Genomic DNA, 57056 nt, shown 5'->3' with positions numbered 1-57056 from the left:
ATCTCGCAGAATTTTAATGGAGGAGGCGTTCGTCGTGGGCGTAGAAAAAATCAACATGCCTCAACTCGGAGAGAGTGTAACAGAGGGCACTATCAGCACCTGGCTGGTCCAGCCAGGAGATAAAGTAAACAAATATGATCCGATTGCTGAAGTCATGACGGATAAGGTGAACGCGGAAGTCCCTTCGTCCTTCACGGGTGTGATCAAGGATTTAGTGGCTTCTGAAGGAGATACCATCGAAGTTGGTGAACTGATGTGTCATATTGAAATCGAAGGTGGAGGCTCTTCCTCAGAACCGGCAGCGGCTGAGCAGAAAGAAGAACCTTCAACGTCGTCTTCAAAGGCACAGGCATCCGAACCCGCTTCGAATGGGAAGGACCAGGGGCAGAAGAAACGCTATTCACCGGCAGTCATGACCCTTGCTCAGGAAAATGACATTGATTTAAATCAGGTGGACGGGACGGGCCGCGGCGGCCGGGTCACCCGCAAAGACGTTGAGAAAGTGATTGAAAGTGGAGGAGTTCCAAAAGCCGAAGACCGTCCACAGACGGAACAGAAAGCTCCGGCTGCCGAACCGTCTGCGCCCGAATCCGCAGCCAAGCCGGCTCCTTCTGTTCCTGACGTCCAGGCAGGAGAAGGGGATATCGAAATCCCTGTCACCGGCGTCCGTAAGGCGATTGCTGCCAATATGGTAAAATCCAAAACCGAAATTCCACATGCGTGGATGATGGTCGAAGTGGATGTGACCAATTTGGTGGAGCTCAGAAATGCGAAGAAAAATCAATTTAAAAAACAGGAAGGCTACAGCCTGACCTACTTTGCTTTCTTCGTCAAAGCTGTTGCCCAGGCCTTGAAAGAATATCCACAGCTTAATAGTACATGGGCAGGCGATAAGATCATTCAACGCAAGGCGGTTAACTTGAACATCGCTGTCGCTAAAGAAGATCAGTTGTTTGTGCCCGTGATTAAAGATGCCGATGAGAAAAGTATCAAAGGCATTGCCCGTGATATTACAGAACTGGCTGGTAAAGCCCGTGACGGGAAATTGACGTCCAAGGATATGGAAGGCGGAACCTTTACTGTAAACAATACGGGTTCGTTCGGATCCGTTCAGTCCATGGGTGTAATTAATCATCCACAGTCAGCCATTCTACAGGTGGAATCTATTGTGAAGAAACCGGTCTATCAAAATGGCATGTTCGGTGCGCGTGATATGGTTAATCTCTGTCTGTCGCTGGATCACCGTGTGCTTGATGGTCTTGTTGCCGGTAATTTCCTTGCCCGTGTAAAGGAAATTCTCGAGAAAATGAGTGAAGAGAATACTTCCATCTATTAAAGAGGAGAAGCAGCTGCATCGGCTGCTTACAGGCTGCCTGCTAAAGTTTCAGGCAGCCTGATTTTTATTGGATACCTCTTTTCCGGGTTTTACGGTCTGTCGGATGTCGATATGTCTTGTCTCTGGATGGGAAGGATAGTTCCCGATTCCGGCAGGAGGAAGCTTTTTCAGACAGGAAAGAAACGGCAGAAGAATTGAAAGCCTTCCGTTATCTTGGTAAAATGTTCATAGTATTTATAAAAAGGGGCCATGTCTAATGGATTTCAATATTTTCATGAATGATGTCGTTACAAAAGCACGTGAAGAAATTACGGAAGCGGGGTACACCGAACTTACTTCACCTGAAGAAGTCGATCAGGCACTGACTCAGGAAGGAACCACTCTTGTTATGGTCAATTCCGTCTGCGGGTGTGCAGGAGGGATTGCACGTCCAGCAGCTGCCCATGCCATTCATTATGATAAACGCCCGGACCGCCTGGTCACAGTGTTTGCCGGTCAGGATCGCGAAGCGACGAACCGTGCACGCGAGTATTTCGAAGGATACCCGCCGTCTTCTCCTTCCTTCGCGCTTTTGAAGGATGGGAAAATCCAGACGATGGTGGAGCGTCATGATATCGAAGGCTTTGAACCGATGGAAGTCATCGGAAAGCTTCAGCGCAGTTTTGAAGAATACTGCGAAGAGGTATAATAAAGAAAAGGCTTGGGATCTTTGTGATGAGCAAAGGTCCTTTTGCTTTTCTGCATGGGTTTTAGACAGTATTAGGAAGAGAAAGGATTAGACAGACATTGAAGATAGGATACCGTACCATTAAGACAGCGTTAGGCACCCCTTTTGCCATCTGGGTGGCCCAGATGCTGCAGCTGGAAAACTTTGCATCAGCAGGAATCCTGACGATTCTCTGCATCCAGATTACGAGGAAGCGGTCATTTTTAAGTGCATGGCACCGTTTTTCAGCATGTATTGTAGCTATGGTTTTTTCGTTCGCCTTTTTTGAGCTGATCGGATATAACCCGCTGGCTATCGGGATCATGCTCTTTGCCTTTATCCCTGTGACCGTCTGGCTGAACATTACACCTGGTATTGTGACGAGTTCAGTCATCATTCTCCATTTATACGGCTCAGGCAGTATAGGCTGGGAGATTATTATAAACGAAGTGATCCTGATTACTGTAGGAATCGGTACGGCCCTGCTGCTGAATTTATACATGCCGAGTCTGGAAAATAAACTGGGGGAATACCGGAGTCAGGTCGAGCATAACTTTTCCCTGATCATGAAAGAGCTTGCTACGTTTTTAAGAGATGGAGACAATGACTGGACAGGACATGAGCTTACAGAAACAGCGGCACTGCTTGAAAAAGCCAAATCCTTGTCCTACAGGGACGTAGAAAACCACCTGCTTCGGACTCATAACCATTTTTATCATTACTTTCACATGCGGACCAAACAGTTTGAGTTATTGGAGCGGATGCTTCCGCTTGTGAGCCGAATTTCCACCTCGAATATGCACAGCTCTAAAATCGCGGATTTCTTTGATGATTTAGCCGGGGCGATTCATCCTGGTAATACTGCGGTCATTTACCTGCAGCGGTTCAAAGAGATGAAGGAGGAGTTCAGGGAAGATGATCTTCCACAGACGCGCGAGGAATTTGAGATGCGTGCCAGTCTTTTTCACCTGCTTAATGAGATTGAGGAATATTTAATCATTAAACGGTCATTTAAGAAGAGTGACGTATAAAGGACATGAGGGCGGGGAAACTTGAATTAAAAAGAAGGGATATACATGACATTCTTTTTTCTTGTCCTCACCGGCCTCCAGCTGCTGCTTCCCGCGTCTGCTGAAGAGCCTGTCGTCCTTGTCAACAAAGCCGTACACGAACTTGTGGTCTATGAGGACGGGGAGCAGACATTCCAAGCTTCTGCGGCTGTCGGTAAAACCGATGAACTCACACCGGAAGGACTATTCGTGATTAAAGTAAAAGCCGTAGATCCGTATTATCGAAAAAACAATATTCCAGGCGGCGTTCCGGAAAATCCTCTGGGAAGCCGCTGGATCGGGTTTGATGCAGAGGGAACAGACGGCCGGATTTACGGCATCCACGGCACGAATCAGCCGGAGTCGGTCGGAACCTCTGCTTCGGCAGGGTGTATCAGACTGAAAAATAACGACGTGGAAATCTTATACACGATGATTGAAGAAGAGATGGACGTTTGGATCGTGGACGATCCGGACGTATCAATGGAAGATTTATATGAACAGTGGCTGAAAAAGAAATGGCAGCAGTTTCTGAATTAAAAAAGCCGGGAAGGGTGGAGAACCATCTTGCCCGGCTTTTTCTCTTTTATAGGAAGAAGCTCGCTCCCGCCAGTACCGTAGAGAGAACCATGGAGAGAATCATAATATAAATAACGATTTTCATGCGGCGCTCCCGCTTTGAGCGTTTTTTCGTTTCAGCCAAGGTTGGTAACCTCCTTCTCAGTCGTTCCTGTTCAATATTCTACCGAAAAAAAAGAAAATGGACAAGGGGACGTTTGGATTCACAATTTGTTGTGAATTATGTTAATTTTTAGATAGGTAAGCGCTTCATTTCTGGTATGCTAGAAGAGAATAGACGAAAGAGGAGGCTTTTCCAATGACCCTGTCATCCAATGGACAACATTTCAAGCAGGAATGGGAGAAGAATGTAGAAAAAACCATGCAGCGTTTCCCAGAGCGCCGTCATTCTTTTCATACGAGTTCGGATATTCCTGTGGATCGTCTCTACACACCCGAATCATTAAGTGAAAATTACATAAACCAAATCGGTTTTCCAGGGCAGTATCCATATACGCGAGGGATTCAGCCGACGATGTTCCGATCCCGGTACTGGACGATGCGCCAGTATGCCGGTTTTGGTTCAGCAGAAGAGACGAACGAGCGTTTCCGTTACCTGCTGAAGCAGGGCCAGACAGGCTTATCCGTCGCCTTTGATCTGCCGACACAGATCGGCTATGACTCAGACGACCCCATGGCTGAAGGGGAAGTCGGCAAAGTCGGTGTAGCGATTGATTCACTGAAAGATATGGAGCAGCTGTTCCATGAAATTCCACTCGATCAAGTGAGCACCTCCATGACGATAAACGCGCCCGCAGGCATTCTCCTTGCGATGTACATTGCGGTAGGGGAGAAGCAGGGCGTGCCGAGGGAAAAGCTGACCGGTACGATTCAAAACGATATTTTGAAGGAGTACATTGCCAGAGGGACGTATATTTATCCTCCAAAACCATCCATGCGGCTCATCACAGATATTTTTGCCTACTGTCAAGAGCACCTGCCTAAATTCAACACCATCAGCATATCCGGCTATCATATCCGTGAAGCAGGATCGACCGCTGTACAGGAAGTCGCTTTTACGATCGCGAATGGCATGGCTTATGTAGATGCTGCCATTGAAGCAGGGTTGAAGGTGGATCAATTCGCTCCCCGCCTGGCCTTCTTCTTTAATGCCCACAATCAGTTTTTTGAAGAAGCAGCCAAATTCAGGGCAGCACGCCGGATGTGGGCGAAAATCATGAAAGAGCACTACAAAGCGGAGGATCCAAAGAGCTGGAAAATGCGTTTCCACACCCAGACAGGTGGAAGTACGCTGACGGCCCAGCAGCCGGATAATAATATTGTCCGCGTAACAATGCAGGCGCTGGCCGCTGTATTAGGAGGCACCCAGAGTCTTCATACCAATTCCAGGGATGAGGCGCTGGCGCTCCCGACAGAGGATTCTGCGAGAATTGCTCTCCGGACACAGCAGATTATTGCCAATGAGAGTGGTGTCGCTGACACAGTCGATCCGCTTGCTGGGTCGTACTATGTCGAGTCCTTGACCGACCAGATTGAAAAAGAGGCCGGTGCATACCTGGAACGGATCAGTGAATTCGGCGGGGCTGTTCAGGCTGTAGAAGAGGGCTACATGCAGCGGGAAATCCATCAGGCAGCCTACGAGGCGCAGAAGCGGATGGAATCCAAAGAGGATATCGTTGTCGGCATGAACGAGTATCAGGTGGATGAAGAAATCCATGCGGATCTTTTGAAAGTGGATGAAGCCCTTGAAAAAGGACAGATAGAAAAAACAACGCAGGTAAGAGAGCAGAGAAATCAGGAAGTCGTCGATCGCTGCCTTCAGGAACTCCGCAACGCAGCAGCGGAGCAGGACAATGTCATGCCTCCGATCGTCAGGGCTGTCCAGGCTTATGCCACAGTCGGGGAAATTGCCAACGTCCTGCGTGATGAATTCGGTGAATATACAGCGATGTAGAAAGGGATGAGTCAGTATGAAGCCAATTCGAGTACTTATAGCTAAACCAGGGCTGGATGGGCATGACCGCGGCGCTTTAATCATCGCCCAGGCTCTCCGGGACCACGGAATGGAAGTCATCTATACAGGTCTGAGACAGTCTGCGGTGCAGATTGCCCGGGCTGCCGTGCAGGAGGATGTCGATGTCGTCGGTTTATCTTCGTTATCCGGAGCGCACAAATCCTTGTTTCCAAAAGTAGTGGAAGCTCTCAAAAAGGAAGGGGCCGATGACATCCCTGTCATCGGTGGAGGAGTCATTCCGGCTGAGGATATTCCTTATCTGGAAGGAAAAGGGGTCCACAAAATTTTCACCAGCGGATCGCCGACAGACGCTATTGCCGTTTATATTAAGCAGCTGATCCATCAGGAAACGATCAGCACTCCAAAGAAAATTGCCCACATCGGGATTGCAGTGGAAAGCATTGATGCTGCGCTTCCTTTTTATCAGCATACGCTGGGTATGGAACTGGAAGCTGTAGAGGACGTAGAATCGGAGCATGTTCGTGCTGCTTTTTTAAGAATTGGTGAGACGAAGCTGGAGCTTTTGGAGCCTCTGAATGAAACCTCCGCCATCGCTTCCTTTTTGGAGAAAAGAGGCAGTGGGATCCATCACATCGCCTTGGAAGTCGATGATCTGCATAAACGCCTTCAGCAATACAAGGAACAGGGAATCCGAATGATTCATGAAGAGCCGAAAACGGGTGCTCATCAGGCCGATATTGCCTTTATGCATCCGAAAGCTTCCGGCGGTGTTCTTTATGAACTCTGGCAGCCAGGGAAGGGGGAGTAGACATGGATATTTTCGATAAAATCAACGAATTATACGATAAGCGCAGAGAGGTTGAACTCGGCGGCGGGGACGAACGCATCGATAAGCAGCACGAAAAAGGGAAATGGACGGCCCGTGAACGGATCGATCACCTTTTGGATGAGGGTAGTTTCATTGAGCTGAACCCTTTCATAGAGCATCGTCATGATGCCTTCGGGATGGACGGCAAAACAGCCCCGGGAGAAGGGGTAGTCACAGGATACGGGAAAATTGATGGGAGAAGTGTGTATCTTTTTGCCCAGGATTTCACAGTGTATGGCGGAGCATTGGGGGAGATGCATGCAAAGAAAATTGCTGCCGTCATGGATCTGGCTGCCAAGAACGGAACGCCTTTCATCGGTTTGAATGACTCGGGAGGAGCGAGAATCCAGGAGGGGGTTTCATCTCTGGATGGATATGGGCAGGTGTTTTACCGCAATTCGATCTATTCAGGAGTCATCCCGCAGATTTCAGTCATTATGGGACCGTGTGCAGGTGGAGCGGTCTATTCACCGGCCATCACCGATTTCGTCATCATGGTGGAAAAGACGTCCCAGATGTTCATTACGGGACCGAAAGTCATAGAGACGGTCACGGGAGAACAAATATCCGCTGAGGATCTCGGAGGCGCCGGCGTTCACAATACGCTCAGTGGAAATGCCCATATGAAGACAACGGATGAAGCGGAGGCCCTGGATGCTGTACGGAGGCTCATCAGTTATCTTCCTCAGAATAACGAAGAGAAAACACCAATGATCCAGGAAGAAACGAGGGATCATTTCCGTCCGGACCTGACCGATAAGATTCCTTTTGATCCCATCCGTCCTTATGATGTCCGCGTCATTATTGATGAAGTGGTGGACGAGTCGTCATTCTTTGAAATTCAAAAAGACTTTGCCAAAAACATTGTCGTTGGTTTTGCCCGTATGGACGGCAGGGCTGTCGGCCTTGTCTGCAATCAGCCGAAATATATGGCCGGCGGGCTGGATATCGACTCCAGCGATAAAGCCGCACGATTTATCCGTACGTGCGATTCGTTCAATATCCCTATTATTACGTTTGAGGATGTAACCGGATTTTTCCCTGGTATTAAACAGGAACACGGGGGAATCATACGACACGGAGCAAAAATTCTTTATGCCTATTCAGAAGCTACGGTGCCCAAACTTACAGTGATCACCCGAAAGGCGTATGGCGGGGCCTATGTGGCGCTGAACAGTAAGTCTATAGGAGCGGATCTTGTCTACGCCTGGCCGAACGCTGAAATTGCGGTCATGGGGCCTGAAGGAGCCGCCAACATCATTTTCGCCAAGGAGATCAAGGAAAGTGCCCAGCCTGAAGAAACGAGGCAGAATAAGATCAATGAATACCGCGAACGTTTTGCCAACCCATACGTTGCTGCAGGTCTCGGGATGATCGATGATGTCATCGATCCACGGGAAACGCGGAGCACACTCGTAAAGGCTTTGGATATGCTGCAGGACAAGCGGGAGGAACGTCCTTATAAAAAGCATGGAAATATTCCTCTTTAATTGACATGATTCTTTCGTTCCGCTAACGTACAAAGAGGAATGTGGTTACATATGAAGGAGGAAATATCCATGGCAGAAATCAACAAACAGCGCTTGCTGGACGAATTTTTAGAACTCGTCCAAATTGATTCCGAAACAACGCAGGAAGCAGAGATTTCCAAAGTACTCAAGAAGAAATTCACGGACCTCGGACTTGAAGTACTGGAAGATGAGGCGGCTTCCGCGACAGGTCACGGAGCCAACAACCTGATCTGTAATCTCAAAGGCTCGAAAGATGGAGCCGATACGATTTACTTCACTTCGCATATGGATACCGTCGTGCCAGGGAACGGCGTGAAACCCTCCATCGAGGACGGGTATGTCGTCACGGACGGAACGACGATTCTCGGTGCGGATGACAAAGCAGGGATTGCTGCCATCCTTGAGGCTATCCGTTCTCTGAAAGAGCAGAGCGTAGAGCATGGAGATATCCAATTCGTTATTACAGTCGGAGAAGAGAGCGGCCTTGTCGGTGCGAAAGCTCTGGACAGTTCGCTCCTGAAAGCGAAATACGGCTATGCGATTGACAGTGACGGGCAGGTTGGAAATATTGTCGTAGCGGCTCCGACACAGGCGAAAATCAATGCTGTCGTCAAAGGCAGAACGGCTCATGCCGGTGTAGCTCCTGAAAAAGGGGTTTCAGCGATCACGCTGGCGTCACGCGCCATCGCAAAAATGCCTCTGGGACGTATTGATGAGGAAACGACAGCGAATATCGGACGCTTTGAAGGTGGTCAGAAAACCAACATCGTATGCGATCATGCCGAAATTCTCGCTGAAGCCCGCTCGCTCGACCCTGCGAAAATGGAAGAGCAGGTCGAGAAAATGAAACAGGCATTTTATGAAACAGCAGAAGAAATGGGTGGAGAAGTGGACTTGGATATCCAGGTCATGTACCCGGGCTATAAGCAGGAGGCTGGTGACGAAGTGGTCGAAGTGGCCCGCTCGGCAGCCAAACGGATCGGCCGGGAAAGCGAACTGCTCCGCAGCGGCGGCGGCAGTGATGCCAACGTGATTGCCGGCCATGGAGTTCCGACGGTGAACTTGAGCGTCGGTTACGAAGAAATCCATACGACCAATGAGCGCATCCCTGTAGCTGAACTTGAAAAAATTGCCGAATTTATTACAGCTATTGCTGAAGAAGCGGCATCTTAACGAAGAGGGAGAGTCCCTTCTTCTATACAAAACCCGTACGGTGTATCTCAAGCGCCGTGCGGGTTTTTATTTCGGCTGTTTTTTCACTTGAATGATGCAGACTTTTCCAGTGCGAGCAGTCCGCACCATACATCCCGTGGTCTATGCTATAATAAAAGAACAAATGTTCTAATGGAGGAAAGACGTATGGCTTCAAAGTGGTATCCAAAAAAAGGGCGGGTCATTTTTCATGTGGATATGAACAGCTTCTATGCTTCAGTGGAAGCTGCCTTTGATCCCAGCTTAAAAGGGAAGCCTTTAGCTATTGCCGGCAATCCGGAAGAACGACGCGGGATCATCGTGACGAGCAGCTATGAAGCAAGAAAATACGGAGTGAAAACGACCATGCCGCTTGGAGAAGCGCGAAGACTCTGTCCGGACCTGATGGTGATGCGGCCGAATTTTGAACGCTACCGCACAGCATCCAAAGAGATGTTCAAAATTCTCGCCGATGTGACCTCTCTCGTCCAACCTGTCTCCATTGATGAAGGCTACATGGACATTACCGACTGTTCCGACCAAGGTTCTCCTCCTGAAATTGCAGAACGCATTCAGCAGCGGATCGCCGAAGAGCTTGATCTTCCATGCAGTATCGGGATTGCTCCGAATAAATTTCTGGCAAAAATGGCTTCCGATATGAAGAAACCCATGGGGATAACCATTTTAAGAAAAAGGGATCTCGAGCGTACGCTTTGGAAGCTTCCGATTGAAGACATGCACGGCGTGGGATCCAAAACAGCAGAGAAGTTAAGAAAAATTGGGATCGAAACGATCGGCGGACTTGCTTTGCATTCCGTCATAGAACTGAAAGGGATCCTCGGTATCAATGGAGAGCGTCTGCAGAACAGAGCCAACGGAATGGACGACAGACTGGTGGACCCTGAAGCTGTGCATGATTTCAAAAGTATCGGCACTTCCACAACGCTTCCTCATGACACGACGGACGAGGATGAAATCCAAACCGTCCTGCGCCGGCTTTCCAATAAGGTTGCTGCGAGGATGAACGGGAAAAAGGTCCTTGCCAGGAACGTGCAGCTCATGATCCGGTATCATGACCGGAAAACGGTGACGAGGAGCCGCCAGCTTCAGGAATTTATCAGTAAACCCGATGAACTGTTCCAACACAGCATCCAGCTTTTTGACCAGCACTGGAACCAGGACCCTGTCCGGCTTCTCGGTGTAACTGCCGGTGACCTCGCAGAAAAATCCGAGGTCACCCAGCAGCTTGATCTATTCAATTATGAACAGTATGCCGGTAAGGAAAAGTTGTATAAAACCATTGATACACTCACAGAGAAATACGGGAAAAACCCTTTCCGCACGTTGACGAATCCGGATGAAACCAAAATATCCACCAGCTTTCAAAAAGACTTTCTGGACGATTATAAAAAGTGATTCCCAGGCATGACTCCGCTTTTTTGTTTCATACTAAACAGGAAGGGAGGAAGGAATCATGGGTAGAGATCGACAAGAAAAGAAATTGAAAAAGTCCGGAAAGGTCCAGTCCGACCGTGATCAGAGCCTCAGTTATCCAGGGGCGACGATGATGGAGGGGCCGGAGCCTGCTCGAAAACGCAGATAAGGAGGCGGTTTCTAATGGGTGGACGCCGCATGGGACCCAAACAACAAACACGTCCGGACATTCCTCTCGGTCCGGATCAGGCATATGGCGAAAAGGCGCAGGGCTCACACAAAGCCAAGCAGGCCCGTCATTCCCGTCAAAAACAAAAAACATCGCACGATATGTAATCAAAAGCAGCCGGAAGCGGCTGCTTTTTCCATTCTTTGCTGTTCATAGCCTCAACGCTTCAGGGGATTCTATAAAGGAGGAGGTTGAGAACTATGCCGGAACGAATTGTCGCTGTAAAAAAGAACGGTCAGGGAAGCATTGTTGAGATGCAGCTGGCGTCAGGGCGTGTGGTCGATTATAAGCAGGCCCACGAAATGGCGCGCATCGGTGAGTTGGAACACGTGAACCTGATTCGTGGTAAGGATGGGGAAGACCATCTGCGCAGTGAGCCGGATGGCATACAATCCAACAACCTGGACAACCTTCCCTCTTTCTAAGGAAAACCGGGCAGAGCATACAAAGCTCTGTCCGGTTTTTTTGTATGTAAACAGTAAACAAATCAGATGGATGTGATAAAAATGAAATAATATCATATAAATATTTCAAAAGTAGTTGACTTTTTTTAGGGGTGTTGTAAACTTAAAATGAAATATAAAACATAAAATATTACAAAACTTTTTAATGGGGATGATGAAATGGCGATCTTCGCAGAAAAGGTTACAAAAACGTATCAAAGCGGAGAGGTGACGGTTAAGGCGCTGCGTGAGGCGAGTCTGACTGTACCGGACAAAAAGATTGTCACAATTCTAGGACCTTCCGGATCGGGTAAATCCACACTTTTGAACGTGATCGGGGGCATCGACCGCTATGACGAAGGACAGATTGTAGTGGATGGCCGGACGCTTGATGAGTTGAAGGACAAACAGCTGACGGAATATCGAAGAAAAAATATTGGGTTCATTTTCCAACAGTATAACCTTATTCCCACTCTTACTGTTGAGGAAAATGTAGAAGTCGGCCGGGAGTTGAGCAGTAATCCGCTTTCGATGGAGGATACGCTGAGAAAAGTGGGAATGCTTGATAAAAAAGATAAATTCCCCTCTCAATTGAGTGGTGGAGAGCAGCAGCGTGTGGCCATCGCCCGTGCATTAATTAAAAATCCGAACATCCTGTTATGTGATGAGCCTACGGGGGCCCTGGATGAGGATACGGGTAAGAATATTTTGAAGCTGCTGAAATACGTGAACGAAACGTACGGAACGACCGTACTCATCATTACTCATAACCAGGGAATCGGAGAGATGGCCCATCAGGTGATCCGGATGAGCAGCGGGGAAATCGTAGAGACGTTTGAAAACGAGACATTGGTGGACCCTGAGCAGGTGACGTGGTCATGATTTTAAAAAAATCGATGATCCGTACACTGAAAGAGAAGAAATTTCAATATGCCGGTGTCATTCTGCTCCTCCTGCTGGCTGTTACGCTGTATGTCTCTTTGTCGATGGCTGTGACGACGTTGGAAGAGCGGAACGCCAGGTTTACCGAAGATTATAAACAGGAGACCTTCCATTTCGTACCTTCTGAACCGGTGGACTCCTCCAAGCTGCAGGAGTGGGAGGAGGAGTTTGGTGTCACCCTTGAGGCCAGGTCCTATTATGATGCTGATGTAGACGGTTCAGTGCTCAGGGTCTTTTCACAAACAGAAGAAATCAACCTTCCTTATCTATCCGAGGGTTCGAACCCGACAGACGACAGTGAAATCGCTGTTTCCTCCGTTTTTGCTGAAAAAAATGATCTGCATATCGGTGATGAGGTGGAAATCAGCGGAGAACGGATGGAAGTGACAGGATTTGTTTATCTTCCTGACTATATTTACATGATTGAACAATTGACGGATTTGATCAGCGATGCGGAGAAATTCGGTATAGCCATAGCCTCAGAGCGTGTCATGGATCAATGGTCGTCCCTGTCCCAGACAGAAATCACGGGATGGTCCAGTGATGGAGAGGTTCCTGATGGTTTCATGGAGGCTGTCCGTGCGGAGACGACCATTCTGCAATTTGTAGAAGCCGGTGACAACCCCCGGATTCAGTTCGTGGATACAGAAATTGAAGGCGCAAAAAGTATGAACAATACACTCCCGCTCTTCATTCTGGCTCTTGCTGCAGCGATGGTTCTTCTTTTAATGAGACGCCGGATTGATATGCAGCGCAAGGAAATCGGGACGCTGCTGGCGCTTGGCTACCGGAGGAATGAACTGCTTCGGCATTACCTCGGCTATGCGTGGGTCATCGGCCTAAGTGGTACGGTTCTCGGACTGGCAGCGGGTGCCGCCTTATCCGTTCCGTTATCTAATCTATATGCAAACTATTTCAATCTACCTGCCTTATCTATGTTCGATTTTAATCCGATGGTGCTCGTCATTGGTCTGATTATTCCTCTGGTGCTCATGCTCTCATTGACAGCGTGGGGGATTCACAGGGCTTTAAAAGTCGATCCTTTGACACTTCTGCGCCCGAAAGAAGTGACGGTCGGCAGGAAATCGTGGCTGGAGCGTCTTCCGCTATTGAACAAAGGCAGCTTTATTCAACGGTTCCGACTGCGCCTCCTTGTCCGTAACAAAGCGAGGAGTCTCTATATCTTCCTTGGTGTCATGTTTTCAACCGTTTTACTGCTGTTTGGTTTTATTACGTTCAACAGTATGGATCAACTGGTGGAAACGACGTATGAGGACATTATGACCTACGATTATGCGGTTTATTACCAGTCCTTACAAACGGAAGAACCAGCCGATGGTTCTGATCCTTTTACCGTCGGCGAAGTGAATGTAAAAGGTGAGGATGTAAAATTGACGGGGTATGGAATCGAAACAAACACCCCTTATATCCATCTTCTTTCTGACGAGGAAAAACTCAACTCCGAACTTAAGGAAGGTGCTGTTCTGAGTACACCGGCTGCGGCGGTCCTTGGTGTCGGGGCAGGGGAGGACATAACGCTTACCAACTCCTTAAATGACGAGGAAATGACCGTTCAGGTGGCGGGAGTGGCTGATGTGTATATTGGCAGTCAGATCTACCTGCCCCGGGAGGCCTTTAACGAATTTCTCGGCTATCCCGGTGATGCTTACAGTGCCATCTGGCAGGCTGAAGCACCGGAACGGGGGCCGGATGTTTATCAAATTGAAGATAAGCAGAAGGTGATTGACAGTTTTGAAGCGACATCCGGAGCTACACGGTCATCGGTAATCGGAATGTCTGTTTTTGCTGTCGTCATCAGTGTCATCGTCCTTACGCTGTTGACGAATTTGATCGTGGAGGAAAATTCGCCTTCCATCTCCTTGTTCAAGGTCATGGGCTATCACAACAGTGAAGTATCCAAGCTTGTTCTTAGTGTTTATACACCTGTTGTGATGCTCTCTTATTTGATTTCAATACCTCTGGCAGGTTTGGCGCTTGGACAGTTGATGAACTCCCTCGTAGAGCAGACAGGATTCATTCTTCCGACAGATGTATCCTTGTGGATGGCAGCTGCAGGATTTGTCGTCATTATGCTGACCTATGCACTCTCGATTGCTCTTTCCAAACGGAAGTTGAAACAAGTCTCCCTGCAGGAAGCTTTGAAAAAACAACAGGATTAATAGAAAAAAAGACACTCATGAAAAACGGAGTGTCTTTTTTTATTGGCTCTGCTGAAGTTTAATGTTGATATTGTATACCGCACGCGCCATCTTCATCGCTGGATGAAGTTTATCGAATGTATGATAGAGGGTTATTCGCTCCGTAAAGCAGCCAAGTTGATGGGAGACGTTACCCACGTAACCTTGTTCTATTGGAGGCACAAGCTTCTTTCGGCATTAAAACAGATGGAAAGTTCAACATTCCAGGGTATCGTTGAAATGGACGACACCTATTTCCTGTACCTTACCTTGTTTCAGGTGTTAGAGAGTATCCAATATCAGCGGAATGAAGTGACGAGGAATGTGGTTAAAAGGAATTTATTTCTAATCGTTGAAATCCAGGAAACCCTTAGATTATCTACATTACTGTTGTAACCATTGAATCTAGTTGCATATATATCTCGAAACTGAGTCTTTTGCTAAAGGGCAGGTTAGTGGAAGACTCAGTTTCGAGATATTAGAGTGATTTGATGGCAAAAGTAAAGTTGAGCTTATGGGGATTTTTTGAAATAATTGGTGCTAGTTGGGGATTTAAAGAACAGGGGATGTAAATGAGAAAAGTAAAAGTTTATTTGGTTATTATGGTTAGCATATTTTTAATAGGATGTACGGAGGAAAGGCCTTTTGAAGAGCAATTCAAAGAGATAATGAATGATAAAAATAACACTTACAACCTGTTTCACCACGGATTGAATGTTCTTGAAGAAGGTGATGCTTTTGCCTTCTTTAAGGGAGAAGGAAAGGTCTGGACCTCTTACTTTGAAAAGATAGACAGAAAATTAATACGTAGGTCAGGACATAGTTTAAACTGCAGTACTCCTGTTAATTGGACAGTGAATCAAGGACGAATCGTATCTGGGTTAGTCTGTGATAGCAGTATTTCAAAAGTTATTGTAAATGGAGACCAAGCAAACTTTATTGAAGTAGATGATGGCAGAAGGTATTGGTATCATGTTATTCCTACATATCAGGAAGTTAGAGACATTAAAGTGAAAACTGTAAATAGAGATGGGACTGAAAAATTCGTTGGAAATACTCAATGACCCTTATTAAAGATAAGGGGGCAATTCTACAACAAAAGAATTGCCCTCTTCTTAATGTTTTGGGCAGGTTAGGTGAAGACTTGGGTTCTAGATAATAGCCAGTTTTGAAACTAAACTGGATTAGTATCGTATGTTTATTAAGAGAAATGATTTTGGAGGAATTAGATGGGAAATGAAACTCCTGAAAAAAGAAGAGAAAAACTAAGACAAAAAGAGTTAAGCAATCCTTCAAGTAGTGGACACGGAAGCAATCTTGCAGATTTAGTTGGTGGCTTAGGCTGGAAGGGAACTGGTATATTTATTCTCCTAATAATAGCTGGGTTTATAATTTATTCCTTGTTTTTTCGATAAGAGACATATTGTAAAACAATAAGGTATATCTCTAATTCAAGTCTTACGTAAACGGGGGCAAATCCTGAACCTAATGGTACACCTTTTATTGAAGGATATTCTTAATTTGTGTCAGCCTCTAATACATATTTTATCAATATTAAGAAACTAATACCATCTTAAATGCGTCTTGATGAGAACAAGGCTTTTTTTAGTAACTGGGGGAGGATGGTTTTATTGAAAGAGAACAAAAAGCACATGATTCGGTGGAGAAGCTTTACCATTTTTTCGTGTACTATAGGATTGCTCGTTGGTATATTTTCAGTTATATCAGATAATTTACCATACTTTGGTGAAAAGATAACGATGATTGAATTTGTCGTATCCTATTTAGCGGTCATGATCAACTCTTTGCCAGTGTGGTTTTTACTAGCGATGGTGGCTGGGTTTTTATTTGCAAGGGAATTGAAAGGATCAGTAATTGTAGGAGTAATCTATATGCTAGCGGCTATAACGTTTTACTTTGTAATTAGTAAGTTCTATGGAAGCAACACCGTAACTAGTTCACTTGAAGAAAGAGCACTCATGTATTTGGTGTGGTACATAGTTTCTGCTGTTGGGGGATTGTTAGGTGGAATTGCAGGATTTTTATTGAAAAAGAACCATTATACCATCTTAATTCTAACTATAGGGTTAATGGTGCAGATAATCATAAATGGGGGAAGTAACTGGAACAACATGGTTGGGATTGCTCAAAATACAACATATTGTCTAATGCTTGTAAGTACAATTATATATTTAATAATTCAAGGGAAGAGACATAGCTTATACATGCAAAGCTAAACGGGCGAAATCTATATCTTCTCCAACATGCCTTGAACTCGAGTCTTCATGTATAGGGTGCTAAAGTAAAAAAACAGTAAGAAATATCTCGAATCTGAGTCTTACATAAACGGGGGGCTTTACTTTATTAGGGAATATTATAAGTTAATATTTCTTGTTCACTTGTTTTGGCATAACCCCGATGAAAATAAAGAAAGAGGTGTGACAATGAGAAACGCTTTAGGGTATGGTTTCTTATTATTAATTATATTGTCAATTACAATATTCTTTAGCCTGAAAATGTTCATTAGTTTAGTTAATATTATCGGTTTTGGGTCAGCTTTAATTTCTGCTTTCCTTATGAAAACGTTTATTAGAAGGTCTGAATTAAATGTGGCTTCAACAGATAAAGGAGATAGAGAAGAAAGAAGGTTAGGAATGAAAATTGGCATATTCGGTTCACCATTTCTGATTACTTCGATTATTTTTTTGATAACGTAAATAAAAGCAGTTTTATAGATAATGGCGAATTATCTCGAAATTAAGTCTTCATGAAACGGGGGGCGTTTGCTTAATAGCGTGCCCCCTTGTTACATAATGAAAACAGGTCCTATTTCAAGACCAGCCAATCGAAATGACGAGAGTTATGTATAAGTACGTCATAAAGGAGAGATGAAACTAATGAAGCATTTAATAGGTTTGTATGCTGTTATGGCAACGATGGTATTTGTTACTTTAACAAGTGAATATATTTTCAAAGGTGATTTTTCAGCTATTGCAAGTTGGTTCATAACTATGTTATTTCTTCTTGGAACTATATTTTTTGTGAATGCAAGGTATTTTTTATCTGAAAAGTAAAACGGTGAGTAAGTTAAATGCTTACTAAAAGATATCTTGAAACCAACTCTTTCGCTAATGGGGGCAATTCTGAAACAAATGATTGCCCTCCTTTAATTTTCAGACAATTATCATTAAGGTGATACTCTTAACTTTTCTGCTTTTACAAGTCTTATACTTATCGGTAAAAGTTAAGAACGATAAAAATATCAACTATTATATACCTGCCTTTATTGTAAGTATAGCTACAGCTTGGTCTATTTTAAAAACCTTTACTATGAGTGGATTTGGTGTTATTACCTCATATTTTTTTCTACTATAGGATTATTCATTTTATTTGTTTTTACCAAACATCCTCCGTTTTCAAAAGAAAAAATGTAAGGTCCTCTTGAAATTGAGTCTTTAACTAACGAGAGATTTAGTTCATTAAGCCAATTGTAAAAAAAGGAACTTCCACAAATTTGGGAGTTCTTTTTTTCTAGTAATATTACACTAAACTTTAACAAAGTCATTTTTAATAAGCCTTTTAAAAAGGAGGATTTCCTATAGGGTGGAAAAATTATGAAATTTAGATGGTTAGATATCTCTTAAGTTTATGTCCAAAAATTTCAGCATTTTATGTCACAGTGTGATATAGTCGTAGTGTGACATACTTAAAAATGGAAAAAGGGGATTAATTAATGAAAAAGCCAGAAAAAACTTACATACCTATGACTGAAACGGCTTTCTACATTTTGCTTGCATTAACTGAACCCCGCCATGGCTATGGCATTATTAAACACGTTGAAAATCTGACACAAGGGAGAATAAGTTTAGGTTCGGGGACTGTGTATGGAACATTGACGAAGATGCAACGCGATGGTTTGATCGTCAAGTATGCAGATGGTGAGCAGAAAAAAGTATATGAAGTTACAGAAGACGGTAAAAAGATCATGAGAATGGAGATAGAAAGACTTAATGAACTCTACAATAATGCAGTCAGATATAAGGGGGAGTTTTTATGACCACATCGATTTTTCGACCCTTTTGGAGTTACGATCCGATTAAAACGGAACAATGGCTGGAAAAGAAAGCAAGCGAAGGGCTTTTTTTGACTGGACTCAATCGGTGGACAAGAAAGTTCTATTTTAAAAAAGAGGACCCTAAAACCTATACCTATAGACTTCAATATGAGAAGGTTGACCACTTCCCACAGGCTTTAGTTGAGGCAGGCTGGAAATCGGTTGCGAAAGAAGGTCGTTGGAGAATGATCTGCCATGAGGGTGCTGCAAACAAGGAGCCTATAAGGGATAACATGGCCTCAAGGAACAAAGTTCATTACTATACTTTCATGGCGGTTTTCATTTATATGCTTATCGCAGCCGGAATGGCTGGAATGCTGACTCTCACAGTACTTTTAGGTGGTGGATCAGCGACGTTCGTTCCCAGTCCTTATTGGGCAATAACTATTACTGTAGGACTGACGCTTTGGACTGTAATTCCTTATTCAACACTCACGTTACATAAAGGGTTGAAAAAACTGAAAGTAGATCCATCATCTTCTACAGAACGGAACTCAAGCCTTATCAAGTTTACGAAATGGCGTTTAGCCTGGGTGTTTGCTCCTGACCGTTTAGAAAAATGGCTGGAGTGTATGGAACAAAAAGGATATCAGTTAGAAAAAGTCAGCAGATGGGGGCTTAGGTTTTCCTTCAGTGAAGGAGAACCGAGAATGGTAAGCTATGCGGCTGATTTTCAAAAAACGATTGAATCGGACTATTTTTATATGCATAGCGATCAAGGGTGGAGTCAATTGTTTCATTCTTCTTCTCTGTTTATGTCTTGGACATTATGGGCGAAAATGTACACTCATGATGAGGAAAGACCCCAACTGTACACTGACCCCCATCACAAGTTAAAGCATGCCAAGCGTGTTACTCTGTGGCAGGGGGGAATATTTTTACCTTTGGTGATTCTCTATATATGGTTAATCACAATGAATATCAATGGGATTTTTCAGGGGGAAATTCTTGATTCGACCTTTTGGGTGGTAGTTGTGCAAACCATCATCGTTATCGAATTCGGTTATTTTTTTGTTCGTTCATTATTGTATTATAGCCGAGTTAGGAAGACGATACAGTGATGGAAAGAATGCTTACACACTTCCTTAATAAGGCTCGTGAGACTTGAATATTGAATGGTTAGGTTTTATTCAACCTTCATTTATCTTGAAATCAATTTTTAAATTATTGGGTGCTTTAGTTCAATAAGCCAATTGTAAAAAAGGAACTTCCACAAGATTGGAAGTTCCTTTTTTCTAGGAATATCAACTCTAAACTTTAACAGAGCCTTTTAATTAACCGAAGATCCGCTTCATGATAGCCAGTCCAAGGGATGAACCGGGATAACGGAAGCTTTGATCGAATTTAGTGGTTTGTTTTGTAATGCTCTTCTGATGGGTGAACGTGTCAAAGCTGGCCTGGCCGTGGTAATGACCCATGCCGCTTTCACCAACGCCCCCGAAGGGGAGGTGAGGGTTGATAATATGGTAAAGGGTGTCATTGATACAGCCTCCACCGAATGAAATGCGGTTGAGCACCTGCTGCTGTTCGATTTCATTTTCTCCGAAGTAATAAAGGGCCAGTGGTTTTGGACGTTCGTTGATCTGTTCAACCACCTCATCCAGTTCATCATAGGTGAGGACCGGCAGAATCGGTCCGAAAATCTCATCCTGCATCACAGGATCAGCCCAAGTCACCTGATCGAGGATGGTGGGAGCGATTTTCTCCTGGCGTTCATCGACAGCCCCTCCGACAACAGTCGTACCGGACGTTAGATAATTGGAAAGTCTCTCAAAGTGGGAGGCATTCACGATTTTCGTATAGTCCGGGTTTTTGAGAGGATGTTCTCCGTAGAACTCCTGGATGTACTTCTTCATCGATCGGATCAGGTCAGCTTTCACTTCATGATGGACGTACAAATAGTCTGGAGCAATGCAGGTCTGCCCGGCATTGGTGAATTTCCCCCAGACAATCCGTTTGGCAGCAAGGTCTACAGACGCATCTTTATGGACGATGGTTGGACTCTTCCCGCCAAGTTCGAGGGTGACTGGAATCAACCGTTGGCTCGCTTTTTCCATGATGATTTTCCCAACCGGAACACTGCCTGTGAAGAAGATGTAGTCCAGAGGCTGGTCGAGCAGCTCCTGCGTCACGTCCTTATCCCCTTCCACAACAGCGATATAGGAGGAAGGGAAGTACTGCTCCACCATCTTTTTCAATACCCAGGAAACGGTCGGTGTCAGTTCGGAGGGTTTAAGGATGACCGTATTTCCGGCCGCAACGGCTCCGATCACCGGGGCGAGGGCCAGCTGAATCGGATAATTCCACGGGGCAATGACAAGGACGGTTCCGAATGGCTCTTTTTTGATGTAGTTTTTTGAACCGGTATGTGTGAGAGGCGCTTTAACCTTTGTCGGCTGCATCCAGTTTTTCAACTGTTTAAGATGATGGTCGATTTCACTCTTCAGAAAAGCAATCTCTGAGGCATAGGCTTCATATTCGGATTTGTTCAAATCAAATTTTAATGCATTCAAAATCGGTTTTTCAAAGGTATTGAGCATCTGTTTCATCTTCTGCAGCTGCTCCCTGCGAAAGGTGTAGCTTCTCGTGTGACCTTCCTGGAACCATGATTTTTGTGCTTGTACAAGGGTATGCATCCTGGGGCCTCCTCAATGATTTCTGGAAATATAATGCTGGTAAAAATCTTTGGAAATGGTCGTATTCGGGAAAATTTCCCTGGCTTCATCCAGCAGCTGCTGGACGGCTGTCCCCTGGTACCTGGATGAGATGTGGTTGAGAATCAGCTCACGCACACCGGCTTCTTTAGCGAGGGAGGCGGCCTGTTTCACGGTGGAGTGGAAATAATTAAAGGCCATTTCCTCCTGATCACCGGCAAACGTTGCTTCATGAACGAGGACATCAAAGCCTTTCAAGGGGCCGGCAAGCTCCGGGAGACAGCGGGTATCACCAAGAATGGCCACTTTCCTTCCTTTTTTAGGGGGACCGGTGACATCGTTCCGTCGAATGATTCGTCCATCTTCCAGCTCTGTTTCCGGCCGGCTTTTAATCTGCTGATAAATGGGGCCTGGCTGGATACCAAGCTCCTGCAGCTTTGATGGGAGGAGTTCACCGAGCTGGTCCTTTTCCTTTAGGAGATACCCAAAGCTCTCAAGCCCATGCTCCAGACGGACAGCTTCAACAATAAACTGTTTATCCTCAAACAACAGCCCCTCTTCAACCTCTTCGACATACAGAGGGTAGCGCAGGTGTGTTCCGCTTAATCTCAAGCTGATATCAATGTATTCTTTTAATCCGCGGGGACCGTAAACGGTTACAGGACTCTCGCCGCCCTGGAAGGACCGGCTGCTTAATAAACCGGGCAGCCCGTATATATGGTCGCCGTGCAGGTGGGTAATGAAAATAGCTTCGATTCTGCGGGGCCTTATCGTTGTATTCAGGATCTGCTGCTGGGTGCCTTCCCCGCAGTCAAAGACCCATGTCGTTCCCCGTTCTTCGAGCATTCGTAAAACGAGCGAAGAAACATTCCGCTCTTTTGATGGGACTCCGGATCCTGTCCCTAGAAAAAATAGTTCCATAGCAACACACTCCTACTTTCTCCATGATACCATCCGCGGAAGGAGAACTCACTTCATATGGTACAAAAAACTGCCGGACTTGGATCCGGCAGTTGAGGTGCATCCTTTACCAGGCTCTTGTATACGGCCTTGGTCCTTCTAATGAATAACCAAGATCATCAGCAGCCTGTTTCGGCCAGTAAGGGTTCCTTAAAAAGGCGCGGGCGATGAAGATCAAGTCGGCCCGTTCGTTCTGCAGAATTTCCTCTGCCTGTATCCCGCTGGTAATTAAACCGACGGCTCCTGCCGCGATATCCGCCCCGTGCTTGATCTGTTCAGCAAATGGCACCTGATAACCGGGGTAAGGCTCGATGGATGCAGGGACGACGCCCCCGGAGCTGACATCGATGAGATCCACTCCCTGCGTCTTCATCTCGGAGGAGAAATAAAGAAAGTCATCCATGGTATTCCCATCCTCATGATATTCTTCACCGGATATCCGTACAAACAATGGACCGGACCACACTTCTTTGACGGCTTCAATGACTTTACGAAGAAAGAGGTACCGGCTCTCGCGGCTGCCTCCGTATTGGTCCGTCCGGAAGTTGGTGAGCGGGGACAAAAACTGGTTGATCAAGTAGCCATGGGCGGCGTGGAGTTCGATGATATCGAATCCGGCTTTTTCTGCACGTCCGGCACTTTTGCGGAAAGCTTCGATGGCTGATTCAATTTTTTCCTTGGACATTTCCACAGGTTCTTTCATCGAAGAGTTGAATGCTTTTGCGCTGGGAGCGAAAATCTCTCCCTTGAGATTCGCTTTACGTCCGGCATGCGCAAGCTGTATGGCGGAGGCAGCTCCATGACGGTGAATGCCATCATTGATTTTCTTCAATCCTTCGATTTGGTCATCCTCCCAGATGCCGAGGTCCTCGTGGGAAATCCTTCCTTCCGGTAGAACGGAGGTGGCTTCAATCATCACAAGACCCGCCTGACCGGCAGCGCGGCTTTCGTAGTGGGCGAGGTGGAAGGGCTGGACTCTTCCGTCCTGTTCGTGTGAGGAATACATACACATGGGAGACATAACGATCCGGTTTTTTAACGTGACGTTTTTTATCGTGCAGGGTTGGAATAATTGATGTTTCATTCAGACTCCTCCTTGGTGTCCCGGAAATTCTGTTTCAGTTCACGCAGCGAATACCGGCTTCCCCGCCACTCAATGCCGCCTCTGAACCATGTCAGGATGAGGGCCCGTGCCAGCATGTAGAGAAACAGAACAGCGGACAGCGGAAGGACAGAAGCAAGCCACAGTGGATACGTTGTAAACGCCCGGGTCGATAAGATATATAAATAAAATAACAAAAGGACATTGATGAAGCTAATCATCTGCACGGAGGAATCGGGATGAAACAAAAGGAAAAAAGGAAGGACCTGGGATAGAAAGACACCAAATAAAGCAGAAATGGAAAGCAGAAATGAGTAGTTCAGTCCGGCAAAGGCGTTTTTCTCAAACCCTCTCAGGGCGGAAGGGAGATCTGGATACCATTCAACAGAGAGGTGCTGGGTAGCGGAAACGAACATTTGAGAGCAGCGTGCGGCTTTCATCCGCTGACCAAGAGCCAGATCATCGTCCGCCCGCATTTTCATTTTTTCATGACCGCCGATATGTTCATACGCCTCAGCTTTCATGAACTGGAAGGCACCAATACCCATCCCTTTAGTTGACCCCGGATCATTTGCGGTCCACGGCCGTTTCAAGTAACTGAACCCGAATAAGAAAAAAGAGATTAAACCTTTTAAAAGGAACGAACCGGCCTTGAGATCAGGAGCGGCTGTTACATAGTCGAGCTGGTGTCTTTCCATCAGCTTCACGGCATATCGGAGGGTATCCTCGTGAAAATGGATATCCGCATCTGTAAATAATAGATAGTCTCCTCCGGCCTTGGAGGCTCCCAGGTGAAGGGCGTGATTTTTACCGAGCCAGCCTTCCGGGAGATCCGTCACGTGGACAGGGATAATTTGCGGGTGACGGGCAGCTGCCTCATCAATCCATGTGCCCGTCTTGTCGGTAGAACGGTCATTGACAACGATGATTTCATCAGGAGGGAGGGTTTGTTGAACAAGGGAGTCCAATGTTTGGATGATTGCTTTTTCCTCGTCTTTAGCAGCGATGATAATGGAAATGTCCGCGACCGGATCTGAATGTGAAAGGCCGGCTGAAGACAGGGAGGGGATGTTCCGTATCCCTGTCGTAAAATCAACAAGTAGAACGACCCATACAACTGCTGCCAGCACGTAGATCCAGAACAGCATTATCGGCCACTCCGTTTATGGTGCAGCTCCCTGTATTCAAGAGCAAGGTGGGGCACATCGGTGAAAATGCCGTTGACTCCAAGCTTGTAGCATTTTTTCATCATGGCCGGTCGATTGACGGTATAGATCCGCAGGGCCAGTTTTTCCTTCGCCGCCTGTTTAACGAGTCGTTTGTCCAACAGTCGGTGTTTCACATGAAGGGCGTCAGCCTGCAGGGATTTCGCATAGTGAGGAAGCCGCCTCATTTTTGTAGAGGTGAGAAAGGCTGTCTCCACGGAAGGATTGATTTCTTTCATCCGTTCGATAGAATCCGAATTGAAGCTTGATATGACGGTCCGTTCCAGGACGTGATACCGCTTTAAGGAATCGTAGACGATGCGTTCAATATTCTTGTATTCAATGACATTCGTTTTTAATTCCACATTCAGGAACATCGGCTGGTCACGAAACCAGCGAAGGAACTCGTCTAGTGATACAATGGATGTATCAGAAAATTCCGGCGAAAACCAGCTTCCAGCATCAAGAAGCCGGAGTTCCGCATATGTATAATCTTGTACGAACCCGGTTCCGTTCGTCGTACGTCTCAGGTTTTCATCATGAATGAGCACGGGAACCTGGTCTTTCGTCAGCTGGACGTCGGTTTCAATTCCCTCTGCGCCAGCCTGACGAGCCAGCTCAAAAGCGGGCATGGTGTTTTCCGGAGCCAGTTTACTTGCTCCTCTGTGGGCATAAACGAGTGTTTTTACCAAGGGGGTCACCTCTTCCAAGTGGGCTCTATGAGTCTGATTGTGTTTGATATTCTGTGAAAAGTCAACAAGGAGTGTGGAGTGATGAAGGTATGGCAGACGAAAGAACAATTGACGGATCTGCTCTGCTCGCTGGTGGAGTATCCGAGTATTACGAACAGCGATGAAGAGATCGCCATCATTGAATACTTATATTATATTTTGGAGGACAGGGATTATTATAAAAAGCATCCCGATCATCTTAAGCGGCATCCTCTTGATGATGGACGACAGCTTCTCACTGCGCTTGTGAAAAATGGAGAAGCGGAGGAAACCATCGTCCTGCTTGCCCATGTGGATGTCGTTGGTGTCGAAGATTACGGATCGTATCAGAATCTGGCGTTCTATCCACGGGAGTTAACGCAGGAACTACATAAAAACAGCAGCGACCTGCCAAAAGAAGCGTTGAAGGACTTGGAATCCGGAAACTGGCTCTTCGGGCGGGGGACGATGGATATGAAAGCTGGTCTAACTGTTCATTTGTCTCTTTTGGAAAAGGCGATGAATGGTGAATTTGAAGGAAATCTACTGCTCATTGCGGTTCCTGATGAGGAAGTGAACTCTGAGGGGATGCTGGCAGCACTTCCGGCCTTGAGGGAAATCAAAGAACAAGAAAATCTCGTGTATAAGACCGCTTTGAACGGTGAGCCGATGTTCAGTAAGTATCCGGGTGATCCGGCCTACTATTTATATACCGGTTCCATAGGGAAAGCGCTGCCCGGTTTCCTGTGTTACGGGAAGGAAACCCATGCAGGAGAGCCCTTCGGCGGTCTGAATGCCAATTTAATGGTCAGCTATCTGGCTCAGGAAATGGAGCTGAATGAAGCCTTTATCGAAAAGGTCGGGGAGGAGCGGACACCGCCGCCGATCAGTTTGATGCAGCGGGACTTGAAATTTGAATATTCCGTACAGACCCCGCAGGCAGCTGTGGCCATGTACAACGTCCTGTATATGAAGCAGACGATCAAGGAATTGAATGAGAAGCTGCTGCTGGCCGCCCAACGTGCAAAAGCCAAGATCATCAACCATTATCATCATCAGGCATCGTATTATTTAGAAGGCACCCAGACGTCAGCCTTTCATCCGGATATCACGATCCTTACGTATGACCAGCTTTACAAAGAAGCGGTCGAAAGGTATGGGGAGATGGAAGTGGAACGTCGGCAGAACCGGCTTGTGAAACTGCGTGATCAGGGAGATCGTGATTTCTCAACGACTCTCGTGCAGAGTCTCGCTTCCCTGTGTAAGGATATCAGTCCGATGATTGTTCTTTTTTACAGTCCACCGTTTTACCCGGCGGTTTCCTCGCACCACGATCCAATGATCCAGCATGGAGCGCAGACAGCTATGGATTATGCCCGTACACATTATGGAGAAGAACTTGAAGTAGTGGAGTACTTTACAGGGTTGTCAGATTTGAGCTTCATCGGCCCGACGTCCGCCCGCTCGTCCCTGACGGATTTGACGAAACAGATGCCGATTCACGGAAATGGGTTTGAATGGCCGGCGGAAGACATGGAATCGATCACAATGCCGATTATTAACGTAGGCCCTCTGGGTAGGGATCCTCACCAGTGGACGGAGCGGCTTGAGTTGACCTACAGTTTTGAAAAGCTTCCAAAAATCGTAACCGAAACGATTCACGAACTATTTAAAGCGTGAAGCACATAAGAAAAGCCTGGAATGAAAATCATTCCAGGCTTTTTGATTATCCATTGTATTCAAATCCGGCACCAGGGCCGATGGGAAGACCTGTCATCATCCAGATGAGGAGCATAATCATCCAGATGATGAAGAAGGCAATGGAATAAGGGAGCATAGCGGAAATCAGTGTACCAATGCCCACTTTTTTATCATATTTTTGTGCAAAAGCAATCACAATCGCAAAGTACGGCATCAACGGTGAGATGACGTTGGTCGTAGAATCGGCAATCCGGTAGGCAAGGGTTGTCAATTCCGGTGAATATCCGAGCTGCATCATAAGTGGCACGAAGACCGGCGCCATAATGGCCCATTTAGCGGAAGAGCTTCCGATAAATAAGTTGATGAATCCGGCCACAAAAATGAAGGCGATGATCAGGCCGATGCCTGTAAAGCCAAGGTTATCGAGGAATTCCGCGCCACTGACGGCAATCACTTTACCAAGGTTGGTATGGTTGAAGTAGGCAACGAACTGTCCTGCCGTAAAGGCAAGGACGATGTACATGCCCATGGAAGCCATCGTATCGGACATCTGCCCGGCGACATCCTTATCGTTTTTAATTTCCTTCGTCACTTTTCCATAAATAAATCCTGGGACAAAGAACAGAATCAATATAACAGGAACGAGACTGTGGAAAAATGGAGACGCAAGAAAATCATCCGGATCACGCAGCGGTCCCCACTCCGGTACAACAAGCAGAGCCATGAGAGCGATGGTCACGATGAAACCGATCAGTGCACCTGTCATTCCTTTTTTCTCAATGGCTGTTAAGTAGTTGACTTCTTCCTTCACGCCGCCCTTATAGGTGCCAAGACGCGGCTCAACGATTTTATCTGTCACAATGGTACCGACAATCGTTAATACAAACACAGAGGCAATCATGAAGTAATAGTTCATCGTATACAAAATCGTATCCGCATACTCCGGATCGATGGTAGCAGCTGCCTGGATCGTTAAATCACCAAGCAGTGGATCCAGAGCGGTCAGCAGCAGGTTGGCACTGAATCCGGCGGATACACCGGCAAAAGCAGCTGCAAGTCCAGCAAGCGGATGTCGGCCGAGGCCGGCAAACAGTACGGCACCGAGGGGCGTCAAGACGACATACCCGGCGTCTGCGGCCATACTGGACATAATTCCTCCGAAAACGAGGGAAGCAGTCATTAATGAGCGTGGCACGGAAGTAACGAGACCCCGGAGCATCGCACTGATCAATCCGGATCTCTCAGCAATCCCGATACCCAGCATCGTGACCAACACGGTTCCAAGTGGTGCGAATCCTACAAAGTTTTCAACCATACTTTCAAACATATATTTAATACCTTCACTGGAAAGCAGATTCACCACCTGCAGGGTTTCACCTGAAGCGGGATCTTCCACTTCAACACCTGCTGTGGAAGCAATCCATGAAGCAATGATGACCAGCAGTGCAAAAACAGCAAACAATGTAACAGGGTGGGGAAGTTTGTTCCCGATACGTTCCACGCCGTCAAGCAGGCGCATTGTCAGCCCTTTTTTCTCCTGTTTTTCCATGATTCTCCTCCTTACAGCTTTTCAAAAAGTTCTTTCTTTTACATAGACGCGTTAAAGTATAAAGAATTGTAAGACTTTTTTGAAGGGTGTTTGAAAAAGTGCTACTAGAAAGAGTATTACGAATTATAGGATATTTAAACATCCGTATGCGGGAAATCCGAAAAGAAACATGGTACAATATAAGAAATGAATGTTCATTCAGTTTGGAGGAAGGGTATGAAAACATTGAAAGATACAATTACTCAAATCACAATGCCTACGCCCTATGCGGTGGGAGATGTCCATACGTACCTGTTGAAAGGGGACCGCCTTACCCTTGTGGATGCCGGTGTCCGTACAGAAGATGCTTGGAACGCGCTTGTCGATCAGTTGAAAATGACAGGGTACAGGCCTGAGGATATTGAGCAGGTGATCCTTACTCATCATCATCCGGACCATATGGGTTGGGTGGATCGTTTTTCACGTGTCCAGACGATCGCAGGTCATCCTAAATTGAAGCCGTGGCTGGAGAGGGATGACAGCTTCTTTGAACGGTACGAATCATTTTTTAAGTGGATGTATAAGGAATCGGGTGTCCCGGAGCGCTTTGATTCTCTATTGAAAGGGCTGAAAAAACCGCTGAAATGGACGGCAGAAGGGAAAATGACGCACCTCCTGGAAGAAGGCTGTATTCTCCCCGGCCATGACGAATGGGAGGTGCTTGAAACCCCTGGGCATGCACAGAACCACCTGTCCTTTTTCCGGGAAGACGACGGTGCCTTGATCGGGGGAGATCATCTTCTTGCCCATATTTCCTCCAACCCTTTACTGGAGCCTGCCTACAGTCCGGGAGAAGGACGGCCGAAGCCTCTTCTTCAGTACCGGGCTTCCATGAAGAAACTGCTTCCTTTGAACATGAACACGGTTTATCCGGGCCATGGGAAGGTGTTCGGTGATGTGAATGCTCTTATACAAACCCGTCTGACAAAGCAGGAGCAGCGGGCGGAAAAAGTTTTCCGCATGTTTAAGGACGGACCGCAGCGTGCCTATGACGTATGTGAGCGTCTGTTTCCCAAGCATGTAGAATCCCAGCTTGGGCTGACGATGTCGGAGACCGTAGGACAGCTGGATTATTTGGAGTCGATAAATCGGCTGAAAACCTCTATCATAGAAGGGGAGAAATTTTACGAAATGAACGGGTGATCATATGAATGAACGTTTAAAGGGAAAAAAGATCCTGATTACCGGGGCCTCCAGCGGAATCGGACAGTTTCTTGCCATCCATGCAGCATCAGAAGGTGCTGTTCCGATTTTGACGGCCAGGTCAGAGGATAAACTGGAACTGATGAGTGAAACCATCGAAAGCACTTTCGGCACATCCTGTCCGTGGTATAAAGCCGATCTGTCCAATGATGCAGAATGGAAAGACACCATTGACAAAATCTGCTATGAACAGGGGTCTGTCGATGCATTGATTAACAATGCAGGGGTGGCGGTGTTCGATTATGTAGCCGATTCAAACTGGCAGGATATTGACCGGATGGTGTCAGTCAATGTGACGTCATTGTTCCGCGCAACTCATCAACTGCTGCCCCACCTGCTTCAGAACGGGGAAGGGCATATTGTGAATATCGCCTCCCAGGCTGGGAAGATGGCGACGCCGAAATCCGCTGTTTACGCCGCTACGAAACATGCCGTGCTTGGGTTTACCAACGCATTAAGGATGGAAGTAGAGCCGCTCGGCCTTCATGTAACGAGCGTCAACCTCGGTCCTGTCCGGACAAACTTTTTTAAGCAGGCGGACCCGAGTGGGAATTATGAAAAAGCCGTGGATAAGATGATGCTGGATCCGAATAAGGTGGCAAGAGTCGTCATCAGCCGCTTATTCACGAAACAGCGGGAGATCAACCTGCCTTCCTGGATGAATTCAGGAAGTAAAGTATACGCGGTAGCTCCCTCAGCGGTCGAAAAAATCATGCATAAACAGTTTAAGAAAAAATAAGGATATCCAACCTCCGGGCCTGCTGGCCGGGGGTTTTTTTATATTTCAAGACAGGATTACAGGAATTGGAACTTGCAAACACGAACATATATTCGCATAATAGTAGTAAAAACGAAAGGAGAAGGGACATGAGCAATCCGAATATTGATTACACCCGCTATCCGGATCGTGGCATCCTCTGTGTGGATATGAAAAGTTTTTACGCCAGCTGTGCAGCGATTGACCGCGGGCTTGATCCTTTAACTTGTTCCCTGGCGGTCGTTGCGGATATGAACCGGAGAGGGAGCGTTGTTTTGGCTGCGACACCGGCCATGAAACAGAAATACGGCATCCGTACGGGGAGCCGTCTGTTTGAAATACCATCGTCACCGGATATTGTGATTGTGTCCGCTCAAATGAGGAAATATTTGGAGGTGTCTACGCAAGTCACGCACCTCTTTCATAAATTCGTTCCTAAAGAGAACATCCATACGTACAGTGTCGATGAAAGCTTTTTGGAAGTTGGAGGGAACAAAGGGAAATTCGGCCGTCCGGATGAGACGGCACAGATGATTATTGATGAATTGAAGGAAACCTTCCATTTGGATGCCGCCATCGGAATCGGACCGAATATGCTGTTATCCAAACTGTGTCTTGATCTGGAAGCGAAAAAGAAGGGCATAGCGCGGTGGACGTTTGAGAACTTTCAGGAGAAATTGTGGCCCGTCGCCCCTTTGTCTGAGATGTGGGGGATCGGCCCGCGGATGGAGCATAGGTTGAACCGGATGGGCATCTGGTCAGTCGGCCAGCTGGCAAAATTTCCGCTGGAACGACTGGAGAAGGCGTTTGGTGTGATGGGGAATCAACTTTATTACCATGCGAATGGGGTGGACTTATCCGATCCGGGAGCTCCGATTATCCATGGCCAGGTGAGTTATGGAAAAAGTCAGATTCTCCTCAGGGATTATCCGGATCCTGAGGAAGTGAAGTACGTTATCCTGGAGATGTGTGAGGAGGTGGCCCGTCGTGCGCGCCGCAAGGGCCATGCGGGCCGGACGATTTCGCTCGGTATCGGCTACAGTAAAAGGGAAGATGGCAGCGGCTTTCACCGGTCTGTATCCATCAATCAGCCGACAAGCATTACGATGGATATTTATCATGCCTGCCTCACTTTGTTTCACCGCTTTTACAACGGGGGAGTCGTCCGCCGCCTATCCATTTCGCTTGGCAGTATTACGGAGGATGCCAGTGTTCAGCTGGACTTGTTTGATCAAGGAAAGGATAAAAAACGTGACCTCGGATATGTCATGGATGAGATTCGTGAACGGTTCGGCCAGGATATGCTGCTCCGGGCGGTTTCCTGGACGGACGCCGGCACAGCTCGACACCGCAGCCGTCTAGTTGGCGGACATTATGCCGAATAAAATCAAAACGATTGTTCTTTGTTAAAGGATTTTTTACAATAGAAGGACAGGAGGGATGAAAGATGAAACTACGCATCACAGATGAAGCTAAACAACAGCTCGAGCAGATACAGGAAGCCGGCCGGCCGCTTCTCCGCCTTTTTTATGATACTGAAGGGTGCGGCTGTGGAGTGAACGGACTCCCGACCCTTCGTCTGGAGCATGAAGAGCGGACGACGGATGAGAAAGTGGAAAATGAGGATTATCCGGTCATTATTGACAACCAGCAGGCCATTTTCTTCAAAAAGGAGATGAAGCTTGATTTTGTCCGCGGCACTTTCCGCCTTTCCAGCCCTGATGGTATCTTGAATCCGATCATCCCGATCAAAGACGTGAAAGAAGGAGCGACGATATGAGTAAAAAGAAACTGGAAGAAGGCTCGCTGGGCTCCCAGCTGAACGCCGATGTTTTATCCAAACTCAAGTCGAAGCAGAATGAATGGAAACAGCAGGCAGCAGAACGGGAAGAACAGGAAAAGCAGCGCCGGATGGAAGAAAGAAAGCGCAGAGAAGCCAATAAGAGTTTTGAAGAGCTTCTTAATGAGAGTGAACTCGATTGGAAAACTTTCAAAAAATAAGCACTCCACTAAGGGGTGCTTATTTTTTCAGTCTGTAGAAAAAGTTCGTCTTATCCAGTTAGAGTCGTCCGTATGTCATGTTGAGAGGGCACGTCCTCAGCTAACTGGGTCAAGAAAACCATTGGGCCAAGTGAATCTTCGGCTCGTGCTGTTCCCGCAGGCGTCACCACCGAACGCTCCTCGGTGCCTGTGGAGCTTTACGCTATGATGATAGAGAAAGGTTGGCATAGCTCCTTCGCCGTTTCAAAAAAACAGTACAAGATGCGTCACTGCCGCTTGCGCGGGGAAAATCCTATCCATGATCAAGTATTGGTGATCGCTCCTTTGGAGTCACTAGAAAACGCATGTTTTTCCAAACGGATCAGGGACCCGGTGATTCCTGCAGTAAAGGAGGAATCACTTCTACGGCAGAGACTAATCTATTTGTTGATGTTTTCATTGTAACATGAATGACTATTCATTCATGTTACAATAAGGACAGAATCCATAGAAGGAGTGGTTCGTATGTTTCAGGTCTATGAGAAAGAGAAAGTCACGTGTGTAGAGATGGTCGTCCCTCATATGGGTCCTGTGTTTGCGTATTATGTGGATGGTATGATCGTGGATACAGGCACCCGCTATTTTGAACATGAACTCCTTTCATTTTATGAAAGCATTTCGATAGAATTGACAGCTCTGACACACAGCCATGAAGATCATACAGGAACAGCATCCTGGCTGGAGGAGCACGGGGGTACGCCGATTTACGTTCATCCATCCGGGATCGATACGTGTATGACGTTTTCTCCTTATCCGGAATATCGGAGGAAGACGTGGGGCCTGCGTGATGCTTTTCACCCGGTTCCGTACCCTAAGCATCTTTCCTCCCGGCGCATGGACTGGGAAGTGATTGAAACCCCCGGACATGCTGAGGATCATGTGTCGCTGTTCAATAAAGACCGTGGTCTTTTATTTTCAGGAGACTTGTTCGTACGGCCGAAAACCAAGGTGATCATGCGTGATGAATCCATCCCCCGGATTATGAATTCCATTCAAAAACTGCTGACGTACGACTTTGGACCGATGTTTTGTGGGCATGCCGGATACATAGCGGACGGCCGCAGCCGGATGGAAGAGAAGCTGGCCCATCTCCAATACCTCTATGGAGAAGTTAAGCATCTTCATGAATCAGGGCGGTCCAATCGAGCCATCCAGGAGAAGCTGTTCCCGAAGGTCTACCCGATCATTTCTTATTCTGATGGAGAATGGGATTCCTTTCACATCATTACGTCCATTGTCGATGACGTGAAAGCCCGTGTGTAAAGGATGGAAAACGGTGCTTCGGTCCAATGGGTCTGGAAAATACTCCTTTTTGCAGGAGATGTGCAGGAGATGTGCAGGTCGCGTTCCGCTTATTGGTGGATGCTTGCCGCGGGCACGGCCTCCGCTGACTTGGACAGGAAGAACACATGCCCTAGTCGATCTCCGGCTCGTGCTGTTCCCGCAGGCGTCACCACAGAACGCTCCTCGTGTCGGCGTTAGCATATAGTGGAGAGAGATTATGCCCTGAGCAGGTTCGCAGATTCAAAAGAACGGCATGTGCTGCGCTGTGGCCGCTTGCGTGGCAAAGAAAAAGGAAAAGAACAGGCGCTGATGAAGGCTGCCTGCCGGAATATGAAAAGGACTGTCCTCCATCCAGCAAGGGTGAGCTGGGTGCAGGAGCGGATTGTTCGATTTTAAAGAATTCCCAAGGAGCGGTGCCCCTTCCACTCCTGCGGAAGAACGAGTGGTCCGAGATCGCCGAGCGTGGGTTTTGCGAGGAAGCTCGGGCGCTCGTCCGCGGAAAGGGAAAGGGCTTACGCTCCCGGCGGTAAGAAAGAAAAAAGCTGGTAAAGAAAAAGGGGTTTCTCTACCAGCTGAAGAGGAAGCCTGATATCAGGCTTCCTCTTTTTTATAGTCTGCGGATTGAATGAGCATGTGTGCCGTTTCTTTTGCTCCTGTGGTCCCTCGTTCATAAATATCAAGGGAATAGGTCACCATTAACCCTTCGTGAAGAATAAATAATTGTTCTGCTATAGGACCAGGATTTTCCATCTGCAGTTGTTCCAAAAGGGAGGCGAACAATTCCTTCAACCACTTTTTCTCTTCCATAATAACCTTCCGGCCTGGATGGGTTTCTTCAGAAAGCTCAGCCAGGGCATTTACGAAGGCGCACCCTCTTTTGTTCCGTGTGCTCATCCAGTTTTCAAGGGCATCGAAAATACGCAGGATTTTATCCAGCGGCTGATCGTCCGGCACTTCATCCATGCAGGAGAACAGGTGCTCCCTCCATTTTTGATCCCGCTCTTCCAAGTACGCCACAATAAGCTGATCCTTAGAACCGAATCGGTCATACAGGGTCTTTTTGGTTACACCAGCTTCACTTGCGATGGTTTCCACACCTACAGCATGGATGCCTTTGGAATAAAACAGCTCTGAAGCGGTATCCAGAATCCGCCGGGCCGCCGGTGTCATTTTTGTCGTTTCACCCATGCAAGCCACCTCCATCTATTGTTTGTATGGATCGGTCTCACAAGGACCGGCTTCTGCTTTTTGAATGACCCATACGCCTAGAAAACATATTATCATTCCTGAGATGGTTAAGAAACCAATTGTATCTCCAAACATAACATAAGCCCAGATCATTGTGACAGGTGGTGTTAAATAAAGGAGACTGCTGACTCTTGTAACACTGCCGATTTTTAAGTTCAACCAGTAAAAACCGTATCCTCCAATGGTGGACAAACCGGCGACCCAGGCGATTGCGAACCAGAAATCAAAGGTAGCCGGGGGCGCCGCATTGTCCATCCCAATGGCTGTAAAGAAAACAGCAGTTACGGCTGTTTGAATCGGCAGCGCATCCATTAAAGATAAGGGACGTTTGATTGTCTTTTCAAATAGTGTGGCGATGACAAGGGAAATCATGGCTGCAAATGACAGTCCATAAGCCCAGATCGGTACGTCTGAAGCTTTTCTAAGATCACCGTAAACGACGAACAATACGCCTGTGATGCCGGTGAATAATCCGATCCACTGTTTACGGGATGTCCCTTCCTTTAGAACAGGCCCCGCGAGCAGAGCTGCTGCTATAGGCTGCAGCGTCGTTATTAAATTAGAAGTCCCCGCTGAAACCCCCTGTTCAACGGAAAGGAATACACAGTATAAGTATCCTCCCTGAGCCAGCAGACCGATCAACACCTGAGTCATCACACTTTTAGGACTCAAACGGGTGCGCCGCTTCCATAACCACCAGATCCCTAAAATAGCAGCAGCCGTTATAAAACGCCACATCAACACCGTCATAGAAGCTGCCTCATCGGTCCCGAGTCTCGCTCCGATAAATCCTGAGCTCCACATAATTACAAATCCTGTTGCGGCCAGTACGTTCAATTTTTTATTCATGAAGCATCACCCTCCTTAAAGTAAACCGATCGGTATATTCTTCTTATATATAACCATACCGGTCGGTTTACCGTCAAGAGAAAGTGGAAAGGGAAAAATGTTCCAAAGAACGAAACTTATGCAGAGGGAGATACGTAGAACAGGGAGGAAGTGAAAGGGGAGGAGAAAACATGGTCGCAGCCTACACGTACAGCAGCACCTTAAGAAAGACAAAAGCGGCTCGGACCGCTTTTGTCCTCATTGTCTGCAGCGTTGTGTCAGTGGTAACCGCCCTCCTCACGGGAGACCGTTCTCTTCTTTATACGCTCCCTGCAGGCGTCCTCATCAGTGGGGGAGCGGTCTGGTATGTGCTGACTATGAAAACACGTATCTATACAGTCGTGCGTAAGGATGGATTAACGATCCATAGAGGACTGGGAGGCGGCTATCTCGACCTTCCATTTGATGACATCATTAGAATAACAAAAGTAAAGGACGTCTTGATCATAAAAAGGAAATCGGACCATTCAAAAGAACTTTATATGGGTTACTTATCGGCGGAAGACCAAGGGTCTCTGCTCTCGGAAATTGAAAAGCACTGGGGACAGGCCCACCCAATAGAAAAGGGGGAAAACGAATGACGAATATTCAAAAGCACAACGAAAAGGCCTGGGATCGAAAAGTCGAGGATCAGGTCCGCTATACGAGAGCGGTCGATGCAGAAGTCATTCAGAAGGCTTCTGCTGGTGATTGGGCAGTCGGGGTAACTGCAGGAAGGAAAGTCCCAGGACATTGGTTTCCGAAGTCTGTCAGTGCATTGAAAGTGCTGTGTCTGGCTTCTGGTGGCGGACAGCAGGGACCAGTACTCGCAGCCGCAGGAGCTGACGTCACAGTTTTCGATTTATCGGCGGCCCAATTGGAACAGGATAGAAAGGTAAGTGAAAGGGAAGGGCTTTCCCTTAGAACCGTTCAAGGGGACATGACTGACTTGTCCGTTTTTGAAGATGAAACCTTTGATATCATTGTTCACCCGGTCTCCAACGTATTTGTGGAAAATGTCCGGCCGGTATGGAAAGAAGCTTCCCGGGTATTGAAAAGAAAAGGTACGTTGATTGCTGGATTTATGAACCCGGTTCTTTACCTGTTTGATGACCAGAAAGAAGAGGAAGGAAAGCTTGAAGTGGCTCATGCGATTCCATATTCGGGACTGGAAGATGCTTTTGAAGAGAACGAGGCTGTAGAGTTCGGACACACGCTTGAAGATCAGATTCAAGGACAGATCGAAGCCGGCCTGATGATTACCGGTTTTTACGAAGATGATTTTGGAAACGGGCGGACAATCGACAAGTACATAAAGACAATGGTTGCGACAAGGGCGGTGAAAGGCTGAAAGGTGTGGGGGGTGTGTTCACATAAAAACCGTCCTGCTCCATTTATGGAAGCTGGACGGTTTTTTGTGCAGCGCTCTATGAAAAAAACGTTTGTTTCGCTTGAATAGCTGCCTGGATTTCCTCAAGAGACCGGCAGCAGGGACCTTCGATGTCTCCTGAAAATTTTTCCGGCTTTTTTTTCAGCAGACGAAGCACATGACAATCGGTAAACCAGTCTCCTTTTTCCGCACTAGGATGGACCCAGTCATCCCAGGCCATTGACAATGCCGGACTGAAAAGTTTGTTTCTCCCAATTCCTCTGCAGGGGCTTGGAGAAGGTACAGGTGTTGAACCATCCCCTTCCATAAAGAATAATTCGGGCCAGTAATCAGCTCTTGAGCCGGTATGAGGACGGGATTCCGCCCACAGAATAATGGATTCAAGCCGGGATTCTATGGAATAGAGCAGGTCATAGAGAGAACGCCCCAGGGAGACGCGTTTATTTACGGAAGTGAAATGGTGGACTGTTCCACCTGTCAGTTTTATTCGTTTTTGCACAGGCGTCAGGTAAGGGAAAAGGATATGGTTCATGGACAGCAGTTCCTGAAGTTTGAACATGACTTTATCCATTACTGTCTGCATGTAAAGGGAGTTGTTAAGAACGCGGTTTTCAATATAATGCTGTTCATTAACAATCAGCGCTTTGGTGATTTCTTCACTGCGGCCGCTTTCCCAAAAACGCTCCCAAAAGGGGCGCATGAAGGCAGACACATTCAGAAAGGGTAACAGATGCCAAAGAGGTGCCCCTTGTTTCCTGCTGTATTCATAGAGAAGCAGTTGAGGATAGGCATCTTGAAAGATGAGCCAGTTTCCGCGTTCCAAAAATACATAGAAATCAACCGTTTCTTTTGCTGTCAGCAGTTTAGGAAGATAAGACCCCTTCAAATCGGTCATGTTCCATCCGGCATTTCTTGAAACTAAATGGGCAAGCAGAGCCCAGTGGATTTCGGGGTGGATGAGAAAGAAATCCATATAGGCTTTCGTACGGGTAACATTGTTCCGGTTGGCTTTTTTGGTCTTATTTTTAATGTCCTCCAGCATTCTTTCCTCTTCTTTATGGATCGGCGGTGTGTCACCTGGTTTTAAGGCGTTTTTTAACTGCTTTTTTAATACCCCTGCATCAGACCGGAATTTCACCGTACCCCCCCTCCCATATGCAGATCTATTTTCGGGTTTTCATGATTTTTCTAGTGTATGCAGGAAATAAAACCGTATGTAAAACAAGGAAGGAATATCGTTGTATCTCAACGAATTCTTCTAAAATAAGGGAATGAAAGAGGGAGAAGTCCGGCAGATAGCCGATGATATCAAAAAGGAGGAAACCCTATTGCTGCAGCGTATCATGTGGGATCATCTTGACGCCGCCGGTTCGGAATATGTAACCATTAACAAACGGCCTGACGGTATGGAAGTGAATGGGACCGTTCTGCTGATCAATGACAGACGCCCCCACCGCGTATCTTATCTCCTTAGACTCGGTCATGATTGGAAAACAAAAAAGCTTAAAATTTTTACAAATGAAGAAGAAGACCCTTTTGTCATTGAGACCGTTAAAGAGGACAAATGGTGGGTGGAGGGCAGTTACATGGAGGCTTTGGACGGGGCGTCCAATATTGACTTGTCCATCACACCTTTAACCAACTCGCTTCCAATCAACCGGGTTTCATGGGTGATAGGGGAGAAAAGAACATTCAAAATGGTCTCCGTGCAGCCGTTAAGCCGGGAAGTGATGCCAATCCTGCAGACATATACGTATTTAGGGGACTCTGATGGCTGCCGGATTTTCCAGTACAGGTGCCGAAATTATGAAACAGCACTGGTCGTTGACCAAAATGGCTGGGTTGTCGAATATCCGGGCTTTTTTTACCGGCAGGGGGTGTCGGATTATACAGAAGTTTTCAATGGGGCACCGGTATTTCTGGCTTCGGAAGGAAATTCAGGAGGGAGGCTTCCGACCTGACGAAACCCTCTCCGGCAAAAACAGCGGAAGGAGAAGTTGCTGGATAACAGAAATTTCTTTACACTTATTGTAAGCGCTTTAATTAGGAGGGTGTTGGCATGCATGTACCTTTAGTTTTAACCGATTTCCTTGATCGGGCAGTAGAACTATATGCAGAAAAAACAGCAGTCATAGACGACACGTTTTCATTGACCTACAGTCAGTTGAATGAGAGGGTCAACCGGCTTTCACGCGGCCTGGATGCACTTGGTGTAGGAAAAGGGGACAAAGTGGCTTACCTGGCTCCCAATTCAACAGAAATGCTGGAAGGGTTTTATGGAGTCTTTCAGCTTGGAGCTGTCATGACGCCCTTGAATACCCGGTTGCAGCCGGCGGATTATCAGTTCATTTTGAGACATAGTGAAAGTAAAGTTCTGCTTGTTGATGCTTCGCTGTATCCTCTGGTGGAGAACATTGTCGATGACCTCCCATGCCTGCAGCACGTCATTGTCCATGGAGACACATCTGGACAGGGGTATGAAAACTGGCTTCACTCCTTTTCCTGCGACTCATATCCAAGAGCTGAGGTGGAGGAAACAGATCCGGCTTCCTTGTTATATACGAGCGGGACGACAGGGAATCCCAAAGGTGTTGTGCTGAGTCACCGGTCGAACTATCTGCATGCCTTATCTTCGATGCATCATTTACGTGTTTCGGATCAGGATACGCTGCTGCATGTACTCCCGATGTTCCATGTGAACGGATGGGGGTCTCCATTTTACTACACAGCAAATGGAGCGACACAGGTGATGCTGCGAAAAAACGATCCATCCGCCATCATTGATAAGGTGGAGAAGTATAAGGTGAGCGTGTTACATATGGCTCCCACGGTGTTGAACATGGTGATTGAGGCTTATGAAGCGGCCGATCCGCAAATTAAACAGGATGTGCGCGTCGTGATTGCGGGATCGGCTCCACCTCCGGCTTTTGTAAGGAAAGTGGAAGAGGACCTGGGCTGGAAATTCATTCAAGTGTACGGCATGACTGAAATCTCGCCGCTCATTACGACATCTGAGCTCAAGTCCATGGATTTGGAGAAAGAGTCGGAAGAACGTTATCGTTTGAAGGCGAAAGCAGGTTATAGTATGATAGGCAGCCGGGTAATGGTCGTTGATGAGCAGGGCAGCCAGGTTGAGCATGATGGAAAAACCATAGGGGAAATCGTTACACGGTCAAATAATGTTATGGACGGTTATTACAAAAATGAAGAAGCAACAACAGCTGCCATCCGTAATGGCTGGCTGTATACCGGAGACATGGCAGTCGTGGACGAGAACGGCTATATTGAAATCGTCGATCGGAAGAAAGACGTCATCATCAGCGGTGGCGAAAACATCTCTTCCATCGAAGTGGAAGGAACGCTGTACGATCATCCATCCATATTGGAAGCGGCTGTCGTGGCAGTTCCTCATGAAAAATGGGGGGAGGTTCCGCACGCAAGCATTGTACTCAGAGAAGGAGAAAGTTTGACGGAAGAAGAAGTGGTCCGCTTCTGTAGGGAAAAACTCGCTCATTTTAAAGTACCGAAGAGCATTTCCTTTATTGAAGAATTACCAAAGACCGCATCCGGAAAAATACAAAAAGTGGTGATCAGGAAAGAATTCTGGAAAGGTCACAGTCGGATGGTTCATTAAAAAGAACCTCCCCTTATCGACGGGGAGGTTCTCTTTGTTGACATTTATACCAACGGGGGTATAAAATACAACTAGAAAATGAAATGAAAAAGGAGGGATGGGCTATGACGGCGGTAATGAGTGCTTTGATCATGTTTGCCTTATACCACATCCTCTATCGGATCTGGCCGGCCCGGTCAGTCCATAAAGTCTCTATAACACCCAGCCGCTCTTTTACAGGCAGAGCCGTTGTTGATACCCGGGATTATCAGATTTCCTATAAGGATCCGTATCCACAGGCGTACTGCCTGCCTCTGGCCTATTTGAAACGGCACGCAGGAGAGCTGCCGGATCAGCCGCTGCTGCTGATCTCCACCAACGAGGTTGAGAAAAATATGGCAGCAAGAGTTCTTAGAAAAAAAGGATTTACGGTTGAAGGATACGCGATTGCAGGCGAATGCGAGGAGTGTCCGAAAGTTCCTTGTATGGCCGGCTCTTGACCGTGTGCTTCTTGTTTAGATGAAGGATTGAAGGATCTGAGACCTTTATGGAATTGAAAAAAGACGCTTTCTTCTTCAGCCGCTCCGGCTGGGAAAGAAGCGTCTTTTTTATATACAACAAGCGTCAGACATTCGATGCCTGTTCAGAAGCCTCCGTCTATTCCTCCTCACACAGCACCCGCTGCAGCTGCGTCTTCGGAACATGCTGCAGTCCCCAGTCACAAATTAAGTCTAGAACAGGAATCAAGGAACGCCCCCGTTCCGTCAATGAATATTCAACCTTTGGTGGAACTTCTGGATAAACCTTCCTGGAAAGAAGTCCGTCTTGTTCCTGTTCTCTTAACTGTCTTGTCAATGTTTTGTGGGATACATCTTGTATATACTGCTTCAAATCACCGAAACGTCTACAACCGGACTCATGAATTTCATAGAGGATCAGAACTTTCCATTTTCCTTGAATGATCTGCAGCGTCGCATCGAACTCATTTAAATAAAGCGCCTTTTCCATACGGTTTCCTTTCCATACGTTACCTTCATGTCACCATCTGACATGAAAGTGCGTACTTTTTTCTGCATGGTTCCTACTGTACACTACCCATGAGTGAAAGAAAAGAAAGGGGAATGAAGATGAAATCGGGATTTATCGCCATTACAGGTGCTTCCAGCGGGATAGGGAAAGCGACGGCTTCATTATTGATAGAGAAAGGCTTCAATGTTCTGCTTATCGCCAGAAGACAGCATCTTTTGGATGGGTTTTCTGGAGACCACGTCATGAAAGCAGATGTGGACGTTACGGATGACAAGGCTTTAAAGGCTGCAATAGAGAAAGCGGAGCAGACGTTCGGGCCTGTTGACCTGATGGTGAACAACGCTGGACGCATGCTTTTAGGTGATATTACTAATCAAAACAAAGCTGAATGGAAGGAAATGTATGATGTGAATGTACTCGGAGTTCTAAACGGGATGCTGGCTGTTCTTCCGTCTATGAAAAAGCATCAGCAGGGTACCATCATTAATATTGGGTCGATTGCCGGCAGAAAAACCTTCCCGGATCATGCCGCTTACGTGGGAACGAAATTTGCCGTTCACGCCATGACGGAAAATGTCAGGGAGGAAGTAGCTGGTGACAATATCCGCTTAACGACTATTGCTCCGGGCGTTGTGGAAACAGAACTGATCAGTCATACGTCTGATGATGGCATCAAACAAGGGTACAGGGATTGGAAAGCATCCATTGAAGGAGGACTTCGGCCGGAAGTTGTAGCCGAGGCCATCTATTATGTATATCAGCAGCCATCGTCTGTAACGATTCGCGAAATCGACCTGGCACCGACGAAACAGCAGGATTAACAGGAAATGAACCGCAGATTGAAACGCCTTCCTCCTCTTTTTCGTATGGAATAGAAGAAGATGATCAGGAGGGCTGTCTAATGATTCAAGTCATTGTCACACTAACCGCAGGTGTCGGTTTGTACATGTTATTCAACTGGCTTATGGGGTACCGGAAGGGGCATATCCAATTGGATTTGGATGGCCGGTATGTAGATTTCGGCGAATATACGAAGGCTGTTCTGGCTGAATTGAAGAACCAGGGTTACAAAGCATCTTATGAAGGGGACGGGGTGTTTACGATCAATGGAAACCGTTATGTCTTCATTGAACGAAATGTTTCCATGGGAGGTGTCCCCCTTCAGCGGACCATCTTAAAACCCGATCAATAAGCAGAAAAGCTCTCTCCAACAAAGAGAGCTTTTTTCTATGGAATAAGATGACCGCCGCTCTGCACACTAATAAAAAAAGAAATGGGGTCAGAGATGAAACTGACATCTGGCATTGCTGCTATTTTTCTGTTTTTTGGAAGTTTTCCTCTACTCTCGACGGACGCTCATCCGCGGCACTTTTATGAAGAGAAAGGGACCGCGATCTGGGAAGTACCGACAGAGTCCAAATGGGTTGCCGTCACATTCGATGATGGACCGAGTGATATGTACACACCCGAAATTATGGAAGTACTAAAAAAATACGGGGCAAAGGGTACATTTTTTGTAGTCGGGTCACGAGCTCAGAAGCATCCGGACTTGATCAGGGAGATGGCGCAGGAAGGACATGAAATAGCCAACCATACGTACCATCATCCGAGTTTCACCGGAATATCAAAACAAGATATTGTGAAGGAAATTGACTTTACGGCAGATGTAATCAAGGAGATTACGGGGACGCCTCCTCAATTGTTCCGCCCACCCGGCGGTGTTTACAATGACATTATTGTAAATACCGCCAGCGAGGAAGGGTATATGGTAGTCATGTGGTCCTGGCATCAGGATACAAAAGACTGGCAGAGCCCCGGGGTAAATCGGATTGTGGATACAGTTCTAGACCATTCAAAGAATGGGGATATCATTCTCTTTCATGATTTCGGAGGCAACAGATCTCAGACGGTCCAGGCATTGAACCGTATTCTCCCTGCATTAAAAGAAGATGGCTTCCAGTTTGTAACGGTATCCGAATTGATTGAAAAACATCCAAAGTATAAAATCGTTGATGACTTTTCCGGTTAGTATAGCAGGATAAAGGGTGCCTGGCTGTAGAGAACGTGATCTCCACAGCCTTTTTTCATGTTTAAAATACCAGTGGGTAAAGGTTTTTTCTTAAAGAGTTGGACGGATGTATAAATGGAAAGGGCGAATCATTCTGTGTAAAGGTACAGCGTGTAGAGCCCGCTTATAAATTTTGAAAAATATGAAGAATCCTTACATAAACAATTGTGTTAACATTTTGACTTTGGTACAGTAGTATATATCATATTATGTTAAGAAATCTAACATGGAGGGGTAAGTCATGGAAGCCACGTTTTTAATGAACAATCTCTGGATTGTTGTCTGTACGATTCTTGTTTTGTTGATGCAGGGAGGGTTTATCCTTTTGGAGGCGGGATCGACACGTATGAAAAATGCCGGCCATATTGCAGGGAAAACCGTCTTTACAGTGGGAATTGTTTCTTTGGTTTTCTGGGCTGTCGGGTATGGGTTGATCTATGGTGAGGGGAATGCTTTTGTAGGCTTATCCCAGTTCTTTTACGGGGATGCAGAAACCATGGGAGAGGGACTGGCTGGTTCCGTTGATTTTATGTTCCAATTAGCTTTCGCAGCTATTGCCATGACCATTGCTTTCGGTGGCTTTGCTGAGCGGGCGAAACTGATGGGGTACGTTATTTTTGCGGTCTTATTTTCAATACTTATCTACCCGGTTATCGCACACTGGATCTGGGGCGGCGGCTGGCTCGCGGAGCACGGGAAACAGGACTTTGCCGGTTCCACTGTTGTTCACCTGACCGGAGCCATGGCGGCTCTGGCAGCAACCATGATCTTGAAACCGCGGATCGGTAAATACAATAAAGACGGTACATCGAATGAGATTGCCGGTCATAACCAGGTGTTCACAGCTCTCGGTGTGCTCATTCTCTGGGTTGGCTGGTTTGGTTTTAATGCGGGAAGTACTTTTGGTGTGGGGGATGCCTTTTTCGGTTATGTCGCCTTGAATACTCAGCTGGCAGCCGGTGCGGGGGCTGTTGGGGCAATGCTTATGGTATGGGCCGTGACTGGGAAGGCGGATGTACCGACAACACTGAACGGAGCTTTGGCTGGTCTGGTTGCCATTACCGCCTCCTGTGCCTTCGTTGCTCCATGGGCGGCTGTCTTGATCGGCTTGATTGGAGGAGCGTTCGTCTTCTTCAGTATGAGGTTCTTCGATAAACGGAGAATCGACGACCCGATATTCGCCCTTTCTGTTCACGGTACAGTAGGGATCTGGGGGACATTGTCCAACGGTTTATTTGCAACGCCGGAACTTGCCGCTGTAGGTCGTCCCGGACTTTTCTACGGCGGGGGATTTGAACAGCTGGGTGTACAGATTCTGGGAGTCGTCAGTTCTGGTCTCTATGCGTTTGTTGTTTCCTTCATCATTTTGAAGGTTATGGATAAGGCAATGGGCGGCCTCCGTGTTTCCGAGGAAGAAGAGATTATGGGACTTGATATAAGTGAACATGGCGGGTATGGGTATCCTGAGAACCTGACACCACCGAAGTCGAATTCAGGAGCCTAAATAGAGATAAAGGGTGGAGTTGGCATGCGCGAAAGCTATCAAGAGCTGCGTACATGGCGGGAAACGATGATCCCTGGTCTGTTGACCGATTCTGAGGAATTGAATGTGTTTCATGATCAGCTCATCTCGCGGACGGTGAAACTTGCAGAGGAACGGGTGAGAAATGAGCAGGGAATGCCGCCTGCTCCTTTTTCTTTTTATCTCATGGGGAGCGCGGGGCGGGGCGAGCAGTCCATTTGGAGTGATCAGGACCACGGTCTTATTTTTGAAGGAGGAAGGTCTGATCAGGATTACTTTCTCACGCTGGGTGCTGAAATCACACGCGGTCTTGCCGCTGTCGGCTATGAAGAATGTGAGGGAGATGTCATGTCCTCCAATCCAGTTTGGTGTCAGCCGAAAGAGGGAATGAAGCAGCAGGTATCAGGGTGGCTGCAGCAGGGGGACTGGCAGTCTCTCCGTCATATGCAGATCTTCTTCGATTCAAGAGTTCTCGTGGGTGAAAAAGACAGGCTGGCACCGGTGAAAAATGAAATTTTCACAGCATTCCAAGAGCACCCTCACCTGTATCAAAGAGTTGTGGAGAACGTGAAGCTTATAAAAAAAGGAAAGGGCGTGTTCGGGCAGCTGCTTCCGGAACAGAAGGGAAGCCGGCAGGGCAGCGTCGATCTTAAACAAACCATTTACTTTCCGTTTGTCAATGCAGCGAGACTTCTGGCTTTCTATAAACAGCTGCATGTCCCTTCCACCCTGTCGAGGTATGACTATATGGAGGAGGACTTTCCGGAACTTCATTTTTATAAGCAGCAGTTTCAAGAATTTCTTCAGTTCCGGCTCCATAAGGTGGAGGAATCGGATGGGTATGGCGGGGTGCATTATGTTCCAGTACATTCTCTGAAAGCGGAAGATAAAAAGCGATTGAAATCCTGGATGAAATACGGCCATGAAGCCATTGAGCATGCTAAAGCGGTTTTATCTAAAGAGGGAGTGCTATGAATCCATTTACTCAATTTGTAAAAGATCTCTCCGGCCGGATCGGAAGCGGCTTTTCATCCCTGAATCAAAGCAGTGCTTCCAACCAGGCCTACATTAGAAATCTGGAGCGCGAAATTAAGGAAAAAAATGTGCTGGATCTGCCGCTTGCAGATCTTCCTGTCGTCGTCTTTGATTTAGAAACGACCGGTTTTCACCCCTATCAAGGAGACCGCATCCTCTCGATAGGGGCTGTAAAAATCAGAGGCTTGCAGATTGAAAAGGAGTCCTTCTATTCGCTCGTCCAGTGCAGGGGCTCCATATCTGATGAAATCACATGTCTCACGGGCATTACAAAGGAGATGACGCAGAAAGCCCCACCGCTTGAGGAGGTCCTGCACGATTTTTACAGGTATATCCAAAGTGATGTCTTAGTCGCCCATCACGCCGGCCATGAGCGAAAGTTTATGAATCATGCGGCATGGACGGAAATGAAGCGGAAGTTTCGGCACCGGATCCTTGATACAACCTTTCTCACCAAAGTGAATCGTCCGAACCAGGATCTGAATTCCCTTGATGAATGCTGTGCGGCGTATGAAATACTGGTTGATCATCGGCACCATGCTTTATCTGATGCCAAGGCTGCAGCAGCCTTATGGATTCGGGCGGTCGAGGAAGCACGGGAGAACGGCTACCGGACGCTCGGGGAAGTCTATACAAAACTCGCTTCTTTTAGCTGAAGCACTCCTGATTGTAAAAAAGGGGTGCTTTTTTTATGTGGAAAAAAGCTATGGGTTAAAAATCCTTTAGAAAAAAATGAAAAAAACAACCTCCTGTTGTAAAATTCAGACTATTATGTATAATGTGAGACACAATACAGGCGGGAGGAATAGCAGTGGCAGTAGATATGGCTGATTTCATACAAGAATTGAAGCTGGTGCTTCAGGACCATCAACTTTCAACGAACACAACTGTCCTTGATCATCACAGCAGGGACGAGTCCTATCATAAACCGGAAAGACCGGAACTGGTTGTCTTTCCGGAGACGACAGAAGAGGTACAGGCGGTTGTAAAAGCTGCAGACGCTTTCGGGATACCCATTATTCCATTCGGGCTGGGAACCAGCCTTGAGGGTCACGTGATCCCATATGTCCGAGGGGTTACGATTGATTTTTCACAAATGAACAAAGTCCTTGAAGTGAGGGATAAAGATTTTCTAGTGAAAGTCCAGCCTGGGGTAACCAGATCTCAGCTGAACAAGGAGTTGAAGAAATACGGCTTATTCTTTCCGGTAGATCCCGGCGCAGATGCCACGCTTGGAGGGATGGCAGCCACGAATGCAAGTGGGACCACATCTGTTAAATATGGAGTCATGAAAGATCAGGTGCATGACCTTGAAGTGGTCACGCCTGATGGAAGCTGTATACATACAGGCAGTATGGCAAGGAAGTCATCTTCCGGTTACCATTTGAACAGTCTTTATGTCGGTTCAGAGGGAACTCTTGGATGCATGACAGAACTAACTCTTAGAGTATATGGTATTCCTGAGCACATTACAGCGGGAAGAGCGTCTTTTCCAACCGTCAATGATGCTGTGGAAGCCGTGGTGTCTATCCTGCAGGCGGGTGTTCCTATTGCAAGAATGGAACTCGTGGACGATCGGTCGATGCAGCAGGTGAACCATTTCAACCACACAACCTATGATGAAAAGCCGACTTTATTCTTAGAGTTCCATGGAAATGAGTCCGGGCTTTTAGAGGATATTGACTTTGTGAAAGCCATCGTCCAGGAACATCATTGTATGGGGATCCAATTCGAAAAAGACAATGCTGCGCGGGTGAAGCTGTGGGAGGCGCGGCATCAGCTGGCCTATGCCTATATCCACAGCTTTCCCGGCAGGAAGCTGATGGTGACGGATGTGTGTGTTCCGATTTCCAAACTGGCTGGAGCCGTGAATCACGCACGTGGTGTCATTGAAGAACTGGGCCTCCATGCCGGAATTCTTGGTCATGTAGGGGACGGAAATTATCATGCGCTTCTTATGCTGGACCCGGATCACCCTGAGGAAGCCGCTAAGGCGGAGCAGTTGAATGAAGCCATTGTAGAATATGCTCTTGCATGTGGTGGAACATCGACGGGTGAACATGGGGTTGGACGAGGAAAGATGAAGTATCAGAAACAGGAACATGGGGCCGCACTGGCTGTTATGGAGAAAATTAAGCAGGCCCTTGATCCAAAAGGAATCATGAACCCGGATAAACTCGTTCCAACAAGGAGGACAAATCAATGAAGATGCTTGAATCTATTAGTCATATAGCTGGAAAGTATTTTGCTTTCTGGGTGGTGGGGGCTGCGCTGACCGCCTTTTTCCTCCCTTCCACTTTTCTCGGTCTGGGAGCCTACATTACCATTCTGCTTGGAGTTGTCATGTTCGGAATGGGACTTACACTAAAACCTGTGGATTTTAAGATGGTCGTGCAAAAACCGGTTCCAGTCATCATAGGGGTGCTGTCTCAATTTTTGATTATGCCCCTGGCTGCTTTTGTTATTGCGTATTTGTTGAAGCTTCCTGCCGAGCTTGCAGCAGGACTTGTGCTTCTCGGTTCAGTTCCTGGAGGGACCTCTTCCAATGTCATGGTGTTTCTTGCTAGAGGGAATCTGGCTTTGTCTGTGGCGATGACCTCGTTGTCAACGCTTCTTGCTCCCATTTTCACACCATTGATTCTCCTGATTCTGGCTGGTCAGTGGCTCCCTGTGGACCCGGTATCCATGTTTATTTCAATCGTGCAGGTTATCATTATTCCGATCGCTCTCGGAGTCGGTGTACGTAAGCTTGCCCCGGTAGTGGTTGACAAAGGAACGTCCATCATCCCGCTCATCTCTGTTCTGGCCATCATCATTATTGTTATGGCAGTAGTGGCAGCGAATGTAGACAGCATCATCAGTTCCGGTGTGATGGTTTTTGCTGCAGTTATGCTGCATAATCTATTCGGTTTGTCCCTTGGTTATGGAACGGCAAAAGTTATGAAGCTGGATGAAAGCAAGCGCCGGGCGATTTCCATTGAAGTAGGGATGCAGAACTCCGGTCTTGGTGTAGCGCTTGCTACAGCCCATTTTGGTCCCCTTGCTGCGCTGCCAAACGTTCTTGCTGCCGTATGGCACAATATCTCGGGACCTATATTGGCAACCTTCTGGTCGAAGAGACCGACAGAAAAACAAGAGGAGGATGCTGCACCTCACGATGCGTGGGTAGAAGGTATAAAACAAACGGGTCTATAAAAATTGTGTCATAGGTGAAACCTTTTTCCATTCTTTTCCGTAAACCATAGAAACAACGGAGGAGGTTAGGAAAAGCACGTGCGTATACGGCTGAAGAAAAGGTGGATACGCACCTCATATACATATGTCAGAGTGGCATCTTATATTTTTAATGACGAAAGAGGGGGCTTATGAAAAAAATATGGATAGGCATCTGTTTATTTCTTTTTGTTCTGCTTTCAGGAGTCACTTTGTATTCTTTATGGGGCAGCCAGGAGGTGAATGCTGTGACTGAGTATGAAAAACAAGAAGTCGAGAGGATTGAAATCGAGGTGGCATCCATGGATGTCGACATTCAGACCGCATCTGTCTCCCACGTTGAAATGAGTGCAGAAGGAAAGACAAACCAACCCCTTTTTACGTACCATTACTCTCAAGGGAAACTACATATTGAAGAAGTGGAACGAAAAGGGATCCGTCTGCTTCCTTTTTCTCCCTTCAAAGATGCTTCCTTACACATTGTGCTTCCTGAGAAAAAATATGAGGCGCTGACGATGCAGGCATCATCCGGAGACATCCGTATCGAGGAAATGACAACAGCGTCTTTAAATATCAAAACTTCGTCGGGATCTGTGGACATGGTGAATAATGAGATTGAAAGGACTCTGGCCATCGAAACTTCCAGTGGAGATATCGCAGGGGAAGCTGTTACAGCGGGCGCGCGAACTTATCAGACGAAGAGCGGATCCATTACGGAAGAGGATGCTGAGGGAGAGAAGACAAGGGTCAACACGGCTTCCGGAGATCTTTCCTTGACCGGAATGCAGACACTGACGGGTTTGGATGTGGAAACGACCAGTGGGGATGTGCATGTGAGTTATGAATCGGCAGCACCTCAAGATGGAACGGTTTTATTTACGAGCCGGTCAGGAGAAGCGGTTGTAAACTGGGAGGATTTGTTGTATGAAAAGAAAGAGGAGCACTCCTTTCGAGCTGTGCTTGGGAAGGGGAGTGAAGAGAACATCATACAGATTGCTACACAGTCCGGGGATCTGCACTTGAATAACAGGTGAGAGGAGGAGACCTCCCACCTTCGCCTGCTTACTATTGATGTGCGCCCGGTCCTTCTTCAGGTCGGTTTTTATTCGTGCGGTGTCCTGGTTCTTCTTCAACAGGCAGGCTTTCCTTCGGTGTTTTATTGTTGGTTTTAGCGGCGTTCATTTGAGATGTGCGTTTTCCCATATAAGATCCCTCCTTGTATTTTCCTTAGTGTTCGGTCGGAGGAAGGATGTTAATCGAGTAAAATATGGCAGAAAAAGAGCGCCCCGGAGGACGCTCTTTTTTTATGGGTTCATGATTTCTGAAATGATTTCATAAGAGCGCAGCCGTTTATCGTGATCGTAAATTTGAGAAATGATCATCATTTCGTCTGCCTCTGTCTCTTGAAGGAAGCTTTCCAGTTTGGCTTTGACCGTTTCTTTACTTCCGATAATGGAAGAGCCGAGCTGCTGCATGAGTGCCAGCTTTTCCCTTGGCGTCCATACATCCTCCATGTTTTCAACTGGAGGCTGAAGCAGCATGTTCGTGTTCCGGACGAGGTTCAGGAACTGCTGCTGGAGGGATGTGGCCAGATATTCCGCTTCTTCATCCGTATCGGCGGCAATCACATTCACACCAACCATCACATAGGGCTGGTCCAACACATCGGATGGACGGAACTGTTGTCTGTATAAACGCAGCGCTCCTTCCGTATTGTTCGGGGAAAAGTGGCTGGCGAATGAGAACGGCAGTCCCAGCTGTCCAGCCAGCTGCGCACTGAATCCGCTGGAACCAAGGAGCCAGATCGGCACATTCAGTCCTTCTCCTGGTACAGCATGAATGCGGTTTTCGCCGGCAAAGTAACCTCTTAATTCTTCCACCTGCTCAGGAAACTCGTTTGGATCACTATCCAGGTTTCTCCTTAACGCACCAGCTGTCAGCTGATCTGTTCCCGGTGCCCGTCCGAGGCCTAAATCAACCCGTCCAGGAAATAAAGTCTCCAGTGTACCAAACTGCTCAGCGACCACAAGTGGAGCATGGTTGGGCAGCATTACCCCGCCGGATCCGACTCGAATGGAATCTGTATGGTGCAGTACGTGGCTGATGGCTATGGAAGTAGCCGAGCTTGCGATAAACGGCATATTGTGATGTTCCGCTAACCAGTATCTGTTAAATCCCCAGCGCTCAGCATGCTGAGCCAGATCCACTGTATTTTTAAAGGAGTCAGCCGGTGTGCCGCCTTCTGTAACGGGGGCAAGGTCTAGAACGCTGTATTTTGTGTGAGAGAGTGTTTTTTCAGTCATATCCTGTCCTCATTTCTTTGTAGAATCCTATGGTTATCTTATCAATTTTGTTTCGAGACTCAAAATAATTTGTCTGAGCCTGAATCCATGCTTTCTTCCAAAGAGCCCCAGTCCTGTTCCTTCATATCCCGTATTGGAATGGACACACTAAGGAACAACAAAGGAATCTGGTTGGTTCTTTATAGAAGAAAGGAAGGGTATCGGTGAGAACGGCTGTATTCTGGATTAATGAAAGCCTTCTTATACTATTTCTCAGTCTTGCCGTTGCTTATACCGTAAATAGTGAGGCCACGGATCTGGAAGGGGACGGCAGATTTAAGCTCGTGCTGCTTCCGGACACCCAGTTGTATTCAGATGAGTTTCCAGAAAGGTTCCATGCCCAGACTCAGTGGCTGGCAGATAACTTTGAAAAAGAGGATATTCGCTTTGCCGCCCATTTAGGGGATGTGGTGGATAAAAATCAAAAACATCAATGGGAAAATGCGGATCAAGCCGTTGACCGGATGGATCAAGCCGGAGTGCCATATGGAATAGCGATGGGAAATCACGATATGGGGGGTAAAGCGGCTCACTATAAACAGTACTTTGGCAGCAGACGGATGAAGGGGCACCCGGGTTATGGAGGACACTCTCGAAATGAATTGAACTCCTATTATACGTTTTCAGCAGAAGGAAAAGATTTTCTTCTCCTTTTTTTAAATATCGACCTGCCCGGTGAAGATCTTGCCTGGGCCCAGCGTGTTCTTGATGAACACCCAGACATGCCGGTCATCGTTGTCACCCATCTGCTTATGGATACGAAAGGCCGGCTTTCAGAAAAACCTTATGTAAGAAAATCCAAAGGGAATTCTCCGTCATTCATTTATAACGAGTGGATTGCGAAGAATAGTCAAATTTTCATGACTGTCAACGGTCATTACAGCGGAACCTACCGCAAGATTCGTAAAAATGAGGCGGGACTGCCTGTCCATCAATATGCTGCTGATTACCAAGGGTATCCGAATGGAGGGGAGGGGTTCCTGAGAATCATTGAATTCGACTTGAATAAAAATACGCTGACCCACCGGACATATTCGCCTTATTTAGATGAGGACATGATTGGGGAGCAGCATAATTTTACCGAGTATGTGGATTTTGAGAAGCGGTGGAACCTTGAAATTCCCAACCAGCCCTATGAATAAACGAACAACCGCCGGCAGAACATTATCTGCCGGCGGTTGTTCGTTTCAGGCCCCTTCCTGCCACACAGCGTCTGTTTTTTTCTCAGCCGGTCTGCGGGTCATATGGAAAATGATATGAAGACCGATAGCTGTAAGGCTTCCAGCTACTATGCCGTTGCTTGTTAAAATTTGAATACTGTTAGGCAGCTGGGCGAATAGTTCCGGTGCTACAGTTACACCAAGCCCCATGCCGATGGAACAGGCAACAATCATAGAATTCTCAGGAGAAGCGGCGGCTTCCCTGCTTAACATTTTGATCCCCTGGGCAATCACCATGCCAAACATAGCAAGCATCGCTCCACCTAGAACAGGAGTGGGGATGATCGTTGTTAAGGCTGCGGCCTTAGGAAGCAGGCCGAGTCCAAGCAGCATGCCACCCATAATGAAGATGACTTTTTTTGATTTCACACCAGTCATGTTCATAAGACCGACATTTTGAGAAAAGGCGGTGTAAGGAAAAGCATTGAAAAAGCCGCCGAGCAGAATGGCGATACCTTCTGCCCGATACCCATTTCTCAAGTCTTTTTCCTTCACTTCCTGATCAGTCAGGTCACCGACAGCAAAATAAACGCCCGTCGATTCAACAAGGGATACCATAGCGACAAGGATCATCGTCAAAATGGCTGACCAGTGAAACGTAGGGATGCCGAAATATAGGGGTTCGATCATGTGAAAGAAGGAAGCCTCCGTAACAGCTGCTGTATCTACCCGGCCGAAGAAGAAGGCGGTCAGTGTACCGGCAGTAATTCCCATAAGAATGGAGATGGACTGGAAAAATCCACGAGTAAACCGGTATAAGAGGATAATGCCACCCAGTGTACCGAAAGCCAGAGACAAGTTGAATAGCGAGCCGAAGTCTTCTGCCCCTTGTCCGCCGCCCATATTCTGTACGGCAACCGGGATCAAAGTAATTCCTATGATGGTAACGACAGACCCTGTTACAACCGGAGGGAAAAAACGGACAAGCTTACTGAAAAAGCGGCTGATCACCAGGACGAACAGGCCGGATACAAGAATTGCGCCGTAAATGGCTGTCACTCCGTATTCGCTTCCGATAGCAATCATCGGACCGACGGCTGTAAAGGTACAGCCGAGCACAACAGGCAGTCCGATACCGAAATATTTGTTCTTCACAACCTGCAGGATGGTTGCCGCTCCACACATGAAAATATCTACGGCAACTAAATACGTCAGTTGTGTAGAACTTAACCCGAGGGCACTGCCGACAATTAATGGAACGAGAATGGCTCCAGCGTACATCGCAAGAAGATGCTGGATGGCTAAAGTGATTTGTTTCACTGTGCTCCCACCTTTTCAACAAATTGGACACGTCCGTTTTCCAATGAAGCAACGCGGGCTAAGGATTCCACTCGGACCCCTCTGTTCTTTAATATTCCGCCGCCATCCTGAAAGGATTTTTCGATAAGAATACCGATTCCTTCCAGAGTAGCTCCTGCTTGTTCAACAATATGCAGGAGACCGAGAGCCGCTTGTCCATTCGCCAGGAAATCATCAAGGATCAAGACGTGATCGTCTCTGTTTATGAATTCGTGAGAGACGGCAATTTCACTCGCCTGTTCTTTTGTAAAGGAGTAGACTTCAGAGGTGTACAACTGATCGTTCAGCGTCAATGATCTGCGCTTTCTGGCAAAAACAACAGGAACCTGTAAGTGAAGGCCTGTCATTTGAGCAGGAGCGATTCCGGACGATTCAAGCGTCAATATTTTTGTAATGCCTGCTTCTGAGAATCGGTCGGCGAATTCACGTCCAATGCTGTCCATTAATAAGGGATCGATTTGATGATTGATGAAGGCATCCACTTTTAAAACAGATGCGGAGAGTACACGTCCTTCTTCTCTGATTTTTCTTTCCAACAATTCCATAGGATTCCCACCTTGATGATGAATTACATTGGATGTTTCATAAAAAAATGCGTATCGTCCACCTCTCAAAGTTATGAGAAGCCGGACGATACGCACAGCTGGCATCGTAAGGAGAAGAATCCAGAAAGGATTCTTCATCTGTCAGGCTTTTCATAGTCGGTTCATTTACGGCAAACCGGTAGAAACTTGCAGGCCTTATCCCTGCTATTATATGAAAATATCCGAATGTTATTGGTATTGTAACATATAAAGGTTCGATATCAAGAGCCTGTTGACAGATAAGCGAAGAAGATATGGAATATTAAAAAGAAATCATCAGGCTACTGCGCCCGCTTCTTCATTCGGGACGGCTTGGATTCTGCTTTTTTCAGTTCTTTGATTTCTCGGTTGGCCTCTTTGAAGAAGGACCCTCCCATAAGTAAAATGACGACAGAGAATGGGAGAGCAGCTATGATCAGGACGTTCTGCAATCCCTGTGTTCCACCAAAATAAACGATGGTGGCGGCCATACCTGTCAGAGCCAGTCCCCACAAAATTTTGACTGTACCATCTGGATTCAATGACCCTTTGGTGGAAAGCATTCCTAATACGAACGTAGCGGAGTCCGCAGAGGTGATAAAGAAAATCGCAATTACGAAAATCGTAATGAAGGACATGAGTGTGCCAAGCGGATAGTAATCCAGTGTCGCAAACGTTGCGGTTTCAATCGGGAACTCTGAAATGGCTTCAATGCCCCGCTGCTGCAGATCGATAGCGGCTGTTCCAAAGACAGCAAAGAAGACGAAGCAGACGAGAGATGGAACCACCAGCACACCGGTCATGAACTCCTTGATTGTTCTTCCGCGGGAAATCCTTGCAATGAAAATCCCGACGAAAGGTGACCAGGAAATCCACCACGCCCAGTAAAAAATGGTCCACGAGTTGATCCACGATCGGCTTTCCTCATTAAGAGGAGCAATGCGGAGACTCATATCAAAAAAGTTGGTTACGTAGTTTCCAAGAGACTGTGTAAACATATTCAATGTCAGTATGGAAGGTCCTACGATAAACAAAAGAATCATCAAACCAAATCCGAGAAAAAGGTTCGTATTGCTTAAATATTTGATTCCCTTGCTGATGCCCGACCACGCAGAGGCGATAAAGAGCACCATGGAAACGACGAGTATAATAAACTGGGTGGTAAAGTTAGTGGGAACGTTGAATAAGTATCCCAGTCCTTCGTTGATCTGAGCGGAACCAAACCCAAGTGTCGCGGCTACACCAACGACGGTGGCGACGACGGCAAGCACATCAATCAGCCTGCCCGGCAGGCCGCTCATCGCCTTTTTGCCGAACAACGGGATTAAAGTGGCGCTGATCAACCCGGGGTAGCCTTTGTGGAATTTAAAGTAGGCAAGTACAAGAGCGACGAGTGCATAAATCGCCCAGGCGTGGATGCCCCAGTGGAAAAAGGAGTACTGCATGGCATCCTTAATCGCCTGCTCGCTTCCCTCAGGAGCTATAGGACTGCTTTTGAACGCGTGGGAAGCAGGTTCTGCTGTCGTCCAAAAGACGACGCCCATCCCCATACCGGCGCTGAAAAGCATGGCAAACCATGTAGGCAGGGAGAATTCAGGTTTCTCGTCCTTTTTACCAAGCTTCAGGTTTTTGAACCTGGAGAATACTAAGTAAATACAGAAAATCAGCATCGCTAAAACGATGATCAGGTAGTACCATCCAAACGTGTTTGAAATATCAGCCGTAATTTCGGAAGTGACGGTCTGAAGCTGATCAGGGCTGATCGATCCCCAGACCACGAACAAGGCACAGATGGTTAACCCATACCAAAAAACAGGAGTTACATTCTTCATTTCTTCACCTCATATGTAATAATAAAAAGCAGGGGT

The 57056-nt window shown here is 46.9% G+C and carries 60 protein-coding genes, 1 pseudogene and 1 riboswitch (1 of these 62 only partly in view); of the genes and pseudogenes, 45 read left to right on the top strand and 16 right to left on the bottom strand.

Annotated elements, in window-relative coordinates:
- From ACXAJH_RS04915 to ACXAJH_RS04895, 5 genes are all read left to right on the top strand, one after another.
- Positions 1–17: the 3' portion of an alpha-ketoacid dehydrogenase subunit beta gene (locus tag ACXAJH_RS04915; protein WP_474992469.1), read on the top strand. 967 nt of this gene lie to the left of the window's left edge; the window shows 17 of its 984 coding nt (coding positions 968–984); its start codon lies beyond the left edge, outside the window; its stop codon occupies positions 15–17.
- Positions 18–34: 17 nt separating this feature from the next.
- Positions 35–1336, top strand: coding sequence for a dihydrolipoamide acetyltransferase family protein (locus ACXAJH_RS04910; protein ID WP_474968941.1), 1302 nt, complete (start codon positions 35–37; stop codon positions 1334–1336).
- Between the two features lie 256 nt (positions 1337–1592).
- Entirely contained in the window at positions 1593–2024 is a 432-nt protein-coding gene (locus ACXAJH_RS04905; RefSeq protein ID WP_474993229.1) for a BrxA/BrxB family bacilliredoxin, read from the top strand.
- 98 nt (positions 2025–2122) lie between these two features.
- On the top strand, positions 2123–3073 hold the full coding sequence (locus ACXAJH_RS04900) for an aromatic acid exporter family protein (protein WP_027955466.1): 951 nt from the start codon (positions 2123–2125) through the stop codon (positions 3071–3073).
- Between the two features lie 45 nt (positions 3074–3118).
- Positions 3119–3631, top strand: a complete 513-nt coding sequence (locus ACXAJH_RS04895; RefSeq protein ID WP_474993228.1) for a L,D-transpeptidase — start codon at positions 3119–3121, stop codon at positions 3629–3631.
- A gap of 46 nt (positions 3632–3677) precedes the next feature.
- Here ACXAJH_RS04895 and prli42 read toward each other — a convergent pair whose 3' ends face one another.
- The gene (gene prli42, locus ACXAJH_RS04890; RefSeq protein ID WP_242520466.1) at positions 3678–3794 is read right to left on the bottom strand and encodes a stressosome-associated protein Prli42; all 117 of its coding nucleotides are present in this window, start codon (positions 3792–3794) and stop codon (positions 3678–3680) included.
- Positions 3795–3968: 174 nt separating this feature from the next.
- Here prli42 and ACXAJH_RS04885 point away from each other — a divergent pair, with 174 nt between their 5' ends.
- The 18 genes and pseudogenes from ACXAJH_RS04885 to ACXAJH_RS04800 all read left to right on the top strand — a co-directional run bounded on the left by ACXAJH_RS04885 (position 3969) and on the right by ACXAJH_RS04800 (position 19636).
- Positions 3969–5624 (top strand): acyl-CoA mutase large subunit family protein, encoded by a 1656-nt coding sequence (locus ACXAJH_RS04885; RefSeq protein WP_474993226.1) that lies wholly within the window; start codon positions 3969–3971, stop codon positions 5622–5624.
- Positions 5625–5640: 16 nt separating this feature from the next.
- Positions 5641–6453: a methylmalonyl-CoA epimerase gene (gene mce, locus ACXAJH_RS04880; RefSeq protein ID WP_474968938.1), complete on the top strand. Its 813-nt coding sequence runs from the start codon at positions 5641–5643 to the stop codon at positions 6451–6453.
- Positions 6454–6455: 2 nt separating this feature from the next.
- Positions 6456–8003: an acyl-CoA carboxylase subunit beta gene (locus tag ACXAJH_RS04875; protein WP_474968937.1), complete on the top strand. Its 1548-nt coding sequence runs from the start codon at positions 6456–6458 to the stop codon at positions 8001–8003.
- Between the two features lie 69 nt (positions 8004–8072).
- Positions 8073–9197 (top strand): M20/M25/M40 family metallo-hydrolase, encoded by a 1125-nt coding sequence (locus tag ACXAJH_RS04870; protein ID WP_206935097.1) that lies wholly within the window; start codon positions 8073–8075, stop codon positions 9195–9197.
- 186 nt (positions 9198–9383) lie between these two features.
- Positions 9384–10631, top strand: coding sequence for a DNA polymerase IV (locus tag ACXAJH_RS04865; protein WP_474971252.1), 1248 nt, complete (start codon positions 9384–9386; stop codon positions 10629–10631).
- 58 nt (positions 10632–10689) lie between these two features.
- Complete coding sequence (locus tag ACXAJH_RS04860) at positions 10690–10818, top strand: YpzI family protein (RefSeq protein ID WP_084163123.1); 129 nt, start codon at positions 10690–10692, stop codon at positions 10816–10818.
- A gap of 14 nt (positions 10819–10832) precedes the next feature.
- Entirely contained in the window at positions 10833–10985 is a 153-nt protein-coding gene (locus ACXAJH_RS04855; RefSeq protein WP_027955473.1) for a small acid-soluble spore protein P, read from the top strand.
- A gap of 93 nt (positions 10986–11078) precedes the next feature.
- Positions 11079–11303: a DUF3892 domain-containing protein gene (locus ACXAJH_RS04850; RefSeq protein WP_474968934.1), complete on the top strand. Its 225-nt coding sequence runs from the start codon at positions 11079–11081 to the stop codon at positions 11301–11303.
- A gap of 198 nt (positions 11304–11501) precedes the next feature.
- Complete coding sequence (locus ACXAJH_RS04845; RefSeq protein WP_474968933.1) at positions 11502–12203, top strand: ABC transporter ATP-binding protein; 702 nt, start codon at positions 11502–11504, stop codon at positions 12201–12203.
- A complete protein-coding gene (locus ACXAJH_RS04840) occupies positions 12200–14443 on the top strand; it encodes an ABC transporter permease (RefSeq protein ID WP_474993225.1) in 2244 nt (747 codons plus the stop codon). Before ACXAJH_RS04845 ends, ACXAJH_RS04840 begins: the two co-directional genes overlap by 4 nt.
- A gap of 72 nt (positions 14444–14515) precedes the next feature.
- Positions 14516–14725 (top strand): annotated as a pseudogene (locus tag ACXAJH_RS04835) (IS1595 family transposase); the annotation flags it as partial.
- Between the two features lie 308 nt (positions 14726–15033).
- Positions 15034–15525: a hypothetical protein gene (locus ACXAJH_RS04830; RefSeq protein ID WP_474993223.1), complete on the top strand. Its 492-nt coding sequence runs from the start codon at positions 15034–15036 to the stop codon at positions 15523–15525.
- Positions 15526–15690: 165 nt separating this feature from the next.
- Positions 15691–15876 (top strand): DUF6366 family protein, encoded by a 186-nt coding sequence (locus ACXAJH_RS04825; protein ID WP_474984652.1) that lies wholly within the window; start codon positions 15691–15693, stop codon positions 15874–15876.
- Between the two features lie 216 nt (positions 15877–16092).
- Positions 16093–16698: a DUF6518 family protein gene (locus tag ACXAJH_RS04820; RefSeq protein ID WP_474993222.1), complete on the top strand. Its 606-nt coding sequence runs from the start codon at positions 16093–16095 to the stop codon at positions 16696–16698.
- A 207-nt stretch (positions 16699–16905) separates the two neighbouring features.
- On the top strand, positions 16906–17178 hold the full coding sequence (locus tag ACXAJH_RS04815) for a hypothetical protein (RefSeq protein ID WP_474968012.1): 273 nt from the start codon (positions 16906–16908) through the stop codon (positions 17176–17178).
- A 180-nt stretch (positions 17179–17358) separates the two neighbouring features.
- The gene (locus ACXAJH_RS04810; protein WP_474971271.1) at positions 17359–17535 is read left to right on the top strand and encodes a hypothetical protein; all 177 of its coding nucleotides are present in this window, start codon (positions 17359–17361) and stop codon (positions 17533–17535) included.
- Positions 17536–18194: 659 nt separating this feature from the next.
- Positions 18195–18518: a PadR family transcriptional regulator gene (locus ACXAJH_RS04805; protein WP_474993221.1), complete on the top strand. Its 324-nt coding sequence runs from the start codon at positions 18195–18197 to the stop codon at positions 18516–18518.
- On the top strand, positions 18515–19636 hold the full coding sequence (locus tag ACXAJH_RS04800; RefSeq protein ID WP_474993219.1) for a DUF2812 domain-containing protein: 1122 nt from the start codon (positions 18515–18517) through the stop codon (positions 19634–19636). Before ACXAJH_RS04805 ends, ACXAJH_RS04800 begins: the two co-directional genes overlap by 4 nt.
- A gap of 213 nt (positions 19637–19849) precedes the next feature.
- Here ACXAJH_RS04800 and ACXAJH_RS04795 read toward each other — a convergent pair whose 3' ends face one another.
- From ACXAJH_RS04795 to ACXAJH_RS04775, 5 genes are all read right to left on the bottom strand, one after another.
- On the bottom strand, positions 19850–21211 hold the full coding sequence (locus tag ACXAJH_RS04795) for an aldehyde dehydrogenase (RefSeq protein ID WP_474993217.1): 1362 nt from the start codon (positions 21209–21211) through the stop codon (positions 19850–19852).
- Between the two features lie 12 nt (positions 21212–21223).
- Positions 21224–22150: a ribonuclease Z gene (rnz, locus tag ACXAJH_RS04790; protein WP_474971274.1), complete on the bottom strand. Its 927-nt coding sequence runs from the start codon at positions 22148–22150 to the stop codon at positions 21224–21226.
- 106 nt (positions 22151–22256) lie between these two features.
- Positions 22257–23273, bottom strand: a complete 1017-nt coding sequence (namA, locus tag ACXAJH_RS04785; RefSeq protein WP_474993216.1) for an NADPH dehydrogenase NamA — start codon at positions 23271–23273, stop codon at positions 22257–22259.
- Entirely contained in the window at positions 23270–24439 is a 1170-nt protein-coding gene (locus ACXAJH_RS04780) for a glycosyltransferase family 2 protein (protein ID WP_474993215.1), read from the bottom strand. The genes namA and ACXAJH_RS04780 overlap by 4 nt, the downstream gene beginning before the upstream one ends.
- The gene (locus tag ACXAJH_RS04775) at positions 24439–25188 is read right to left on the bottom strand and encodes a glycerophosphodiester phosphodiesterase (protein ID WP_474968919.1); all 750 of its coding nucleotides are present in this window, start codon (positions 25186–25188) and stop codon (positions 24439–24441) included. Before ACXAJH_RS04775 ends, ACXAJH_RS04780 begins: the two co-directional genes overlap by 1 nt.
- An 81-nt stretch (positions 25189–25269) precedes the next feature.
- Between ACXAJH_RS04775 and ACXAJH_RS04770 the strand changes: the two genes are divergently transcribed.
- Positions 25270–26886, top strand: a complete 1617-nt coding sequence (locus tag ACXAJH_RS04770; RefSeq protein ID WP_474971277.1) for a M20/M25/M40 family metallo-hydrolase — start codon at positions 25270–25272, stop codon at positions 26884–26886.
- 46 nt (positions 26887–26932) lie between these two features.
- On the opposite strand, the gene ACXAJH_RS04765 is transcribed toward ACXAJH_RS04770, so the two are convergent.
- Positions 26933–28456, bottom strand: coding sequence for an AbgT family transporter (locus ACXAJH_RS04765; RefSeq protein WP_474992304.1), 1524 nt, complete (start codon positions 28454–28456; stop codon positions 26933–26935).
- A 216-nt stretch (positions 28457–28672) separates the two neighbouring features.
- Between ACXAJH_RS04765 and ACXAJH_RS04760 the strand changes: the two genes are divergently transcribed.
- The 6 genes from ACXAJH_RS04760 (at position 28673) to ACXAJH_RS04735 (ending at position 33758) form a co-directional block, all read left to right on the top strand.
- On the top strand, positions 28673–29638 hold the full coding sequence (locus ACXAJH_RS04760; protein WP_474993213.1) for an MBL fold metallo-hydrolase: 966 nt from the start codon (positions 28673–28675) through the stop codon (positions 29636–29638).
- A 4-nt stretch (positions 29639–29642) separates the two neighbouring features.
- Positions 29643–30437, top strand: a complete 795-nt coding sequence (locus ACXAJH_RS04755) for an SDR family NAD(P)-dependent oxidoreductase (RefSeq protein WP_474968915.1) — start codon at positions 29643–29645, stop codon at positions 30435–30437.
- A 128-nt stretch (positions 30438–30565) separates the two neighbouring features.
- On the top strand, positions 30566–31840 hold the full coding sequence (locus ACXAJH_RS04750) for a Y-family DNA polymerase (protein WP_474968914.1): 1275 nt from the start codon (positions 30566–30568) through the stop codon (positions 31838–31840).
- A gap of 62 nt (positions 31841–31902) precedes the next feature.
- On the top strand, positions 31903–32235 hold the full coding sequence (locus tag ACXAJH_RS04745; RefSeq protein WP_027955490.1) for an iron-sulfur cluster biosynthesis family protein: 333 nt from the start codon (positions 31903–31905) through the stop codon (positions 32233–32235).
- Positions 32232–32456, top strand: coding sequence for a YqkE family protein (locus ACXAJH_RS04740; RefSeq protein ID WP_474968913.1), 225 nt, complete (start codon positions 32232–32234; stop codon positions 32454–32456). Before ACXAJH_RS04745 ends, ACXAJH_RS04740 begins: the two co-directional genes overlap by 4 nt.
- A 504-nt stretch (positions 32457–32960) precedes the next feature.
- On the top strand, positions 32961–33758 hold the full coding sequence (locus ACXAJH_RS04735) for an MBL fold metallo-hydrolase (RefSeq protein WP_474993212.1): 798 nt from the start codon (positions 32961–32963) through the stop codon (positions 33756–33758).
- A gap of 612 nt (positions 33759–34370) precedes the next feature.
- Here the strand turns inward: ACXAJH_RS04735 and ACXAJH_RS04730 are convergent.
- Both ACXAJH_RS04730 and ACXAJH_RS04725 read right to left on the bottom strand, forming a co-directional pair.
- Positions 34371–34967, bottom strand: coding sequence for a TetR/AcrR family transcriptional regulator (locus ACXAJH_RS04730; protein WP_474993210.1), 597 nt, complete (start codon positions 34965–34967; stop codon positions 34371–34373).
- Between the two features lie 15 nt (positions 34968–34982).
- Complete coding sequence (locus tag ACXAJH_RS04725; protein WP_474993209.1) at positions 34983–35876, bottom strand: DMT family transporter; 894 nt, start codon at positions 35874–35876, stop codon at positions 34983–34985.
- A gap of 170 nt (positions 35877–36046) precedes the next feature.
- Between ACXAJH_RS04725 and ACXAJH_RS04720 the strand changes: the two genes are divergently transcribed.
- Positions 36047–36496 (top strand): hypothetical protein, encoded by a 450-nt coding sequence (locus tag ACXAJH_RS04720; protein ID WP_474993208.1) that lies wholly within the window; start codon positions 36047–36049, stop codon positions 36494–36496.
- A complete protein-coding gene (locus ACXAJH_RS04715) occupies positions 36493–37245 on the top strand; it encodes a class I SAM-dependent methyltransferase (RefSeq protein ID WP_474968906.1) in 753 nt (250 codons plus the stop codon). The genes ACXAJH_RS04720 and ACXAJH_RS04715 overlap by 4 nt, the downstream gene beginning before the upstream one ends.
- 76 nt (positions 37246–37321) lie before the next feature.
- On the opposite strand, the gene ACXAJH_RS04710 is transcribed toward ACXAJH_RS04715, so the two are convergent.
- On the bottom strand, positions 37322–38422 hold the full coding sequence (locus tag ACXAJH_RS04710; protein ID WP_474993207.1) for a DUF2515 family protein: 1101 nt from the start codon (positions 38420–38422) through the stop codon (positions 37322–37324).
- 190 nt (positions 38423–38612) lie between these two features.
- Here ACXAJH_RS04710 and ACXAJH_RS04705 point away from each other — a divergent pair, with 190 nt between their 5' ends.
- From ACXAJH_RS04705 to ACXAJH_RS04695, 3 genes are all read left to right on the top strand, one after another.
- Positions 38613–39245, top strand: coding sequence for a putative glycolipid-binding domain-containing protein (locus ACXAJH_RS04705; protein ID WP_474993205.1), 633 nt, complete (start codon positions 38613–38615; stop codon positions 39243–39245).
- Positions 39246–39343: 98 nt separating this feature from the next.
- Complete coding sequence (locus tag ACXAJH_RS04700; RefSeq protein WP_474971281.1) at positions 39344–40918, top strand: long-chain-fatty-acid--CoA ligase; 1575 nt, start codon at positions 39344–39346, stop codon at positions 40916–40918.
- A 104-nt stretch (positions 40919–41022) separates the two neighbouring features.
- A complete protein-coding gene (locus ACXAJH_RS04695) occupies positions 41023–41397 on the top strand; it encodes a hypothetical protein (protein ID WP_474968902.1) in 375 nt (124 codons plus the stop codon).
- A gap of 157 nt (positions 41398–41554) precedes the next feature.
- On the opposite strand, the gene ACXAJH_RS04690 is transcribed toward ACXAJH_RS04695, so the two are convergent.
- Positions 41555–41905, bottom strand: coding sequence for a winged helix-turn-helix transcriptional regulator (locus ACXAJH_RS04690; protein ID WP_474993204.1), 351 nt, complete (start codon positions 41903–41905; stop codon positions 41555–41557).
- 119 nt (positions 41906–42024) lie between these two features.
- On the opposite strand from ACXAJH_RS04690, the gene ACXAJH_RS04685 reads away from it, so the two are divergent.
- From ACXAJH_RS04685 to ACXAJH_RS04645, 9 genes are all read left to right on the top strand, one after another.
- The gene (locus tag ACXAJH_RS04685; RefSeq protein ID WP_474993202.1) at positions 42025–42747 is read left to right on the top strand and encodes an SDR family oxidoreductase; all 723 of its coding nucleotides are present in this window, start codon (positions 42025–42027) and stop codon (positions 42745–42747) included.
- An 80-nt stretch (positions 42748–42827) separates the two neighbouring features.
- Positions 42828–43118, top strand: a complete 291-nt coding sequence (locus tag ACXAJH_RS04680; protein WP_474971282.1) for a hypothetical protein — start codon at positions 42828–42830, stop codon at positions 43116–43118.
- Between the two features lie 93 nt (positions 43119–43211).
- Positions 43212–43955, top strand: a complete 744-nt coding sequence (locus tag ACXAJH_RS04675) for a polysaccharide deacetylase family protein (RefSeq protein ID WP_474993200.1) — start codon at positions 43212–43214, stop codon at positions 43953–43955.
- A gap of 280 nt (positions 43956–44235) precedes the next feature.
- Entirely contained in the window at positions 44236–45498 is a 1263-nt protein-coding gene (locus ACXAJH_RS04670) for an ammonium transporter (protein WP_474968899.1), read from the top strand.
- A 24-nt stretch (positions 45499–45522) separates the two neighbouring features.
- Positions 45523–46491, top strand: coding sequence for a DUF294 nucleotidyltransferase-like domain-containing protein (locus ACXAJH_RS04665; RefSeq protein WP_474993198.1), 969 nt, complete (start codon positions 45523–45525; stop codon positions 46489–46491).
- Positions 46488–47207 (top strand): exonuclease domain-containing protein, encoded by a 720-nt coding sequence (locus ACXAJH_RS04660; protein WP_474992273.1) that lies wholly within the window; start codon positions 46488–46490, stop codon positions 47205–47207. Before ACXAJH_RS04665 ends, ACXAJH_RS04660 begins: the two co-directional genes overlap by 4 nt.
- A gap of 155 nt (positions 47208–47362) precedes the next feature.
- Complete coding sequence (locus ACXAJH_RS04655; RefSeq protein ID WP_474971286.1) at positions 47363–48757, top strand: FAD-binding oxidoreductase; 1395 nt, start codon at positions 47363–47365, stop codon at positions 48755–48757.
- Positions 48754–49746 (top strand): bile acid:sodium symporter family protein, encoded by a 993-nt coding sequence (locus tag ACXAJH_RS04650; RefSeq protein ID WP_474968895.1) that lies wholly within the window; start codon positions 48754–48756, stop codon positions 49744–49746. Before ACXAJH_RS04655 ends, ACXAJH_RS04650 begins: the two co-directional genes overlap by 4 nt.
- Positions 49747–50012: 266 nt before the next feature.
- Positions 50013–50798, top strand: coding sequence for a DUF4097 family beta strand repeat-containing protein (locus ACXAJH_RS04645; protein WP_474968894.1), 786 nt, complete (start codon positions 50013–50015; stop codon positions 50796–50798).
- A 31-nt stretch (positions 50799–50829) separates the two neighbouring features.
- Here ACXAJH_RS04645 and ACXAJH_RS04640 read toward each other — a convergent pair whose 3' ends face one another.
- The gene (locus ACXAJH_RS04640) at positions 50830–50967 is read right to left on the bottom strand and encodes a hypothetical protein (protein WP_474968893.1); all 138 of its coding nucleotides are present in this window, start codon (positions 50965–50967) and stop codon (positions 50830–50832) included.
- Positions 50968–51068: 101 nt separating this feature from the next.
- Complete coding sequence (locus ACXAJH_RS04635; RefSeq protein WP_474968892.1) at positions 51069–52067, bottom strand: LLM class flavin-dependent oxidoreductase; 999 nt, start codon at positions 52065–52067, stop codon at positions 51069–51071.
- Between the two features lie 203 nt (positions 52068–52270).
- On the opposite strand from ACXAJH_RS04635, the gene ACXAJH_RS04630 reads away from it, so the two are divergent.
- Positions 52271–53248, top strand: coding sequence for a metallophosphoesterase (locus ACXAJH_RS04630; RefSeq protein ID WP_474968891.1), 978 nt, complete (start codon positions 52271–52273; stop codon positions 53246–53248).
- A 45-nt stretch (positions 53249–53293) separates the two neighbouring features.
- Here the strand turns inward: ACXAJH_RS04630 and ACXAJH_RS04625 are convergent, their stop codons facing one another.
- The 3 genes from ACXAJH_RS04625 to ACXAJH_RS04615 all read right to left on the bottom strand — a co-directional run bounded on the left by ACXAJH_RS04625 (position 53294) and on the right by ACXAJH_RS04615 (position 57020).
- Positions 53294–54586 (bottom strand): nucleobase:cation symporter-2 family protein, encoded by a 1293-nt coding sequence (locus ACXAJH_RS04625; RefSeq protein WP_474968890.1) that lies wholly within the window; start codon positions 54584–54586, stop codon positions 53294–53296.
- Positions 54583–55170 (bottom strand): xanthine phosphoribosyltransferase, encoded by a 588-nt coding sequence (locus ACXAJH_RS04620; protein ID WP_474968889.1) that lies wholly within the window; start codon positions 55168–55170, stop codon positions 54583–54585. The genes ACXAJH_RS04625 and ACXAJH_RS04620 overlap by 4 nt, the downstream gene beginning before the upstream one ends.
- A gap of 133 nt (positions 55171–55303) precedes the next feature.
- Positions 55304–55405: riboswitch (purine riboswitch) on the bottom strand.
- A gap of 85 nt (positions 55406–55490) precedes the next feature.
- Positions 55491–57020: a BCCT family transporter gene (locus ACXAJH_RS04615; RefSeq protein ID WP_474968888.1), complete on the bottom strand. Its 1530-nt coding sequence runs from the start codon at positions 57018–57020 to the stop codon at positions 55491–55493.
- Between the last annotated feature and the right edge of the window lie 36 nt (positions 57021–57056).

This window comes from Halobacillus sp. ABD4_316 (assembly GCF_056161385.1).
Note: the sequence above shows the minus strand (reverse complement) of the source record. Positions and strands in the feature narration are given on the sequence as shown.

Bases quoted from the DNA above. Each gene is read 5' to 3' on its own strand.
- ACXAJH_RS04905 (WP_474993229.1), top strand. From the start codon at position 1,593: ATGGATTTCAATATTTTCATGAATGATGTCGTTACAAAAGCACGTGAA.
- ACXAJH_RS04895 (WP_474993228.1), top strand. From the start codon at position 3,119: ATGACATTCTTTTTTCTTGTCCTCACCGGCCTCCAGCTGCTGCTTCCC.
- ACXAJH_RS04885 (WP_474993226.1), top strand. From the start codon at position 3,969: ATGACCCTGTCATCCAATGGACAACATTTCAAGCAGGAATGGGAGAAG.
- mce (WP_474968938.1), top strand. From the start codon at position 5,641: ATGAAGCCAATTCGAGTACTTATAGCTAAACCAGGGCTGGATGGGCAT.
- ACXAJH_RS04875 (WP_474968937.1), top strand. From the start codon at position 6,456: ATGGATATTTTCGATAAAATCAACGAATTATACGATAAGCGCAGAGAG.
- ACXAJH_RS04870 (WP_206935097.1), top strand. From the start codon at position 8,073: ATGGCAGAAATCAACAAACAGCGCTTGCTGGACGAATTTTTAGAACTC.
- ACXAJH_RS04865 (WP_474971252.1), top strand. From the start codon at position 9,384: ATGGCTTCAAAGTGGTATCCAAAAAAAGGGCGGGTCATTTTTCATGTG.
- ACXAJH_RS04860 (WP_084163123.1), top strand. From the start codon at position 10,690: ATGGGTAGAGATCGACAAGAAAAGAAATTGAAAAAGTCCGGAAAGGTC.
- ACXAJH_RS04855 (WP_027955473.1), top strand. From the start codon at position 10,833: ATGGGTGGACGCCGCATGGGACCCAAACAACAAACACGTCCGGACATT.
- ACXAJH_RS04850 (WP_474968934.1), top strand. From the start codon at position 11,079: ATGCCGGAACGAATTGTCGCTGTAAAAAAGAACGGTCAGGGAAGCATT.
- ACXAJH_RS04845 (WP_474968933.1), top strand. From the start codon at position 11,502: ATGGCGATCTTCGCAGAAAAGGTTACAAAAACGTATCAAAGCGGAGAG.
- ACXAJH_RS04840 (WP_474993225.1), top strand. From the start codon at position 12,200: ATGATTTTAAAAAAATCGATGATCCGTACACTGAAAGAGAAGAAATTT.
- ACXAJH_RS04830 (WP_474993223.1), top strand. From the start codon at position 15,034: ATGAGAAAAGTAAAAGTTTATTTGGTTATTATGGTTAGCATATTTTTA.
- ACXAJH_RS04825 (WP_474984652.1), top strand. From the start codon at position 15,691: ATGGGAAATGAAACTCCTGAAAAAAGAAGAGAAAAACTAAGACAAAAA.
- ACXAJH_RS04815 (WP_474968012.1), top strand. From the start codon at position 16,906: ATGAGAAACGCTTTAGGGTATGGTTTCTTATTATTAATTATATTGTCA.
- ACXAJH_RS04810 (WP_474971271.1), top strand. From the start codon at position 17,359: ATGAAGCATTTAATAGGTTTGTATGCTGTTATGGCAACGATGGTATTT.
- ACXAJH_RS04805 (WP_474993221.1), top strand. From the start codon at position 18,195: ATGAAAAAGCCAGAAAAAACTTACATACCTATGACTGAAACGGCTTTC.
- ACXAJH_RS04800 (WP_474993219.1), top strand. From the start codon at position 18,515: ATGACCACATCGATTTTTCGACCCTTTTGGAGTTACGATCCGATTAAA.
- ACXAJH_RS04795 (WP_474993217.1), bottom strand. From the start codon at position 21,211: ATGCATACCCTTGTACAAGCACAAAAATCATGGTTCCAGGAAGGTCAC.
- rnz (WP_474971274.1), bottom strand. From the start codon at position 22,150: ATGGAACTATTTTTTCTAGGGACAGGATCCGGAGTCCCATCAAAAGAG.
- namA (WP_474993216.1), bottom strand. From the start codon at position 23,273: ATGAAACATCAATTATTCCAACCCTGCACGATAAAAAACGTCACGTTA.
- ACXAJH_RS04780 (WP_474993215.1), bottom strand. From the start codon at position 24,439: ATGCTGTTCTGGATCTACGTGCTGGCAGCAGTTGTATGGGTCGTTCTA.
- ACXAJH_RS04770 (WP_474971277.1), top strand. From the start codon at position 25,270: ATGAAGGTATGGCAGACGAAAGAACAATTGACGGATCTGCTCTGCTCG.
- ACXAJH_RS04765 (WP_474992304.1), bottom strand. From the start codon at position 28,456: ATGGAAAAACAGGAGAAAAAAGGGCTGACAATGCGCCTGCTTGACGGC.
- ACXAJH_RS04760 (WP_474993213.1), top strand. From the start codon at position 28,673: ATGAAAACATTGAAAGATACAATTACTCAAATCACAATGCCTACGCCC.
- ACXAJH_RS04755 (WP_474968915.1), top strand. From the start codon at position 29,643: ATGAATGAACGTTTAAAGGGAAAAAAGATCCTGATTACCGGGGCCTCC.
- ACXAJH_RS04750 (WP_474968914.1), top strand. From the start codon at position 30,566: ATGAGCAATCCGAATATTGATTACACCCGCTATCCGGATCGTGGCATC.
- ACXAJH_RS04745 (WP_027955490.1), top strand. From the start codon at position 31,903: ATGAAACTACGCATCACAGATGAAGCTAAACAACAGCTCGAGCAGATA.
- ACXAJH_RS04740 (WP_474968913.1), top strand. From the start codon at position 32,232: ATGAGTAAAAAGAAACTGGAAGAAGGCTCGCTGGGCTCCCAGCTGAAC.
- ACXAJH_RS04735 (WP_474993212.1), top strand. From the start codon at position 32,961: ATGTTTCAGGTCTATGAGAAAGAGAAAGTCACGTGTGTAGAGATGGTC.
- ACXAJH_RS04730 (WP_474993210.1), bottom strand. From the start codon at position 34,967: ATGGGTGAAACGACAAAAATGACACCGGCGGCCCGGCGGATTCTGGAT.
- ACXAJH_RS04725 (WP_474993209.1), bottom strand. From the start codon at position 35,876: ATGAATAAAAAATTGAACGTACTGGCCGCAACAGGATTTGTAATTATG.
- ACXAJH_RS04720 (WP_474993208.1), top strand. From the start codon at position 36,047: ATGGTCGCAGCCTACACGTACAGCAGCACCTTAAGAAAGACAAAAGCG.
- ACXAJH_RS04715 (WP_474968906.1), top strand. From the start codon at position 36,493: ATGACGAATATTCAAAAGCACAACGAAAAGGCCTGGGATCGAAAAGTC.
- ACXAJH_RS04700 (WP_474971281.1), top strand. From the start codon at position 39,344: ATGCATGTACCTTTAGTTTTAACCGATTTCCTTGATCGGGCAGTAGAA.
- ACXAJH_RS04695 (WP_474968902.1), top strand. From the start codon at position 41,023: ATGACGGCGGTAATGAGTGCTTTGATCATGTTTGCCTTATACCACATC.
- ACXAJH_RS04690 (WP_474993204.1), bottom strand. From the start codon at position 41,905: ATGGAAAAGGCGCTTTATTTAAATGAGTTCGATGCGACGCTGCAGATC.
- ACXAJH_RS04685 (WP_474993202.1), top strand. From the start codon at position 42,025: ATGAAATCGGGATTTATCGCCATTACAGGTGCTTCCAGCGGGATAGGG.
- ACXAJH_RS04680 (WP_474971282.1), top strand. From the start codon at position 42,828: ATGATTCAAGTCATTGTCACACTAACCGCAGGTGTCGGTTTGTACATG.
- ACXAJH_RS04675 (WP_474993200.1), top strand. From the start codon at position 43,212: ATGAAACTGACATCTGGCATTGCTGCTATTTTTCTGTTTTTTGGAAGT.
- ACXAJH_RS04670 (WP_474968899.1), top strand. From the start codon at position 44,236: ATGGAAGCCACGTTTTTAATGAACAATCTCTGGATTGTTGTCTGTACG.
- ACXAJH_RS04665 (WP_474993198.1), top strand. From the start codon at position 45,523: ATGCGCGAAAGCTATCAAGAGCTGCGTACATGGCGGGAAACGATGATC.
- ACXAJH_RS04660 (WP_474992273.1), top strand. From the start codon at position 46,488: ATGAATCCATTTACTCAATTTGTAAAAGATCTCTCCGGCCGGATCGGA.
- ACXAJH_RS04650 (WP_474968895.1), top strand. From the start codon at position 48,754: ATGAAGATGCTTGAATCTATTAGTCATATAGCTGGAAAGTATTTTGCT.
- ACXAJH_RS04640 (WP_474968893.1), bottom strand. From the start codon at position 50,967: ATGGGAAAACGCACATCTCAAATGAACGCCGCTAAAACCAACAATAAA.
- ACXAJH_RS04635 (WP_474968892.1), bottom strand. From the start codon at position 52,067: ATGACTGAAAAAACACTCTCTCACACAAAATACAGCGTTCTAGACCTT.
- ACXAJH_RS04620 (WP_474968889.1), bottom strand. From the start codon at position 55,170: ATGGAATTGTTGGAAAGAAAAATCAGAGAAGAAGGACGTGTACTCTCC.
- ACXAJH_RS04615 (WP_474968888.1), bottom strand. From the start codon at position 57,020: ATGAAGAATGTAACTCCTGTTTTTTGGTATGGGTTAACCATCTGTGCC.